This window comes from Acinetobacter sp. AR_0276 (genome assembly GCF_003000705.1).
Taxonomy (GTDB): domain Bacteria; phylum Pseudomonadota; class Gammaproteobacteria; order Pseudomonadales; family Moraxellaceae; genus Acinetobacter; species Acinetobacter nosocomialis.
Window position 1 is genome coordinate 807,052 of sequence record NZ_PSQO01000004.1, and the last position, 57,671, is coordinate 864,722.

51 protein-coding genes and 4 pseudogenes (2 of these 55 only partly in view) are annotated in these 57,671 nt (G+C 38.4%); 32 read left to right on the top strand and 23 right to left on the bottom strand.

Annotated features, from left to right (window positions below):
• Nucleotides 1-1,927: the 5' portion of a phosphoribosylformylglycinamidine synthase gene (purL, locus tag CSB87_RS04695; protein ID WP_031953093.1), read on the bottom strand. The gene continues 1,907 nt to the left of window position 1, outside the view; the window shows 1,927 of its 3,834 coding nt (coding positions 1-1,927); the start codon lies at nucleotides 1,925-1,927; its stop codon lies beyond the left edge, outside the window.
• Nucleotides 1,928-2,236: 309 nt separating this feature from the next.
• Here purL and CSB87_RS04700 point away from each other — a divergent pair, with 309 nt between their 5' ends.
• The 10 genes from CSB87_RS04700 (at nucleotide 2,237) to pal (ending at nucleotide 11,979) form a co-directional block, all read left to right on the top strand.
• On the top strand, nucleotides 2,237-3,577 hold the full coding sequence (locus CSB87_RS04700) for a deoxyguanosinetriphosphate triphosphohydrolase (protein WP_002052941.1): 1,341 nt from the start codon (nucleotides 2,237-2,239) through the stop codon (nucleotides 3,575-3,577).
• 91 nt (nucleotides 3,578-3,668) lie between these two features.
• Nucleotides 3,669-4,268 carry a Holliday junction branch migration protein RuvA gene (gene ruvA, locus CSB87_RS04705; protein WP_004707498.1) on the top strand — a complete coding sequence of 200 codons (600 nt, stop codon included), beginning with the start codon at nucleotides 3,669-3,671 and terminating at the stop codon, nucleotides 4,266-4,268.
• 8 nt (nucleotides 4,269-4,276) lie between these two features.
• Nucleotides 4,277-5,281: a Holliday junction branch migration DNA helicase RuvB gene (gene ruvB / locus CSB87_RS04710; protein ID WP_002052424.1), complete on the top strand. Its 1,005-nt coding sequence runs from the start codon at nucleotides 4,277-4,279 to the stop codon at nucleotides 5,279-5,281.
• Nucleotides 5,282-5,484: 203 nt separating this feature from the next.
• Entirely contained in the window at nucleotides 5,485-6,819 is a 1,335-nt protein-coding gene (locus CSB87_RS04715; RefSeq protein ID WP_031953095.1) for a M20 family metallopeptidase, read from the top strand.
• Between the two features lie 211 nt (nucleotides 6,820-7,030).
• A complete protein-coding gene (gene ybgC, locus CSB87_RS04720) occupies nucleotides 7,031-7,438 on the top strand; it encodes a tol-pal system-associated acyl-CoA thioesterase (protein WP_002052673.1) in 408 nt (135 codons plus the stop codon).
• A 24-nt stretch (nucleotides 7,439-7,462) separates the two neighbouring features.
• A complete protein-coding gene (tolQ, locus tag CSB87_RS04725) occupies nucleotides 7,463-8,161 on the top strand; it encodes a protein TolQ (RefSeq protein WP_002052880.1) in 699 nt (232 codons plus the stop codon).
• A complete protein-coding gene (tolR, locus tag CSB87_RS04730) occupies nucleotides 8,161-8,613 on the top strand; it encodes a protein TolR (protein ID WP_002052868.1) in 453 nt (150 codons plus the stop codon). The genes tolQ and tolR overlap by 1 nt, the downstream gene beginning before the upstream one ends.
• 3 nt (nucleotides 8,614-8,616) lie before the next feature.
• Complete coding sequence (tolA, locus tag CSB87_RS04735) at nucleotides 8,617-10,017, top strand: cell envelope integrity protein TolA (protein ID WP_031953097.1); 1,401 nt, start codon at nucleotides 8,617-8,619, stop codon at nucleotides 10,015-10,017.
• 90 nt (nucleotides 10,018-10,107) lie between these two features.
• Entirely contained in the window at nucleotides 10,108-11,388 is a 1,281-nt protein-coding gene (gene tolB, locus CSB87_RS04740) for a Tol-Pal system beta propeller repeat protein TolB (RefSeq protein WP_002052600.1), read from the top strand.
• Nucleotides 11,389-11,415: 27 nt separating this feature from the next.
• Nucleotides 11,416-11,979, top strand: a complete 564-nt coding sequence (gene pal, locus CSB87_RS04745; protein WP_002052670.1) for a peptidoglycan-associated lipoprotein Pal — start codon at nucleotides 11,416-11,418, stop codon at nucleotides 11,977-11,979.
• Between the two features lie 53 nt (nucleotides 11,980-12,032).
• Here pal and CSB87_RS04750 read toward each other — a convergent pair whose 3' ends face one another.
• Nucleotides 12,033-12,221, bottom strand: coding sequence for an NF038105 family protein (locus CSB87_RS04750; RefSeq protein WP_002052586.1), 189 nt, complete (start codon nucleotides 12,219-12,221; stop codon nucleotides 12,033-12,035).
• A 182-nt stretch (nucleotides 12,222-12,403) separates the two neighbouring features.
• On the opposite strand from CSB87_RS04750, the gene CSB87_RS04755 reads away from it, so the two are divergent.
• The 5 genes from CSB87_RS04755 to CSB87_RS04775 all read left to right on the top strand — a co-directional run bounded on the left by CSB87_RS04755 (nucleotide 12,404) and on the right by CSB87_RS04775 (nucleotide 15,672).
• Entirely contained in the window at nucleotides 12,404-13,375 is a 972-nt protein-coding gene (locus CSB87_RS04755) for a class 1 fructose-bisphosphatase (protein WP_025466205.1), read from the top strand.
• A gap of 57 nt (nucleotides 13,376-13,432) precedes the next feature.
• Entirely contained in the window at nucleotides 13,433-14,209 is a 777-nt protein-coding gene (locus CSB87_RS04760; protein WP_017394371.1) for a TrmH family RNA methyltransferase, read from the top strand.
• 159 nt (nucleotides 14,210-14,368) lie between these two features.
• Nucleotides 14,369-14,983, top strand: a complete 615-nt coding sequence (locus tag CSB87_RS04765; protein WP_004707480.1) for an RNA polymerase sigma factor — start codon at nucleotides 14,369-14,371, stop codon at nucleotides 14,981-14,983.
• Nucleotides 14,973-15,293, top strand: a complete 321-nt coding sequence (locus CSB87_RS04770; protein WP_002052599.1) for a hypothetical protein — start codon at nucleotides 14,973-14,975, stop codon at nucleotides 15,291-15,293. Before CSB87_RS04765 ends, CSB87_RS04770 begins: the two co-directional genes overlap by 11 nt.
• Nucleotides 15,283-15,672 (top strand): DUF3106 domain-containing protein, encoded by a 390-nt coding sequence (locus tag CSB87_RS04775; RefSeq protein ID WP_002052406.1) that lies wholly within the window; start codon nucleotides 15,283-15,285, stop codon nucleotides 15,670-15,672. The genes CSB87_RS04770 and CSB87_RS04775 overlap by 11 nt, the downstream gene beginning before the upstream one ends.
• An 82-nt stretch (nucleotides 15,673-15,754) precedes the next feature.
• On the opposite strand, the gene CSB87_RS04780 is transcribed toward CSB87_RS04775, so the two are convergent.
• The 4 genes from CSB87_RS04780 to cxpE all read right to left on the bottom strand — a co-directional run bounded on the left by CSB87_RS04780 (nucleotide 15,755) and on the right by cxpE (nucleotide 22,290).
• Nucleotides 15,755-18,184 carry a CSLREA domain-containing protein gene (locus tag CSB87_RS04780; RefSeq protein WP_031953103.1) on the bottom strand — a complete coding sequence of 810 codons (2,430 nt, stop codon included), beginning with the start codon at nucleotides 18,182-18,184 and terminating at the stop codon, nucleotides 15,755-15,757.
• Between the two features lie 15 nt (nucleotides 18,185-18,199).
• A complete protein-coding gene (gene rbtA / locus CSB87_RS04785; RefSeq protein WP_017394373.1) occupies nucleotides 18,200-20,053 on the bottom strand; it encodes a rhombotarget A in 1,854 nt (617 codons plus the stop codon).
• A 324-nt stretch (nucleotides 20,054-20,377) separates the two neighbouring features.
• Nucleotides 20,378-21,076, bottom strand: coding sequence for a DnaA regulatory inactivator Hda (gene hda, locus CSB87_RS04790; protein WP_001249536.1), 699 nt, complete (start codon nucleotides 21,074-21,076; stop codon nucleotides 20,378-20,380).
• Nucleotides 21,077-21,096: 20 nt separating this feature from the next.
• Nucleotides 21,097-22,290, bottom strand: coding sequence for a chloramphenicol efflux transporter CxpE (gene cxpE / locus CSB87_RS04795; protein ID WP_002052735.1), 1,194 nt, complete (start codon nucleotides 22,288-22,290; stop codon nucleotides 21,097-21,099).
• A 135-nt stretch (nucleotides 22,291-22,425) separates the two neighbouring features.
• Between cxpE and purM the strand changes: the two genes are divergently transcribed.
• Together purM and purN are read left to right on the top strand one after the other, a co-directional pair.
• Nucleotides 22,426-23,496: a phosphoribosylformylglycinamidine cyclo-ligase gene (gene purM / locus CSB87_RS04800; RefSeq protein WP_000071984.1), complete on the top strand. Its 1,071-nt coding sequence runs from the start codon at nucleotides 22,426-22,428 to the stop codon at nucleotides 23,494-23,496.
• Nucleotides 23,493-24,122, top strand: coding sequence for a phosphoribosylglycinamide formyltransferase (gene purN / locus CSB87_RS04805; RefSeq protein WP_002052470.1), 630 nt, complete (start codon nucleotides 23,493-23,495; stop codon nucleotides 24,120-24,122). Before purM ends, purN begins: the two co-directional genes overlap by 4 nt.
• 64 nt (nucleotides 24,123-24,186) lie before the next feature.
• On the opposite strand, the gene CSB87_RS04810 is transcribed toward purN, so the two are convergent.
• Both CSB87_RS04810 and sppA read right to left on the bottom strand, forming a co-directional pair.
• Entirely contained in the window at nucleotides 24,187-24,996 is an 810-nt protein-coding gene (locus CSB87_RS04810; RefSeq protein ID WP_002052584.1) for an alpha/beta fold hydrolase, read from the bottom strand.
• Nucleotides 24,997-25,015: 19 nt separating this feature from the next.
• Complete coding sequence (gene sppA, locus CSB87_RS04815) at nucleotides 25,016-26,032, bottom strand: signal peptide peptidase SppA (RefSeq protein ID WP_031953105.1); 1,017 nt, start codon at nucleotides 26,030-26,032, stop codon at nucleotides 25,016-25,018.
• A gap of 132 nt (nucleotides 26,033-26,164) precedes the next feature.
• On the opposite strand from sppA, the gene CSB87_RS04820 reads away from it, so the two are divergent.
• A complete protein-coding gene (locus CSB87_RS04820; RefSeq protein WP_004707465.1) occupies nucleotides 26,165-27,148 on the top strand; it encodes a lysophospholipid acyltransferase family protein in 984 nt (327 codons plus the stop codon).
• Here CSB87_RS04820 and CSB87_RS04825 read toward each other — a convergent pair.
• The 3 genes from CSB87_RS04825 to CSB87_RS04835 form a co-directional block, all read right to left on the bottom strand.
• A complete protein-coding gene (locus CSB87_RS04825; RefSeq protein WP_031953107.1) occupies nucleotides 27,101-29,533 on the bottom strand; it encodes a DNA internalization-related competence protein ComEC/Rec2 in 2,433 nt (810 codons plus the stop codon). The two genes, CSB87_RS04820 and CSB87_RS04825, sit on opposite strands and share 48 nt — an antisense overlap.
• An 83-nt stretch (nucleotides 29,534-29,616) precedes the next feature.
• Complete coding sequence (lolD, locus tag CSB87_RS04830; RefSeq protein WP_004707461.1) at nucleotides 29,617-30,303, bottom strand: lipoprotein-releasing ABC transporter ATP-binding protein LolD; 687 nt, start codon at nucleotides 30,301-30,303, stop codon at nucleotides 29,617-29,619.
• On the bottom strand, nucleotides 30,296-31,531 hold the full coding sequence (locus CSB87_RS04835; RefSeq protein ID WP_031953110.1) for a lipoprotein-releasing ABC transporter permease subunit: 1,236 nt from the start codon (nucleotides 31,529-31,531) through the stop codon (nucleotides 30,296-30,298). Before CSB87_RS04835 ends, lolD begins: the two co-directional genes overlap by 8 nt.
• Nucleotides 31,532-31,668: 137 nt before the next feature.
• On the opposite strand from CSB87_RS04835, the pseudogene CSB87_RS20190 reads away from it, so the two are divergent.
• A pseudogene (locus CSB87_RS20190) lies at nucleotides 31,669-31,749 on the top strand (PilZ domain-containing protein); the annotation flags it as partial.
• Between the two features lie 29 nt (nucleotides 31,750-31,778).
• Here CSB87_RS20190 and CSB87_RS04840 read toward each other — a convergent pair.
• Both CSB87_RS04840 and CSB87_RS04845 read right to left on the bottom strand, forming a co-directional pair.
• Nucleotides 31,779-32,687 carry a DMT family transporter gene (locus CSB87_RS04840; protein WP_004707455.1) on the bottom strand — a complete coding sequence of 303 codons (909 nt, stop codon included), beginning with the start codon at nucleotides 32,685-32,687 and terminating at the stop codon, nucleotides 31,779-31,781.
• A 10-nt stretch (nucleotides 32,688-32,697) separates the two neighbouring features.
• A complete protein-coding gene (locus CSB87_RS04845) occupies nucleotides 32,698-33,183 on the bottom strand; it encodes a YaiI/YqxD family protein (RefSeq protein WP_001985538.1) in 486 nt (161 codons plus the stop codon).
• Between the two features lie 256 nt (nucleotides 33,184-33,439).
• On the opposite strand from CSB87_RS04845, the gene CSB87_RS04850 reads away from it, so the two are divergent.
• Nucleotides 33,440-34,381 (top strand): hypothetical protein, encoded by a 942-nt coding sequence (locus CSB87_RS04850; protein ID WP_004707450.1) that lies wholly within the window; start codon nucleotides 33,440-33,442, stop codon nucleotides 34,379-34,381.
• Nucleotides 34,382-34,414: 33 nt separating this feature from the next.
• On the top strand, nucleotides 34,415-34,561 hold the full coding sequence (locus tag CSB87_RS19860) for a hypothetical protein (RefSeq protein WP_000691795.1): 147 nt from the start codon (nucleotides 34,415-34,417) through the stop codon (nucleotides 34,559-34,561).
• A 58-nt stretch (nucleotides 34,562-34,619) separates the two neighbouring features.
• Here the strand turns inward: CSB87_RS19860 and serC are convergent, their stop codons facing one another.
• Nucleotides 34,620-35,699: a 3-phosphoserine/phosphohydroxythreonine transaminase gene (gene serC, locus CSB87_RS04855; protein ID WP_001203175.1), complete on the bottom strand. Its 1,080-nt coding sequence runs from the start codon at nucleotides 35,697-35,699 to the stop codon at nucleotides 34,620-34,622.
• A gap of 376 nt (nucleotides 35,700-36,075) precedes the next feature.
• Here serC and CSB87_RS04860 point away from each other — a divergent pair, with 376 nt between their 5' ends.
• The 10 genes and pseudogenes from CSB87_RS04860 (at nucleotide 36,076) to CSB87_RS04905 (ending at nucleotide 46,319) form a co-directional block, all read left to right on the top strand.
• On the top strand, nucleotides 36,076-37,563 hold the full coding sequence (locus tag CSB87_RS04860; RefSeq protein ID WP_031953112.1) for a TolC family protein: 1,488 nt from the start codon (nucleotides 36,076-36,078) through the stop codon (nucleotides 37,561-37,563).
• A gap of 12 nt (nucleotides 37,564-37,575) precedes the next feature.
• Nucleotides 37,576-38,694: an HlyD family secretion protein gene (locus CSB87_RS04865; protein WP_106105043.1), complete on the top strand. Its 1,119-nt coding sequence runs from the start codon at nucleotides 37,576-37,578 to the stop codon at nucleotides 38,692-38,694.
• Between the two features lie 3 nt (nucleotides 38,695-38,697).
• A complete protein-coding gene (locus tag CSB87_RS04870) occupies nucleotides 38,698-39,828 on the top strand; it encodes an ABC transporter permease (RefSeq protein ID WP_146128703.1) in 1,131 nt (376 codons plus the stop codon).
• On the top strand, nucleotides 39,825-40,916 hold the full coding sequence (locus tag CSB87_RS04875) for an ABC transporter permease (protein WP_031953117.1): 1,092 nt from the start codon (nucleotides 39,825-39,827) through the stop codon (nucleotides 40,914-40,916). Before CSB87_RS04870 ends, CSB87_RS04875 begins: the two co-directional genes overlap by 4 nt.
• Nucleotides 40,917-41,172: 256 nt before the next feature.
• The gene (locus CSB87_RS04880; protein ID WP_031953118.1) at nucleotides 41,173-41,967 is read left to right on the top strand and encodes a ChbG/HpnK family deacetylase; all 795 of its coding nucleotides are present in this window, start codon (nucleotides 41,173-41,175) and stop codon (nucleotides 41,965-41,967) included.
• Nucleotides 41,964-42,944: pseudogene (locus CSB87_RS04885) on the top strand (glycosyltransferase family 2 protein). Before CSB87_RS04880 ends, CSB87_RS04885 begins: the two are co-directional and overlap by 4 nt.
• 1 nt (nucleotide 42,945) lies before the next feature.
• Nucleotides 42,946-43,182 (top strand): annotated as a pseudogene (locus CSB87_RS04890) (GtrA family protein); the annotation flags it as partial.
• Between the two features lie 71 nt (nucleotides 43,183-43,253).
• A protein-coding gene (locus CSB87_RS04895; RefSeq protein ID WP_085945698.1) for an IS3 family transposase occupies nucleotides 43,254-44,413 on the top strand; the annotation gives its coding sequence in 2 pieces (ribosomal slippage) (nucleotides 43,254-43,488 and nucleotides 43,488-44,413; 1,161 coding nt in all).
• A 103-nt stretch (nucleotides 44,414-44,516) separates the two neighbouring features.
• Nucleotides 44,517-44,663: pseudogene (locus CSB87_RS04900) on the top strand (GtrA family protein); the annotation flags it as partial.
• A 9-nt stretch (nucleotides 44,664-44,672) separates the two neighbouring features.
• Nucleotides 44,673-46,319, top strand: a complete 1,647-nt coding sequence (locus CSB87_RS04905; RefSeq protein ID WP_031953120.1) for an ArnT family glycosyltransferase — start codon at nucleotides 44,673-44,675, stop codon at nucleotides 46,317-46,319.
• 56 nt (nucleotides 46,320-46,375) lie between these two features.
• Here the strand turns inward: CSB87_RS04905 and gyrA are convergent, their stop codons facing one another.
• The 6 genes from gyrA to xerA all read right to left on the bottom strand — a co-directional run bounded on the left by gyrA (nucleotide 46,376) and on the right by xerA (nucleotide 54,508).
• Nucleotides 46,376-49,090, bottom strand: coding sequence for a DNA gyrase subunit A (gene gyrA, locus CSB87_RS04910; RefSeq protein ID WP_032011583.1), 2,715 nt, complete (start codon nucleotides 49,088-49,090; stop codon nucleotides 46,376-46,378).
• A 395-nt stretch (nucleotides 49,091-49,485) separates the two neighbouring features.
• Nucleotides 49,486-50,445, bottom strand: coding sequence for an MBL fold metallo-hydrolase (locus CSB87_RS04915; RefSeq protein WP_031953123.1), 960 nt, complete (start codon nucleotides 50,443-50,445; stop codon nucleotides 49,486-49,488).
• Between the two features lie 90 nt (nucleotides 50,446-50,535).
• The gene (locus CSB87_RS04920; protein WP_031953125.1) at nucleotides 50,536-51,378 is read right to left on the bottom strand and encodes a helix-turn-helix domain-containing protein; all 843 of its coding nucleotides are present in this window, start codon (nucleotides 51,376-51,378) and stop codon (nucleotides 50,536-50,538) included.
• A 77-nt stretch (nucleotides 51,379-51,455) separates the two neighbouring features.
• Complete coding sequence (locus CSB87_RS04925) at nucleotides 51,456-52,388, bottom strand: electron transfer flavoprotein subunit alpha/FixB family protein (protein WP_031953127.1); 933 nt, start codon at nucleotides 52,386-52,388, stop codon at nucleotides 51,456-51,458.
• A gap of 17 nt (nucleotides 52,389-52,405) precedes the next feature.
• Complete coding sequence (locus tag CSB87_RS04930) at nucleotides 52,406-53,155, bottom strand: electron transfer flavoprotein subunit beta/FixA family protein (protein WP_000646180.1); 750 nt, start codon at nucleotides 53,153-53,155, stop codon at nucleotides 52,406-52,408.
• 465 nt (nucleotides 53,156-53,620) lie between these two features.
• The gene (xerA, locus tag CSB87_RS04935) at nucleotides 53,621-54,508 is read right to left on the bottom strand and encodes a site-specific tyrosine recombinase/integron integrase (RefSeq protein WP_079377855.1); all 888 of its coding nucleotides are present in this window, start codon (nucleotides 54,506-54,508) and stop codon (nucleotides 53,621-53,623) included.
• Nucleotides 54,509-54,671: 163 nt separating this feature from the next.
• On the opposite strand from xerA, the gene CSB87_RS04940 reads away from it, so the two are divergent.
• Complete coding sequence (locus CSB87_RS04940; RefSeq protein ID WP_031953131.1) at nucleotides 54,672-55,295, top strand: LysE family translocator; 624 nt, start codon at nucleotides 54,672-54,674, stop codon at nucleotides 55,293-55,295.
• Between the two features lie 87 nt (nucleotides 55,296-55,382).
• Here CSB87_RS04940 and dapF read toward each other — a convergent pair whose 3' ends face one another.
• The 3 genes in view from dapF to lptM are tightly spaced (at most 22 nt apart) and all read right to left on the bottom strand, a layout consistent with a single transcriptional unit that may run on beyond the window.
• On the bottom strand, nucleotides 55,383-56,228 hold the full coding sequence (dapF, locus tag CSB87_RS04945) for a diaminopimelate epimerase (protein ID WP_031953133.1): 846 nt from the start codon (nucleotides 56,226-56,228) through the stop codon (nucleotides 55,383-55,385).
• Nucleotides 56,229-56,233: 5 nt separating this feature from the next.
• Nucleotides 56,234-57,484, bottom strand: coding sequence for a diaminopimelate decarboxylase (lysA, locus tag CSB87_RS04950; protein WP_031953135.1), 1,251 nt, complete (start codon nucleotides 57,482-57,484; stop codon nucleotides 56,234-56,236).
• Between the two features lie 22 nt (nucleotides 57,485-57,506).
• A protein-coding gene (lptM, locus tag CSB87_RS04955; protein ID WP_002048546.1) for an LPS translocon maturation chaperone LptM crosses the window boundary here: on the bottom strand, nucleotides 57,507-57,671 show its 3' portion. 60 nt of this gene lie beyond the right edge of the window; only the last 165 of its 225 coding nucleotides appear in the window; its start codon lies beyond the right edge, outside the window; the stop codon is at nucleotides 57,507-57,509.

Below are 57,671 nucleotides of genomic sequence, written 5' to 3' on the forward strand. Positions count from 1 at the left end.
ACTTAGATGCAACTGTAGGATTTTTCAATACACGGAAAATGGCATCTTTCAAATCAACTTTTGAAGCGTCAAATTCGTTACCTTTACGTTCAATTGTTTCATAAGAACGTTGCATACGCGGTGTACCACCAAGCATCACTTGCATTGGGATATCAACTGCGTTGTTTTGGAACAATGGATCTTCAACAGTTAAGTGACGAGCTTCAGTTGCTTCACCTAACACGGCAAACGGACAACGTTCACGAGCACAGATTGATTCGAACTGTTCTAAAGACTCTGGACGAATTGCAAGAACATAACGCTCTTGTGCTTCATTTGACCAGATTTCCATTGGGCTCATGCCCGGCTCTAATGAAGGAATCTTACGAAGGTTAAGAACTGCACCTAACTCGTGGTCGTTTACAAGCTCAGGCATTGCATTTGATAAACCACCTGCACCTACGTCATGAATAGATACGATTGGGTTGAAGTCTTCTAAACGCCAGCATGTATCAATCACTTCTTGACAACGGCGTTCCATTTCTGGGTTTTCACGTTGTACAGATGCGAAATCAAGGCTTTCACCCATTGTGCCGCTATCTACAGAAGAGGCTGCACCACCACCAAGACCGATTAACATCGCAGGACCACCCAATACAATGAGCAGGTCACCCGGTTGAATCGCATCTTTTTCTACATGGTCAGGACGGATGTTACCGTAACCACCAGCAATCATGATTGGCTTATGGAAGCCCTTCACTTCACCATTTACGTTTTGTTCGAAAGTACGGAAATAACCATTTAATGCAGGACGGCCAAATTCATTGTTAAATGCCGCGCCACCTAATGGACCTTCAATCATAATTTGTAATGGCGATGCCATACGTGAAGGTTTACCGTAGTTTTCTTCCCAAGGTTGTTCAAAACCAGGAATATTTAAGTTAGAAACTGTAAAGCCTGTTAAACCCGCTTTTGGTTTACCACCACGACCAGTTGCACCTTCATCACGGATTTCACCACCTGAACCTGTTGCTGCACCAGCAAATGGAGAAATTGCTGTTGGGTGGTTGTGCGTTTCAACCTTCATTAAAATGTGAGCAGCCTGGCTCTTATATTTGTAAACAAAATGACCGTTTTCATCTGCTTTCGGATAAAAACGCATAGTGTCATAACCAACAATTACAGAAGCGTTATCTTTATATGCCGATAACACGTCAGTTGGTGATTCTTTATAAGTGTTTTTAATCATTTGGAACAATGATAATGGTTGTTTTTCACCATCAATTGTCCATTCAGAACCGAAGATTTTATGACGACAATGTTCAGAGTTTGCTTGTGCAAACATCATTAACTCGATGTCATTTGGGTTACGACCAAGTCGAGTAAATGCTTCTGTTAAATAATCAATTTCTTGTTCAGATAAAGCAAAACCAAATTCGTTGTTGGCTTTTACTAATGCTTCTTTACCTTGACCTAAAATATCAATTGAATTTAAAGGTTTTGGTGCTGTTTCTGAAAATAGTGCTTTTGCATCTTCAATTTGTGCAAAAACAGTTTCAGTCATACGGTCATGAAGTACTTGTTTTACTTCATTAGAAATTTCAGAAACACCTTTTAACGTAAATAAAAGACCACGTTCTAAACGGTGAACTGGCGTATTACAGTTTTTGAAAATGTCAGTTGCTTTAGAAGACCAAGGTGAAATAGTACCCACACGTGGTGTCACTAAAATCTGAATCTCATCACTTGCAGGTTGACGAAGTTCAAAAGACTCACCGTCATTTAATAATTGCAAAGCAGATTGATGTTGCTGCTCGTTGAGCGCTTGATCAAACAAATAGACCCATTGGCTGTCAAAAGATTGAACAGAACTAATTGACGATAAACGTGTTAATAGTTGAGCTTTCTTAAAAGAAGAATGTGCTGCTGCACCGGCCACGATAAACATGTTGATTTTGGCTCCACGGGCAGGTCTTGTGAACCTTACCGCAATGTGACTTTAGAGAGAGCGCATATTCTACTGTGTCTTGCTAAAATCAGCTAGATGTAGAATCAGTATTCTGTAACCTAATTCTGCAAGAAGTGACGTGTTTTTTGTTCAAAATCATTTTTTTAATCATTCTCACTCAAAATAAATTGTTTCATGTTTATTCAATAACATAATAAAACCTGAACTAAGACAAACTATGTCGCACCACGCTAGTGCTTTTAAGTTTTTTTTGGCATGATCAGGCTTTATAGTTTTGAATAATGATAAATGGAACAAATGCGTTGGTTAGAACTGCTTTCTGCGGTTCGTTTAGGTAGCAAAAAAAGCAGTACAGAGCTGGCTCGTAGCCCATTTCATAAAGATTATGACCGCATTATATTTTCACAAAGTTTTCGTCAGTTAAACCGTAAGACCCAAGTTCACCCTTTAGCACAGCATGACGGTATCCATACCCGTTTAACTCACTCCCTTGAGGTTTCCTGTATTGGCCGTTCCATGGGCATGCTGGCAGCCGAAAAAATAAAAGATGAATTGCCCGTTTGGATTTCTCCTGCCGATGTCGGTGCAATCATTCAGGCAGCCTGCCTTGCTCATGATATTGGCAACCCTCCCTTCGGTCATGCCGGCGAGTATGCGATTCGTGAATGGTTTGACGATGCCTCACATAATGATTTTCTAAAAAAATTAACTCCCGAAGAAGAAGCCGATGTTCGTCAGTTTGAAGGCAATGCTCAAGGTTTACGCTTATTAACCCGTATTGACTACCACCCAGATGATGGGGGTATGCGTTTAACTTACGCGACCTTAGGCGCTTATTTAAAATATCCTTGGCTTTCAAAAACAATAGCTTCTCAAGGTGATCGTCCATCACACCAACGGGCGAAGTTTGGTTGTTATCAGTCTGAAAAAGAAATTTTAAAACAAATTGCTGAACAGCTTGGTCTCATTCAATTAGGTGAATATCACTACTGCCGCCATCCACTCACCTATTTATTAGAAGCAGCAGATGATATTTGCTATGCCCTCATCGACTTAGAAGATGGCATTATTTTAAATATGCTGCACTATCAAGAAGTTGAACCGATTTTCCTCAACTTGATTGCAGATTATGGTCAACCTGAAGAGTTGTCACAGCCGAGCAGTACATGGCAACAAAAAATCTCGGCATTACGTGGCCGTGTTATGAAACGTCTGGTTGATGAAGTCACAACAGCTTTTGCCAAGCATCAGTATGAAATTATTACGGGTCAGCTTCAAGGTAGCCTTTTACAATACTGCTCACCTGATATTGCTAAAGGAATTGAAACAGCCAAAAATCTGGCACGTGAAAAAATATTTGAACATCCACAAAAGTCTGGTTTAGAAATTATTGCTCACCAAAGTTTGCAAACTATTCTTGATGCATTTGTACCATTAACCATGCCGCATAAATCTTTAAGCTTTAAAGAACAACGTTTAATGTCTATTCTTCATTTATACGGTGCTCGCTTTAGCAACAATCACTATAACAATATCATGCAGGTACTCGATATTATTAGTAAGTTTTCAGATCATCAGGCTTATAGCTTGGCGCAAGAGCTACAAGGTAATAAAATCGGCTTGTTTTAAGTTGCCTTAATATAGAAAGAAATACAGCTGGTGTCGTTTTAATACATTTAGAACGACCAGATTTACAGTTATGAATAAGTGAAATTACGCTATGATCGGATGTTTAATTGGCGAAGTGTTTGCCCTAGAAGCCCCAACTGTCTTACTGAATGTAAATGGTGTGGGCTATGAAATTGATACGCCACTTTCAACATTTTGCCAATTACAAAAAGGCCAGAAAGTTACGCTATGGACGCATTTGGTTGTGCGTGAAGATGCTCAGCAGCTTTATGGTTTTAGTGATGCTCAAGAGAAAACAATTTTCCGCACCTTATTAAAAGTAAATGGTGTTGGCCCGAAAATGGCATTAGGTATTCTCTCTACTTTAAGTGTTGAATTGCTAGTACACACAATTGAACATGACGATGTAAACACTTTGGTCAAAGTTCCAGGCGTAGGTAAAAAAACGGCTGAACGTTTAATGATTGAACTACGTGACCGTTTCAAAACCTTGGCTCAAGGCACTTCAACTGTGGCTACCATGCCTCAAATTCAATTTGCTGCAAACTCTCCTGTTGCAGAAGCAGAAGCTGCGCTGCAATCTTTAGGTTATAAACCACTTGAAGCACAAAAAGCTGTAGCTGCGGTTAAAGCCGATTACACTGAATCAGCCGATATTATTCGTGCTGCTCTTAAATCAATGATGAAGTAAATACACTTATGCAAGACCGTCTAATCAGTGGAACAGAAAAACCTGAAGATCATTTTGATCGGGCTATTCGACCGACTTCACTTGCCGATTATATTGGACAGCCAGTTGTACGCGAGCAAATGGAAATTTTCATCGGTGCGGCTCGTGGTCGTGGTGAAGCACTCGATCACACACTGATTTTCGGTCCACCTGGCTTAGGAAAAACCACGCTTGCCAATATTATTGCGCGTGAAATGGGTGGCAATCTCAAATCCACTTCAGGACCTGTTTTAGAGCGTGCGGGTGATTTGGCTGCAATGCTCACCAACCTTGAAGAAGGCGATGTTCTATTTATTGATGAAATTCACCGTCTTTCTCCAGTGATTGAAGAAATTCTGTATCCGGCAATGGAAGATTACCAACTCGATATCATGATTGGTGAAGGCCCTGCTGCTCGTTCAATTAAACTAGATTTACCACCTTTTACGCTCGTTGCTGCCACCACACGTGCCGGCTTACTCACCTCACCTCTACGCGACCGTTTTGGTATTGTGCAGCGTCTTGAGTTCTACTCTGTAGAAGACCTAACTCATATTGTTTCTCGTTCTGCAAACCTCATGGATGTACCAATTACAGTTGAAGGTGCAGAAGAAGTAGCTCGTCGCTCACGCGGTACACCGCGTATTGCCAATCGTTTATTACGACGTGTTCGCGACTATGCACAAGTAAAAGGTACGGGTGAGGTGACTCATGAAATGGCACAACGTGCGCTTGATATGCTCAATGTTGATAAAGCTGGCTTAGATACCCTAGACCGTCGTTATTTGAGCATGTTACTCGAGCGTTTTGATGGCGGTCCTGCTGGAGTTGAAGCGCTTGCAGCTGCTATGGCTGAAGATAGCGGTACACTTGAAGACGTAATTGAACCTTATTTAATTCAACAAGGTTATGTCATGCGTACCGCACGAGGCCGTATAGCAACCAACCAATCTTATTTACAGTTTGGAATGACGCCCCCTGAGCCTAAAAACTAATGAAAGGAAGAGAATTTTCTCTTCCTTTTTTAATTTAACTATTCTTTTTAACTCAAATAAAAGTTGTCTTATCAATAAATTAGCTACTCTATACCTTTTAAGTCTTTATTTATACCTTATTGATTTTTTAATATTTTTAAAAACTGAATTATAAGAAATCTAGATATTAAATCTTATGAACAATAATATTTTAGGATAAGGACATGTACAAAAAAGCCGCTTTACTTCTGCCATTCGCCTTAATGAGTCAACTGAGCCTAGCAGATTGGATCAAAGATGCTGCACAACAAAATGAAAATCAGGTCATTCAGTTAAGACAACATATTCATCAAAATCCTGAACTTGGTAATATGGAATTTAAAACATCTGCACTTGTTCAAAAAGAATTAAAGTCTTATGGCATTCAAGTCAAAACGGGTTATGCCAAAACAGGGATTGTAGGTATTTTAAAAGGAAATAAACCTGGGCCTATTATTGCGCTTAGAGCCGATATGGATGCACTACCTATGGAAGAAAAAAGTGGTGTGCCATTTGCAAGTAAACAAAAAGCAATTTACCAAGGTAAAGAAACCTATGTAATGCATGCTTGTGGACATGATGCGCACACTGCAATGTTATTAGGGGCTGCAAAAATTCTGGCTGCCAATAAAGATAAAATATCAGGTACCGTTGTCTTTGTTTTTCAACCCGCTGAAGAAGGTGGAGCAGATATAGACAATTTCACGCAAGGTGATCAAATCGGTTCAAGAAAAATGATCGCAGATGGAGCATTTAGAGACTATAAACCTGAAGCCATTTTTGGCATACATGTCATATCTGGTATGCAAAGTGGACATCTTTATTATAAAGACGGTGCTATTTTAAATAGTGCAGATCATTTACGTATCCAAGTCAACGGCAAGCAAGTACATGGCTCTACCCCTTGGTTAGGTAGAGATCCAATTTATGCATCGGCACAAATGATTAATAATTTACAAAGCCTTATTAGCCGAAGGACTGATCTCACCCAAGGTATGGGGGTAGTGAGTATTGGTAATATTCAGGGTGGCACAGCAGGAAATATAATTCCTGAACAAGTTAATATGGTGGGGACTATTCGTTCTAATAACGAACAGATACGGGCGAATATCTTAAAAAGTTTACCAGCCATGATAGAGCATAATGCTCAAGCCAATGATGTAACTGCTAAAGTTGAAATTGCGCCCTATGCTCCCGTAACAATGAATGACAAAGCACTGACTCAACTTATTCAACCCACATTACTCAAGGTTGTTGGAGACTCAAAACTTCATGTTTTGGATCATAATGCAAGCGCAAGTGAAGATTTTGCCTATTATGGCAAATTAATGCCTTCATTTTTTATTTTCTTGGGTGCAACACCAGAAAATCATGATTTAACTCAAGCTGCACCAAATCATAGCCCCTATTTTATTGTAGATGATAAGGCCTTAAAAACAGGAACTGAGCTGCATATAAGATTTGTATTCGATTATCCCAATATAGCTAAACAAGTTCAGGCTGCGTGGAAACAGTCTTAACTTAACAATATGCTCATCATAGATGGGTACCGTTTTAGACAACAAAGACAGCCATCGCAATTGAAAGGTTGTGCCATAGGACTTAGTATGCAATCTGCTAAACTGCCCCGTATTTAAAAGCAGATGTATGACTTGAGATAGAACTGATGTTTTATTCAGCAGTCATATTTTAAATATAAAGCTCTATAGTGAACTAAAACGGAATACTCTCATGGCGAATCATTTTGAATTCAACATTCGTGTTTATATCGAAGATACGGACGCAGGTGGTATTGTTTACCATGCCAACCACATTCGCTATATGGAACGTACCCGTACAGAATGGCTCCGCGCTGCTGGTGTTGACCATTACTGGCGTCAAAAAGATTACAACTTTGTTGTTCATAAAATTGATGTGAAATACATGCGTCCTATTTTAATGGATGACTTAATTACTGTTACAGCACGTGTAGTTTCATGTAAAGCTGCGTCATTTGTGTTGCAACAAAATATTTATCGTGGTGAAATCTTGCTTGCTTCTGGCGAGGTTGAATTGGCATGTTTAAGTAAAGAAATGATGCCACGTCGCCTTCCTGAAGAAATACGTGATCTTATTCGTAAAGAATTGGAACAAGACTAAAAAAAGCAACCGGCATATGTAACTATGGCAACAAACATTGAATCAACCCTGCATATTTCTGACCTTATCTTACAAGCAAGTCCAGTCGTCCAATTGGTCATGCTAATTTTATTGTTAGCATCAATCTTTAGTTGGTACTTAATTGCCAAGTTACATATGGGTTATAAAAAAGCACGTCAAGGTGATGAACATTTCCAAAAAATGTTCTGGTCTGGTGCTGAACTTAATACGCTCTATAACAACGCACAACTCAATTCAAAACGCTCAGGCCTTGAGGATATCTTTTATCAAGGACTGAGTGAGTTTTTCAAACTTAAAAAGCGTAACGCGTCTACCTCTCAAACGATCGAAGGCACCGAGCGTATTTTACGTGTAGGTTTAAGTCGTGATCAGGGTACTCTTGAATATGGCCTAGGTACTCTAGCAAGTATCGGTTCTGTTGCTCCATATATCGGTTTATTCGGTACAGTTTGGGGAATCATGAATGCCTTTATCGGTTTGGCTGCCGTTGATCAAGTGACTTTAGCAACAGTTGCGCCGGGTATTGCTGAAGCGCTTATTGCAACTGCTATTGGTTTATTTGCTGCAATTCCTGCGGTATTAGCTTTTAACCACTTTACGGCTAAAGGTGAAAGCGTCTACTCTGACCGCGCACTATTTGCCGAAGAAATGATTGCTTTATTGCAACGTCAATCTGTGGGTTCATCACAGGAAGATGCATAATGGCTATTCAACGTTCAGGGCGCTTTGAGCGCATAAAAAAACCATTAAAAAGTGACATGAACGTCGTGCCTTATATCGATGTAATGCTTGTGCTTTTAGTCATTTTCATGGTGACTGCTCCCATGATTACTAGCGGTATTAAAGTTGATTTACCGCAGGCAAATAATCGTCCAATTGAATCCAAAGATATGCCAGCCATGGTAACCATTGGTAAAGACGGCAATATTTATCTTCAATATCAAGACTACAAAGATAACGAACCACTTTCTCGTGAAAAACTTGAATCTGTTTTAAGTGAAGCACAAAAGCAAGCTGAACAAGAAAACAAACAGCTTACAGTTTTAGTGAATGGTGATAAATCTCGTCCTTATGGCGAAGTCGTATCATTGATGGCAAGTTTACAAGAAGCAGGTTTAACGCAAGTTGGCCTTCTGACAGAGCCTTTAAAATAAGCTATGAACAAAAATCAAAAGCCTCCGTTTAAACAAAATGCAATTGCATTGGGCTTCACACTTGGAGTTCATGCAATTGCTATTGTCGGCTTGCTTTTTTTAGGCTTGAGTAAACCACCTGAACAGCCAAAAAAGCTGACGACTATTTTAGTTAAGCCAGAAGATTTACCACCGCCTTTAGCAAAAGAAGTTGAGCAACAAACCACAGCAGAAAATCAGGCTGAAGAAGTTTTAAGTCCGATTGTGGATGAAAATGTTCCTCAAAATATTCCAGCAGTACCAGTGCCACCTCCTCCACCAACAGCACAACATCTGGTTGCCCAAAAGCAAAAAGCTGAGCAAGCAAAATTAGCTGAGGAAAAACGTAAAGCTGAAGAAGCGGCTAAAGCGAAGCAAGCTGCGGAACAACAACGTTTAGAGGAAGCTCAAAAACAGCAAGCTGAAGCTAAGCGTCAAGCTGAAGCGAAAGCTGCAAAAGTTAAAGCTGAACAAAAGCGTAAAGCTGAAACTGAAGCAAAAACTAAACATGAACAAAGTGAAGCTCGCAAAGCTGCTGAGGAAGCCAAACGTAAAGCTGAGGCTGACGCAAAACTAAAACGTGAAGCAGAAAATGCAAAACTTCAGGCACAGCAAGAAGCAAAACGTAAGGCTGAAGCTGAGGCAAAAGCTAAACATGAAGCCCGAAAAGCTGCGGAAGATGCTAAACGTAAAGCAGCTGAAGAGGCGAAAGTTAAACAGCAGAAAGTAGCTGAGGAAGCCAAGCGTAAAGCTGAAGCTGATGCGAAAGCCCAAAAGCAGAAAGCGGCTGAAGAGGCTAAGCATAAAGCTGAAGCTGATGCGAAGGCCCAAAAGCAGAAAGCGGCTGAAGAGGCTAAGCGTAAAGCTGAGGCTGATGCAAAAGCCAAACAGCAAAAAGCGGCTGAAGAGGCTAAGCATAAAGCTGAAGCTGACGCGAAGGCTAAAAAGCAGAAAGCGGCTGAAGAGGCTAAGCGTAAAGCTGAAGCTGATGCGAAAGCGAAACAGCAAAAAGCGGCTGAAGAGGCTAAGCGTAAAGCTGAGGCTGAGGCAGAAGAAAAAGCTGCATCTGCCAAAAAAGCACAGGAAGAAGCTGCACAGAAAAAGGGTGAAGCCAAAAAAATTGCATCTTCAGCGAAGCGTGATTTTGAACAGAAAATTCGAAATGCTTGGGATATCCCAGCAGGAACATCGGGTCAGAAAGCAACTGCGCGTGTCACTCTCAGCGATAGTGGAGCTGTATTATCAGTTATTGTTAGCTCTAGCAACCCAGATGTTAAAGCGAGTGTTGAAGCTGCGATTCGTTCTGCTGCACCTTACCCAATGCCATCCGATCCTGATGCTCGACGTGAAGCAAGGTCATTCAGTTCAACATTTACTGCAAAATAAGTATATTGTTACATGCTTTAAATAGTTTAAGGCATGTAACTATGTTACAAAATCCACAGTCACAAAAATGCCTTCAATGACTTTAAACCTATGAAAACGACCCGCAAACACCTTCTAGCCTTAACGTTGCTTACAGCATTAAGTCCTCTTGCACCGACAGCTGCCTTTGCTCAATTACATTTAGAAATTGCAAAAGCACCTGATCAGGCGCCAAAAATCGCTATTGTTCCATTTAATAATGACAATGGTCTCTACCCTATTGTTGAGACTGACTTAAACCGTTCAGGCCGCTTTACAAGTTCATCAAAAAATTTACCTGCAAATGCTGCAATTAATCAGATTCAAGCATCTGATTGGCAAGCTGCTGGTATTCCATATGTTGTTACTGGACAAATTAAGCAAACGGCTGATGGGTTTGAAGTTCATTACCAGCTTTATGATGTACAAAAACAGCAATACCTTTTGAATGAATTGCTAAATGTCCCTGCTTCACGTGTGCGCCAAGCAGGACATATGGTAAGTGACGCTATTTATCAAGCATTGACTGGTATTGCAGGTGATTTTAGTGGTCGTATTGCCTATGTACTACGTAATCCCGCAACCCCAGCGGAACGTTACACCTTACAAATTGCTGATACAGATGGTGAACAACCAAAAACTGTTCTCTCTTCACGCGACCCGATTTTGTCTCCAGCATGGACTCCGGACGCTAAAAAAATTGCTTATGTTTCTTTTGAAACTAAACGCCCAGCAATTTACTTACAAGATCTCTCTACAGGAACACGTGAAGTACTGACTAGCTTTAAAGGCTTAAATGGTGCACCGAGCTTTTCACCAGATGGTAAATCAATGCTATTTACAGCATCAATGAACGGTAACCCTGAAATTTATCAAATGGATTTATCAACTCGCCAAGTCAAACGTATGACAAATGACTCAGGCATTGATACAGAAGCACGTTATACACCAGATGGAAAAGCTTTTATTTTCACATCTGACCGTGGAGGCTCTCCTCAAATTTATCGCTATGATTTTGGAGATGGCTCAGTAAAACGTTTAACATTTAAAGGGTCGTTTAATGCTCGTGGAACTTTAAGTGCAGATGGTAAAAAAATTGCGCTGGTGCATCGACCAAGTGGCAGTAACTATAAAGTTGCTATCCAAGATATTAATACAGGCATTGTCAATATTCTTACCCCAACCAGTTTAGATGAATCACCAAGTTTCTCACCAAATGGGCAAATGGTGGTTTACGCAACTCGTGAAGGAAACCGTGGTTTACTGTCTATCATGTCCACTGATGGTCGTTTCCGTATGAATTTACCGAGTGAGCAAGGTGAAGTACGTGAACCAGCTTGGGCACCTAAATAACTTTTTCTTCCATTGATGGAGATGATGATGAAATCAATCAAATATTTGGCTTTTCCTCTACTTAGTGTAGCGCTTGTCATGACAGGTTGTGCGAGCCGTAAACCAGCAACGACTGCAAATGCTGGTACTACAAACCCAAGCACCGTAAACACAACAGGTTTAAGTGAAGATGCTGCATTAAATGCCCAAAATTTGGCAGGTGCTTCATCAAAAGGTGTAACTGAGGCAAATAAAGCTGCTTTAGCTAAACGTGTTGTTCACTTTGATTACGACAGTAGTGATTTATCTGCTGAAGACTATCAAACTCTTCAAGCCCATGCTCAATTCCTCATGGCCAATGCAAACTCAAAAGTTGCATTAACTGGTCATACAGATGAGCGCGGTACGCGTGAATACAACATGGCTTTAGGTGAGCGTCGTGCAAAAGCCGTTCAAAGTTACCTTATTACAAGTGGTGTAAATCCACAGCAACTTGAAGCGGTAAGTTATGGTAAAGAAGCGCCAGTTAATCCAGGACATGACGAATCAGCATGGAAAGAAAACCGCCGTGTTGAAATTAACTATGAAGCGGTTCCTCCCCTATTAAAATAAAACATCTAAAAAATAAACGCCCAAATATGGGCGTTTATGTTTGCATTCTTAATTTAAGAAGATTTATTTTCCTCTTCTTCTGAATGTTGCATTGACTCAATCAAATCGTGCTTATTAAAAGCTTTATATTCAGGTTTTGCTTCATAATCTTTCCAAGCCTCCTGAACACTTTCTTTCGAAATTTCTTCTAAATTGATTGGTTCACCTGCCGTTGGGGTCGCATCAAACTTCTTAGTTGTCATTTCGATTCTCCTAAATATACATTCCTTTGCTATGCAAACAACATACCACGTAAAATGGGGCTTGTAAGCATAAATGCAACACAAATAAAGTAAGATAATTTTTATTTTCCGGCATTCTCATCTAGAATATGCCACGTATTTATTTGACTCATTTTGATGCTTGCGCACAGGAGCGTTTTTTTATGTCCAACCTCACATTGTCCCAATTTTTACAACAAGAAAAAGGGAACCTTACACCTGAGTTGGCCCAAGTTATCGACACGATTGCGACGACTTGTAAAACCATTGACCAAGCCCTACAAAAAGGTGCATTGGCTGGAATTTTAGGTAGTGCAGGTAATGAAAATGTTCAAGGTGAAACACAGAAAAAACTTGATGTGATTTCTAATGACTATTTAATTGATGCTTTAAAAGTTCATCCTCACGTAGGTGGTCTTGCATCTGAAGAACTTGATGATTTTACACCTGCGCAAGAAAACGGCGAATACTTGGTACTATTCGACCCATTAGATGGTTCAAGTAATATTGATATCAACATGTGCGTAGGAACAATCTTCTCGATTCTTCCTGCAAAAAATGCAGTTACACAAGCGCAAGATTTCATGCAAGCAGGTACTCAACAAGTCGCTGCTGGTTATGTGTTATATGGCCCATCAACAATGATGGCTTTAACAGTTGGAAATGGTGTAGCTTTCTTTACTTTAGATCCAGAAACTCAAACATTCTTACTTACTACAGAGAATGTTCAAGTATCAGCAGATACTCAAGAATTTGCAATTAACGCATCTAACCAGCGTCATTGGGAACAACCAGTGAAACAATATATTGAAGAGTTACTTGCAGGTAAAACATCTGTACGTGAAAAAGATTTCAATATGCGTTGGGTAGCATGTATGGTGGGTGATATTCACCGTATTTTATGCCGTGGTGGTATCTTCCTTTATCCATATGACTTAAAAGATCCGAAAAAAGCTGGTCGTTTACGTCTAATGTATGAAGCTAACCCAATGAGTATGCTCATTGAACAAGCAGGTGGTTCATCAACTACAGGCCGTGTTCGTATTTTAGATATTGAACCAACAGAGCTTCACCAACGTGTTCCGGTAATTATCGGTTCTAAAAACGAAGTTGAACGCGTAACAAGCTATCATTAATAATTAAATTATAGAGGGCGTCATATAGTATGATGACGCCCTTTTGGATATATCCTTATGGCGGTTATTTTTTTAGAATCAAAAGACAATGCAAAAATTAAACATTTGCGTGGTTTAATTGAACTCAATAGCGCCCGAAAAAAGCATCAACAAACGGTTCTTGAAGGTACTCACCTTTGCCTAGCCTGGTTACAACAACAGAAAAAACTCTTTTCTTTGTTTACAACTGAACAAGCATTGGAACACAGCGATTTAAAGAAAATAATTGAGCTCCATCAGGGTCATGTCTTTATTATCAGTGAAGTTTTATATAAAGATTTAAGTACCTTAGGTAATACCCTTCCTTGCTTAGCTATTATTGATTTGCCTAAAACTGCATCAACGATTGACTATAACGTAGACACTCTAATTCTCGAAAATGTACAAGACCCAGGTAACGTAGGTACATTATTACGGTCTGCAGCAGCAGCGAATATTAAACAAATTATTTGTACACAAGGCTCTGCCTCACTTTGGTCTCCACGTGTTTTAAGAGCAGGTATGGGGGCACATTTTAGCCTGTCTTGCTTTGAAAACTTTCAATTGACCGATATTCTTCCTAAATTCGATATTCCTGTTTTCGTTACAAGCTCTCATCGCTCGACTAGTCTTTATTCAAAAGATCTTTCAAAACCATGTGTTTGGATTTTAGGCAACGAAGGACAAGGCGCAAGTGATTACGCTTTAGAGCATGCACAATCAGTAACGATACCGCAACCAGGTGGTCAAGAGTCATTAAATGTAGCAATTGCAGGATCAATTTGTTTTTTTGAAATGGTTCGCCAACGCCAATAAAACGTTAATTTATTTTACATCGCTCATATTTGTGAAAAAAATCATTTACACTACTAAAAAATAGCCGATTGTTGTCAACCTCCCACCTCTTTTCAACGTTATATAAGAGATATATTGAAGATAAGGTGGGTACGTCCAATGACAGGATTTTCCATCTCCATGGATTTAGCACCGAAAAAGTCTCGATCGGAAGCATCTAGTGTTCATGCCAGCACGGCTGAACAACGCCTAAAGGTTTTTATGCAAGATGTTACTGGACGTGCTTTAGTGATGATGGAAAGTGCTACCCAAGGTCAACAAGGCATTGCCATGGACTTGGTTCAAGAAGCATTTATTGCTTTACACAAGTCTTATTCTGATAGAAGTACTGAAGAATGGTATCCGCTGTTTTATACCATTCTAAACAATAAACTTCAGGATTGGCGCCGCAAAGAAGCTCGTCGAGCAAATCCATTTTCATTCTTCAAAAAAGTTAGTCTAGACAATGATGATGAAGAAATCATTGATATTGTCGATGAAAAAGCAATCAATCCAGCAGATTTTCTAGATCAAGCAGTGACCATAGAAGAAATTCAGGAAGCGATTGCAAAACTACCTGTTCGTCAACAACAGGCTTTCATGTTACGTGCTTGGGAAGGTTTCGATACTCACACCACAGCGCAAATTATGAACTGTACTGAAGGTAGTGTAAAAACCCATTATCATCGAGCAATTCAGGGACTTAGAGAGTACTTAGCGCATTTAAATCCCATGGGAGGTTCTAATGAATCATGATGATTTCACTAAAAAGGTGACGTCTAAACTCGATAGTTTGGCCCATCACCATAAAAATAAAACTGTGGTGATGAATCATGTGCTTGACCATATCCAGCAAAAACCAGCCTCTTTTTATAGTGTCTGGAAAATGACTGGTTTTGCACTTGCAGCAGCAATTACTGGTTTTGTTATTTTGCCTAATTCGGTAGATATGATGGATAAGCCACAAAATCAAGTGGTTGTAAATCCTAAATTATCACCACAAATGGTGGAAGATTTAGAAATGCTGATGGTGTTGGGTGAGGATAAAGTTCAACATGGTAGCTAAAAAGTTAGCACTTATCCTTTGTTCATTAAGTTTCCTGCAAACCAGTTTTGCGGGTTTTGAACGTTTCTGGATTTTTTCTAAAGATGCCAATACTCAAGTAGATGATACTTGGAATGCTTTGTCTGAAGAAGAACAACGAGCAGTAATTAAACGCTATCAAAGCTTAAAAGAATTACCAGCAAATCAAAGCGCTAATCTGCAACAACGTATGGATTGGTTCAACCAACTTCCAGATGCAGAAAAACAGAAAATGCGTGAAGCTTGGCAAAAAATGAGTACACAAGAACGTAATGATTTACGTCAACGCATGCTCAAAGCAAGTGCTGATGAAAGAACCGCTATACGTGAAGAATATATCAACAAATATTTAGAGCACTAAAAACTGTTTTTTAATAATGTGCCATTCAAAAATCTAACAAGAAATAAAAAAAGCCTCCTATGGAGGCTTTTTTTATTTATGCTTATTTACGGTAACGTCTATAGACAATCAAACTTAGCAAGGATGCCAGAGAGAAAATTCCAATACTTCCTCCACCCCCACTTCGAGAATCATCTGTTGTAGTTGCTGTACTTACTAAATTAATCGTTCCTGCTTTAGCTGAAATAGTTCCATCTGCATCATAAACATAGTAAGTCAATGTATCATTGAAGGTGTTAAATACGTTACTCGCTTGAATATAGATGTTACCACCATAGCAAGTATTACCACTATCATCTTTAGGACATGGCCCTTCTCGATCTGCTTTGACTACCTTGAAAATACCATCCTTTGAAGTTTTACTTGGTATATAAATCGGTAACTCTACACCCTGATCATTCACCCAAAATTTAGGTTTATTTGGCTTTGTCTTAAGTGTGCTTGTAGGACCATCTCCATCATCATTCGCATACTGTAATAAATTCAAAGGAATGACTTCATTTGCTAAATATTTAAAAGTTACAGTTCCATCACCAGCAACTGGTGGGATATTATCAAATCGGGCTTCTAATAATCCAGATGATTGAGTAGTGCCATCTTTACTGCTAATTGTATATTTACAATAGTTATAATCACCTGCTTGGGTAATAATATCATCTGAACGATAGAATATAATTTGCTGTAAAGCATCATTCCATTCACAAAAAAGTCCATCATCCTTTTTAATGTTTGTAACTTTATCGTCGATCAATCCTGTACCGACAGTTTCAAGATTAATATTATAATCAGATGTATTAAAGAACTTTAATAAGTGACTACTATCTTCATTTGGTAAAGGTAAACCATTTCCCTTTAAGTCGATATAAATTGCTCGATATTTTGCATTTGCTTTAGTTTGATCAAGAAGGTTCTTGTAATTTGCTGAATCGATTTTTAATACATTTAATAAATATGCATAATCTGGATTCAAGATATTCTTCTGAACCGTATCATATTGAGATTGATATTTTGCAAGCAGATCTGTAAGTGACGTATTACCTAAACCTTTTATATCTCCAGCGGTCAGTTTCATTAGTTCAATCGAACCAATATCACAGCTATTACGACCATTTGGTTGATAATATAATTTACTATCGGCAAGGCGTGAAAGTCCGCGCTGGTCGATAGAAGTACATGAGTCTTTACCCTCTGGGTCTACATCTACTAGATTCTTACCACCTATATTATTTTTAGGATAATAAATTGGTAAAAAACCGGTCTCTGGCCCAGCTGAATGTAAAGGTTCTAATAATGAGTCAAAAGACTGGCCTGCTATATCAATAGTTCGATGTGTAGACGTAAGAGCTTCCGTTGGTAGATCACATTTTCCAGCATCATTCGTCAAATTTAATGCGTTAAAAGATAGGATGAAACCAGCATTTTTTAAATCAGTGGCTGGCCCTATAAAATAATGACAGGCATAGGTTCCCGGATTATAACCGATTAAATTAAATCTTAATTCTTTACTTCCTAATGTGTCATATAAAAACGTGGTATAAGCATTATTTTCAACAATAGTATTATTTTTTAAGGTTAAACTACTGTTAGCGCTAAGTATGGTTGAAGGATTAGGAGTACCGTTAGGAGTAGCATCACCAGTAAATTTCAAAATACTACCATTTACTGTATTTGCAATATTTTTAGCTATTGTATTAATTGTAAAGGTTGCTTTCGGCTCTCCGCAAAACTCAAAAGTATTATTAGAACTATTTGAACCATTACTCATAATACTAGAAGAGGTAAATGTTACTTCCCGTTTTGTATAGGCTGTGCCATTCCAACAACTCATTGAAAGTACACTTCCAGATGTTGCATTATTACCTTGAATCAAAGAGTGAGTTGCAGATAAATTAACATTATCGCCACCGAGGAAAATAGCACCACCTTTAGATGCTTGTGAGTTCAAGATTTGACTATTTAATAAGGTAACATTACCACCTGCATAAATAGCACCACCAAAGTCTTGTGCTGAACCATTTTCCAAAATAATATTTTGAAGAAATAAAGGTTGTTTATTTACCGCTGTATTAAAGATACGTGACTTACCAGCAGCATTAATTCTCGTCTGTAACGGTTGTAATGCTGGATAATCATTGGTTAAAACACTTTTTTCTGCCCAATTTTTATCTTGATCTTTTTCACCATATCCATAAATCGCAATATCTGCATTTGGAACCAATTCTTTGTTTAATGTATAAGTTCCTGCTTTTAATTGGATTACCTGACTTTTAGAGGTGTTATAGACTGTACATCCATAATCAGATCTTCGTGTTTCAGCAACTTTTATCGCTTCCCTTAACGAACATGCATTAGGGTTTTCACCATCTTCATCTGCAAAAGTTGTTACTTCGATTCTTTGATTTGCTGTATCAGCAAAAAGTGGCATAGCCGCTAGCACAGCTAATGCTAATACTGCTTTTTTATAGTTTTTCATAGTCCTCATCCCTGATTATGACTTGAAACGGCGCAATGCAATTAATCCGAATAATCCTAAAATTAATCCACCACCGACACTTCCCCCACCACCGGTACTAACAGACTTATCTTCAATACCAGATACAGGTTCTTGGACTACGGTTGCTGGAATCGAGACATATTGGAAATCGGTTCCATCATTAAATCTTGATACACTCGTAACGACTTGAATACTAAAAATGTCTGCACCATGCCAGTTTCCATTTGGCGTATAAACCACGTTTCCATTTTGGTCTATGGTTACACTACCTTTAGAAACTGGCGTATCAGTACTTTGTTTTATTTTTAGACAACCTGGTTGCCATTCTTTTCCATCGGGACGGTCACCAAATAGACGCTTACATGTAGCTGGTGTGACCAAATCTGCTTCACTTAAAGAATTTAAAATATTAAATTTTGCAACTTGTCCATATTTAATATCTTGCCCTACTGTTGCGATTTCATTATTTAAAATATATTCAATTGCCCCTAAATCACATAACTCATCATAACCACTACGGTTTTTTCCACGTTGATCGAGTTTCTCACAACTCGCTAAACCAATTGATGAGCCATCACTATATAAACGTCCTTTATTAATAATTAAGGAGTCAGCTAAAGTGTTATAGCTCTCAAGTAATCGTGGTTTAAAAAAGCCAAGGAAACTATCTTTTGGTGTATTAAATGGACATAACAAGCCGTCTTTAGCGGTTACATCACATATGCCTTCATCATTATCACCCGCAATTAACTTTTCACTCGTAGGCAAAAGTATATTAGGCAGCTTTGCAGAAGCATTGCGATTACAATCAGTGGTCACTAAGTTGCTTTGGACAACAGTTTGATCATTTGTATTTGGAGTACAGTTAACCCCATTACCAACTAAAATACTGTTAGAAACAGAAGCATTTCCTTGAGGAGCATCTAAAAATAAACCTGCTGCATTTTTAATCATTGTAATATTATTAACAAACATTCCATCTTTAATGTTTGCAATAAAACCAACTTTATTATGGAAAAAGGTACTATTACTAAAGCCTATGGCACGTACATTTAAGTATCCACCAGTACTTTCATCATCAAATTTTGTTGCGCCATAAAATAAGGCACCCTCTGCAGAAGAAACTTCATTATCTCGGACTACAGATTGGGTCACTAAATATAAAGGCTGCTCGCTGTAAATGACGCCACCTTGGGTTGCTTTATTATTTTGAATCAAACTATTTATGATAGTTACAAAGCCAGCTGTTTGACCTGTTTTCGATAACAATCCTTGATTGTAAATCGCCCCACCCTGATTGGCATATCCACCAATCAATCGAGAGTTTTGAATAGTCAATTTTTCATGGTTTAAAATTAAACCACCTGTTAAAACATTAGAGTTTGCGCCTGCACCTTGTAAGTTAAGATCACTTAAGGTCACAGCAAAAGATGCTTTTTCAACGCTACCATCATCAATTTTAAATAATTGATCTGTACCGACCATTTTGATAGTTGCATTATGAGAACCAGGCTGATCAGTATCAACTAATGTAGAATCATTTTTTGCTGTACTAATTGTAAGGGGAGCTGTAATCGTTATTCTGCTATTTAAGCTATATTCTTGATCGCGCTGTAAAATAATATTTGATGAAGCATCTTTATTTCCACAACCATGATACCCATTTGCATATTTTTCAACGTCAGCTGCATTAGATGAGCCACGATAATTTAGGAACTGTACAGCTTCCCTAAGCGTACATACCGTATCATCTTTATCTTCATCAGCTAAACTTGTCACTTGAATATCAGCAGAATAAGCGTGCCCAGCAGCAGCCAATAATGCAAAAGCAATGCTCCGTTTGAGCATACCCTTCTCCTTACCTATTTTTTTCATTTTTCTTTGTCAATATTGCAAAGTGTCCACTTTTGCAATCGCATCCTTTGTGCGTACTTTGTCACAGGAATCAGAATTTCTCAAGATATTTTGATCGGCCTATACGGTCATTTTGTTCATATAACTTTATAAATATTTGGTTATTTAAGCATCTATTGATATATGAAAATTTTCTTAGGAAAAAATTTAACAATACACTTTAAAGTTAAAAGCATAAGTATTTAATAGTTCATTATTTTTATAGCAAAAAACCCAAGTTCACCCTAACCAAAGAAATAACGAGATGTATGAAACAATTTATTGTTGGTACTCATCAATTAAAGCATAAATTTGTCTTAACGTTGCATTTGAAAGCTTAGTCTTCTCACCTTTAAGAAGTTTTTCTAACTGTGCTACGGTTTGTAATAAAACAGAAGCTTGATGCGGCCCATGTAAAAGTAAATAGTCGACAATCTGCTGATCGAAATGGATACCACGTCTAGCCATAACGGAAGTAACTAAAGCATAACGGTCTGCGTATAGACTTCCACTTGGCACTTTTACACTGACCGCTTGGGTAAGACGTGATTGCAAGTCTGGTAACTCGAGTTTTAGTTCAATCGGCGCAACCCGTGAAGAAAATACAAGTTGTCCTTCATGGTTATTCATTAAATGAAACACAGCTTTTTGCCAGTGCGGCACGCCACTAATAGATTCAATATCATCTAAAGCAACTAAATCATAATGCTCTAAACAAGTAATTGCCTCAATCGGAGCATCAAGAAGTTCCAACAGCGAAACTTTTATTGCTGACTTGCCTACTTCTAAATAAGAATCACAAATCGCTGAAAGCAAATGACTCTTACCTGTTCCAGCTCCACCATAGATATAAAATCTATTGACTAGACCTGCATGTAGTTGACGCACTGCATCGACTACATGCCCCCAACCTGGTCCCGAAAAATCACTGATTCGGGCATCAAGTTGAGGTTCTATATCCAGTTGGAGTTGACGCATATAATGAATTGGCCTTGAAATTATTTCTGATCTGAAAGATTTGGTGTATCTGTATCTTGCTGTGTTTTAACTTCAAGATCAAGTTTAGTATTTTCAGTTTCTACATGAATTTGCTGAATATTACCCTCTTGCACAAATAATTCCGAATACGCACCATAAAGGCTACTCTTTTCATAGTTATCCCTTAAGTGCTTTAAGAGCACAACAATGACCGCAGCCACTGGTAATGCGATGAGCATTCCTAAGAAACCAGCAAGTTGCGCGCCTGCCAAAACAGCAAATACAACAGCAACTGGTGAAAGACCAATTTTATCACCGAGTAGGAATGGTTGTAGAATATAGCCTTCTACAGCTTGACCAATCATAAAAACCACACCAACGAGTAACAAGTGAGTCCAGTCCATTCCAAACTGAAATAGACTTGCAATAATGGCTGCAATAATGCCGACTGCAAATCCCAAATAAGGAATAATACTGGCAAGGCCTGCCACCATACCAATAATAAGTCCAACCTCTAACCCAATTAATTGTAGACCTACCGCATAGACCACACCGAGCAAAAGCATAACGAGGAACTGACCTTTAACAAATGCTCCTAAAACACTATGGCATTCACGAACGATTTGTAAGGTAGTGGCTTCATATGGTCGTGGGATGAGACGACGTAAGTTCTGCAACATACGGTCCCAGTCTAATAAAAAATAAAAAGCGATAATTGGAATTAAAACGAGTGTTCCACCAATCTGAATAAAATTCAGACCTGATTGTGCAAGCTTTAATAAAACAGCCTGAATGCTATCGGCACTGTAATTGGTCTGGACATAATCCATAACCGCTTTGGACATTTGATCGGTATCGATTTCCATTTGTTGTACATGGAAGGTCGAAGAAATCCAAGGCAGTAGCTCTGCATTAATCCAATGAATTCCAGCAGGGATACTATCTCGAGCATAAACAAGTTGTTTCCAGATGAGTGGAACCAAATACCATAATGCAACAGTTAAAGTTACACCGATACCGATAAAAACGATGCTAATTGCCAACCAACGAGGGAGCTTAATTTTTACTAGAACATCGACAAGTGGACTGAATAAATAAGCCAGGAAAAAAGCACCAAGAAATGGAATGACCACAGGCTTGAGCAAGTATAATACCCATACCAGCAATACAATACCTGCGAGTAAGAAAATACGGCGCAGTATACGATCTTGCATAAAATCTAGCCTTTTTTGATTTAATCGTTATAAATGGAAAAATATTTTTATTAAAGATAGCATTTTCGAGCATAAATAACATAAGAGTTTCGTATATTCAGGTTATAATCTGCCGCCAATGCGGAGACTTCATTTATGAGCAACTCAACTTCTACCCCAAATACCGGTTTAAGCTACAAAGATGCGGGTGTTGACATTGAAGCGGGCGACGCACTGGTCGATCGTATCAAGTCAGTCGCTAAACGTACAACTCGTCCAGAAGTAATGGGCGGACTTGGTGGCTTTGGTGCACTATGCAAAATTCCTAAAGGTTACGAAGAACCTGTTTTGGTTTCTGGAACTGACGGTGTAGGTACTAAATTACGTTTAGCACTTAACCTTAATCGTCATGACACAATCGGCCAAGATCTTGTCGCTATGTGTGTTAACGATCTTTTGGTTTGTGGTGCAGAACCATTATTCTTCCTCGACTATTATGCAACTGGTCACTTAAATGTAGACGTAGCTGCAAACGTAGTTACTGGTATCGGTAAAGGTTGTGAACTTGCAGGTTGTGCACTTGTAGGTGGTGAAACAGCTGAAATGCCTGGTATGTATGAAGGTGAAGATTACGATCTTGCTGGTTTTGCAGTGGGTGTTGTTGAGCAAAGCAAAATTATTGATGGCTCTAAAGTAAAATCTGGTGATGTACTTATTGGTGTTGCATCAAGTGGTGCTCACTCAAATGGTTATTCATTACTACGTAAAATCCTTGATGTTAAGAATGTAGACTTAACTCAAGTGATTGATGGCCGTCCTCTTGCAGATGTCGCAATGGAACCAACACGTATTTATGTAAAACCAGTTCTTGAGCTTTGCAAACAAGTTGATGTGCATGCTATGGCACACATCACTGGTGGCGGTTTACCTGGTAACTTACCGCGTGTATTACCAAATGGTGCTCAAGCTGTCATTAATGAAGCTTCTTGGGAATGGCCAGAATTATTCAAACTTCTACAACGTGAAGGTAATGTAGAACGTTTTGAAATGTACCGTACCTTTAACTGTGGTGTAGGTATGGTGATTGCAGTTGACGCAAATGATGCAGAAAAAGCAATTGAAGTGCTTAATGCTCAAGGTGAAAAAGCTTGGAAAATCGGACATATCCAAGAAAATGCTGAATCAGTGGAAGGTGCAGACGAAAAAATTCGTGTGATCTTTGAATGATGAAAATTGCTGTTCTAGTCTCTGGGAACGGCAGTAACTTACAAGCCTTGATAGATGCACGTCTATCAGGGCAAATTGTAGGTGTATTGTCCAATAAAGCCGATGCTTATGCCCTAGAGCGTGCTCAAAATGCCAATATCGCAACAGCGGTAATTTCGCATAAAGACTTTCCTAGTCGTGCCGATTTTGATGAAGCGATGCATCAGCAACTTATGGCATGGCAAGCTGATATCGTTATTTTAGCTGGCTTCATGCGTATTTTAACTGCAAACTTTGTCGATAAATGGCAAGGTAAAATGCTCAATATCCATCCTTCGCTATTACCTGCTTATAAAGGTGTTAATACACATCAGCGTGTATTAAATACGGGCGATCGATTGCATGGTTGTACAGTTCACTTTGTAACTTCTGAACTTGATGCTGGTCAAGCAATTGCTCAATCTGCAATTGAAGTCAAAGAACATGACAATGTTGCTTCTTTGGCAGAACGTGTACATAAACTTGAGCATTTTATTTATCCTCAAGTTGCAGAATGGTTATGTAATGGCCAGCTGACATGGAAAGATGGACAAGCCTATTTCCGTAATCAAATTCTTGAACACCCTATTCGTTTTGCATCTTGGTAAAAGATTTGCTCAACGTAAGTAAAAAAAGGACATGCATGCATGTCCTTTTTTTATAAAAGTCTTATTAGCGTGAATTGCTATGAATAAGCTTCTTAATATAATTCACTGTATCAATTGGATGCTCTAGAGGGAACATATGCCCTCCTTCAACCACACTAAATGGAATTCCCATTTTACGCTTTGCCATTTGAGGAAAACCTCTTTTTAAGAAGGCACTCTCTTTACCCACGACTAGATGTACAGGCATTTTCGGTTTTGGCATAGGTAGCCACCACCAAGAAGGATTTTTACGGAATATCGCAACTTCATCTTCACGAGAAATAGTTAAAGTAACACCGCCACGAACTGGATCTTCTTTTAAAGCATAGTCAATATAGGCTTGAAAGCAGTCTTCATCAAAGTCTTTATAAAAACCTTTTGGACGTAACAATGCAGCGGCTTGCTCACGAGACTCCCAATGCTCACGACGACGTGCAGATAAACCCGCAGGTGTCATGTCATCGACTATTTTAGGTTTAAATAATTTTGCCATATGAAAAGCAAAAGAGTATCGACCCAAAATAAGAGGCGGATCTAGCATAATTACTTGTGAAAAAAGCTCAGGGCGTTTAAAAGATGCCATTAAGGTTAAAACTGAACCTAACGAATGACCAAGTCCAATCACCTTGCGCCCCTTCGCTTGGCGTACAATACTATCAATCACCTGATCAACCAAAAAAGGCCAGTGATTGGTAATCGGATAACGTTTGTCAGGCCCAATGAGTGGAACATAAATTACGTCATACTCATCTTTTAATTGATCAAACAACTTTTGATACACCTTAGACGGCACGCCATTGGCATGCGCAAAGTGTATAACCGGTTTTACTGACATACCGTTATCCTGATTTAAATTATTGTAGCTTTGCGTCTTGGCTCGTCTGTAAACGTTGAGCAACTGACTCACTTAAACCTTTACCCATTTCTGCTCCCATTCGACCTAAAATAGATTGCAGTGGATTACGTTCAATTGTGTAGTCAACTTTATTATCAAGCTTCAGTTCACGCATCAAGCTCGTAATGTTACCTGAGCGGTCAGCGACACCCAACTGGATTGCTTGCTCGCCAGTCCAGAAAAGACCTGAGAAAATAGCAGGATCATTTGATTTTAAGCGTTTCCCGCGTCCTTCTTTCACTGCATTAATAAAATGAGTATGGACATTATCGAGTACAGATTGAATATGCTCTCGTTGTACAGGATTAATCGGTTTTGTCATACTTAAAATGTCTTTATTGGTGCCCGCTGTCAAAGTACGGTCTTCAATTCCAAGTTTTTGAGCTAAACCAGTAATGCCATAGTTCGGCATAATGACACCAATTGAGCCTACCAAACTTGATGGATTCACAATAATTTCATCAGCCCCAGAAGCAATATAATAAGCACCTGAAGCACCCATATCGCCAATCACTGCATAGACTTTCTTGTCAGGATGTTCTTTTTTCAAATAGCGAATTTCTTGCCAAATTTCATCCGACTGAACAGGAGAACCGCCAGGAGAATTAATATTAAGTGCAATTGCTTTGCTATTTGAAGCTTCAAAGGCGCGTTTAAGCGCTTTATTCGTATCTTCACTATTTACTGCTTGATTGCTTGAAGCATCAATGGTTCCAACAATATCAACCACAGCCAGATGAGCACTGCTACTACTTGCTGCTGAGCCTTCTTTGCTGGTCGAACAACCTTTGCCCATTAACACAACAATGAACAATAGATAAATAAAAGTAAGTGTTTTAAAGAATATACCCCAGCGACGACTACGGCGTTGTTCTTCTACAGAAGCCAGCACAGCTTTCTCAAGGATTTGCCATTCCGGTCCGTTCTGTTTAGAGGTTATAGGTTCATTTTGTGGTTTTGGTGGCCAATCGGACATAAAATTCCAATCCAAATCAATCGAAATGATGTCATTATATACGTTGATTTGATAAAAACTGTCTAAATAATATGATTTCATTTATAATATTTTTGTCTTTTTTTACTTGTTGTTTCCTCCTTACTGCTATAGATGACCAGACCAGATTCAAAAAGCATGAACTATCAATTACTCAAAACATTTAGCCGACTACCTATTCAATTTGGGCGTTCTATTGCTCGTCTATTGGCTGGCCTTGTAAATACTTTAAAAATTACTAAAACTTCAAAAAGTATAGAGCTTAACTTAAGAATTGCACTGCCCCACTTAACACCACAGCAACGTATAGCAATTACAGAAAAAGCTGTACGTAATGAATTAACCTCATATTTCGAGTTTTTAAGTATCTGGGGTTCATCTAATGAAGAAAATATTGCTCGTATCCATCGGATAGAAGGCGAACAATACTTTCACGATGCTTTAGCAGCAAAAAAAGGTGTTGTACTCATTGTTCCTCATTTTGGCACTTGGGAAGTCATGAATGCATGGTGTGCTCAGTTCACAGCAATGACTATTTTATATAAACCAGTGAAAAATGATGATGCTGACCGTTTTGTACGAGAAGCTCGCAGTCGTGAACAAGCAAATCTAGTCCCGACCGATGAAACTGGTGTAAGACAAATTTTTAAAGCACTCAAACAAGGTGAAACTACAGTAATTTTGCCAGATCATACTCCGAACATTGGGGGAGATATGGTGAACTATTTTGGTGTGCCACTTGCTTCAAGTAATTTAAGTGCAAAACTCATCCAGAAGACTAAGGCAAAAGCTTTATTCCTTTATGCGATCCGTAATGAAAATGATGGTTTTACCATGCATATCGAACCAATGGATGAGAAGATCTATGAAGGAACTGCAGACGATGGTACTTATGTCATCCATCAGGCAATTGAGCAACTCATCCATAAATATCCAGAACACTATCACTGGAGCTATAAACGCTTTAAAGCAAACCCAGCTTTAGACAATGTTTATAATATTGACCCTGCAGAAGCGATTAAAACCGTGAATAGGCTCAAGGCTGAAGCTTTAGGGAACTCTACGCAACCAGAGGCGCTCAAAACGTCGGTTGTGTAAAACTATTTTTTGGTTTTCCAAAACAAAACTTAACGTTCCTTGCTCTACTGTACTTTTAAGCGGGATATGAAGGGCTTTTAAACGATTGATAACCTCTTGGCTTGGATGGCCATAACGGTTATCAAACCCTGCCGATGCAATTGCCAGTTTTGGTTTTAGGGTTGCTAAAAAATCATAAGCCGAACTGTGCTTGCTTCCATGATGGCCTAATACCAAAACATCTACTTTTAAACTTGGATAGTCTTCTAACAATTCGTATTCTGCCTCCCATCCAGCGTCTCCCATAATCAGAAAATTTTGGTAATCACTAATTCCTTTAAAATGCAGATATACCACACAGGAATATTGATTCTGTTCAGAATGGACAAAAGCCAAATCTTTTTCTTTAGGCCATAAAATTTGAATATCTAACTCAGGATATTGCCATTGTTGACCTTGATGACAATACTGAAATGGCTGCTTTAGAGTAGTGGAAGATTGCTCATTTGAGAGAACCTGCTTTATAGGAATCTCCTGCTGAATGAAAGGAAAAGCCCCACTATGATCTTGATCAAGATGAGAGAGCACAACACGATCTAATCGCTTCACTCCTTGTTGGCGTAAGAATGGAACTACAACATTTTGACCAATACTAAAGATCTTTTCATCATAAGAACCACCTGTATCAATTAGCCAGTTTTGTTCAGGCTGCTGCAAGAAAATAGCCTGCCCCTGCCCAACATCTAAAATATGAAGTTGAATTGGTTGGTTCGTTTTATTCACAACAATGAGAGGTAAACAACAGAGCATTCCCCATGTTTTTGGCAAAATGCCTTTAGGCAAAAATAAAATAAGGATGCCTAAACTCACTGCGAATAAAGCCAGTGGCGTCAAGCTTATACCTTGTAGTGGTAAAGACAGTTTTTCTAATAAGCCTAAACAACTCAGCAATATACTGAGCAAGATATCATTGAAATAAAAAAGCATGTTTCCAAATGGTTTGACAATAAACCATGTACAAGCAGCCAGAATATTTAAAGGAACAATAATCCCACCAACGATAGGCACCGCAACAATATTGGTTAATGGAGCAATCCAAGAAATTTGTTGAAAGAAAAGTAAGGTTAAAGGACTCAATGCAATAAAGATTTTGCCTTGAGACTCAATTAACACCTTAGTCATAAAAATCATTTTCGAGCGTAAGCTTAAAAAATGTTGATCAGGTATTTGAACTATAGTTTGATAAATTCTTAATAAAATAAAACATGCCCCATAAGACAACCAAAACCCTGCAGACAAGACACTAAACGGGTCCATGAGTAATAATAAACTTGCGCTGTATATGAGCAATGCAAATGGTTTAAGAGGTTGTTTTAATAATATAAAAGAAATAAATATAAAGACTGACAACAATGTTCTTAGTGCAGGAATTTCGAAACCCACAAAAGCTGTATAAATTAAAACACCGAAACAGCATGGTATAGCCATCAAAACTTGTTTGGGTTTCCATAAGTAAATTTGAGGATAATAACGGCAGATGACTTGATGACAGGACCAAGACAACATAATGGCAAAAATAAGTACATGTGGCCCTGAAATCGCTAACAAGTGAGCAATTCCCAATTGTTTAAATTGTATTTGGGTCTCATCTGATAAAAGGCTTTCATCACCAGTCAGCAAAGCTAAAATTAGTCCTTTTTGTTGTAGTGAAGAATTTTCCAATAGATGTCTAAAAGTTAAGCGCAGCTTTTCTATATTTATTTGAAATCTATTAAAAAAGGACTGCTGTTCTCTTGAATGCTGTTGATATCCCAATCGATAAATTTCATCAAGGCTTAAAGGCTCAATATACTGAACAATAAAACCAGACATTATATTTCGCTGAATAAACCACTTTTCCTGATCAAAAGCTCCTGCTGTGGCGTAACTATGAGCAGGTTTTGTTTTTCCAGATAGTCGATAGTAATGGCCTAATTGAAGTTCTTGATTGCTCTTCAACATACTTTGATTATCATTTTTTAAATACAGTAGCCAATTTACCGGATCTTTAGATAGGTTTAATACTTGAGCACTTTGTTGAACTTTATTGTCTTTTTCTTCACTTAGTTGATTTATATAAACAATAATATCGAGATTTTTTGAATCCATTTCTCTTTGTTGTAAGCGTTCGACCAACGCATTCTCGGCATATTGATACCCCACAACAAAAAGGCTGGCTGCACATAACAAAGAATACATTGCCTTTAAAAATGGTCGGCTAACGAATACTGAGCGTTTAAAAAGATAGAAAATAAAAGCAAGTAACAGCAGAGCTTTGCCTACTTTTCCATATTGCATAATTAAAGGTAAATTAATGCCCATCAATGCAATACCACCAACCCACCCCAATAAAATAATTTTAAGCATTTAAAATCTTGTCGTTATCATTTTAGGGGCAAAATTAAAGCCCAACTCAGTGGGCTTTAACAATGTGATTTAATGACAATTTTTTAAGAACCGCTTACCCACAAACCATCTTCCATATGCAAGATAGAATCTGCTGCCTGAGCTAATTGCTCATCATGGGTCACAATGAGCATCGCCATGTTTAGTTCTTTCTTCAAGTCGGTAAGTAATTGGAAAATACCTACAGCTGTTTTACGGTCCAAATTACCGGTTGGTTCATCAGCTAAAACGACCGCAGGCTTAGTCACCAATGCTCGAGCAAGAGCCACACGTTGACGTTCACCACCAGAAAGTTCACCTGGTTTATGGTCCATACGATGAGATAACCCAACTCGATCTAACAAATACTCAGCCTGAGCCTTAACCGACTTATATTGACTGTCCGCTCGAAGCATTAAAGGCATTGCCACATTTTCAAGCGCACTAAATTCAGGCAATAAATGGTGAAACTGGTAAACGAAACCTAAATACTGATTACGTTGAAAACCACGTTCTGCTTCACCTAAGTTATCAAAGCGCTGACCATTTAAAAAGACTTGGCCTTGAGTCGGTTGATCTAAGCCACCGAGTACATGTAACAAAGTACTTTTACCTGAACCACTTGCACCAACAATAGAGACAAACTGTCCTGCTTCAACTTGTAAAGAAAGACCTTTAATGACTTCAACCTTAGATTTACCATCATCAAAATGCTTATAAATATCTTTTGCTTCTAGAACGACTTTACTCATAACGCAATGCCTCGGCAGGTTGAACTTTGGCTGCACGAAGCGCCGGATAAATTGTTGCCAAGAAACTTAAGAGTAAAGAAACAATCACGATAATTGTCACGTCTTGCCATCTTAAGTACGAAGGTAAGTAATGTACAAAATAGGCATCGAACAAATTAAGTCCAAGAACATTATTAAACCAAGAAATAATATCACTGATCGTAAGTGCCAAAATTATACCTAAAACCGTGCCCGCAACTGTACCAATCACACCAATCACTGTACCTTGCACCATAAAGATTTTAGTAATCATGGATGGTGACGCACCTAAAGTACGTAAAATTGCAATGTCCGATTTTTTGTCAGTTACCACCATGACCAAAGACGAAACAATGTTAAATGCAGCAACCACAATAATCAGTACAAGTAATAAACCAACTAATGTTTTTTCCATTTGAATGGCATTAAACAAATTACCGTGTGTATAGGTCCAGTTCGTTGCGTAGAAATTGCTTGGCAAGTTTTTCACAATATCATCGGCAACTTGAGGTGCTGCAAAAATATCATCCATTTTTAAACGTACGCCTTGAGCACCATCAGGTAAACGCAATAAAGTCGATGCATCATATAAAGCAATGTATCCGACCATTGAGTCCACTTCAGCACCTACGCTGAAAATACCCACCACTTTAAAGCGCTTAAAACGAGGCACAACACCTGCTGGAGATGGCGTTGCTTCTGGTAATACTAATGTCACACTGTCATTTAGACGTAAACCAAGTGAATCGGCCATGTCTTTACCAAGCACAATACCGAACTCACCCTTTTTAAGTGAGTCGAGGCTACCGGCAACAATATGATTTTGAATGATAGACACATTCTTTTCATATTTCGGATCAATACCCGTCACCATGATACCAGCCACTTGCCCTTGAGCAGTTAACATACCTTGCAATTGAGTAAAAGGTGCAACTCCAGTCACATGGGGATGATTTTCAACTCGTTTAATCAGCTCAGGCCAATCCGTAAGAATTTGCGTTGAAGAAACTGTCGCTTGCGGTACCATTCCCAAAACACGATTTTTCAATTCGCGGTCAAAACCGTTCATTACAGAAAGTACCGTGATCAGTACAGCGACACCAAGTGTCAAACCGACCATCGAAACCAATGCAATAAAAGAAATAAAATGATTACTGCGTCGTGCGCGAGTATATCTCAACCCTATATACAGTGAGATTGGTTTAAACATACCTTCTAAATCCAAGGTCATTGATGGAAAATAGAGAAGTGCGATCTACACTTCTTATTTAGCCATATCGTTAGATGCTGTATTAAGGTTTAAAAATCAGTAAGTTCTGACCTACCCTTAACAATCCTAATATTATATTGCTGCGCTATTTTCTACTACTTAAGATATGAGATCAATTTGATCATGCATTTAGCTACGAATTAGAACAATTTAATGAATAAGCTCAACAAATTACTCTCATCTTCTCCTATTTAGATTTAATATGTTGGGCAAAATTACGGTTTGCTTGAATGTCTTTATAGAAATACAGGAATAGACCAAACAAGATAATAAATGCCCCCACAAAAACCATCATTGAAAGATGTTCATGGTTTAAAACAGCACCAATCATCATAGCTAACATAGGCGTAATAACGGTTGTAAGCGATAAAGTAGTTGCTTTGATATTTTGTACAAGTTTGAAATAACAGAACATAGCAACGAGTGAAGCCATAAGAACTGTATAAATTAGAGCAAATAAGGATTTAGCTTGCGGCAAATGGGTCGGAGCATATTGCCAAATAAATGGAATAAGGCAGCTCGCCAAAAGCGATGAGACCAAGATTGAACCTGTTGCCTGAGCCATAGGTTGAATTTGGGCATTCACTTTTTTTACCCAAAAAATAGAAAATGAATAAACAAAAACACTGATCAACATTAAAACAATGCCAAATGGATGCACGTGCTGACCAGATCCATTCAAACAAATGATTGCTAGACCACAAACGGCAATCGCCATACCAAGCCACTGCAATTTATAAAGATGCTGACCAAAAGCAAAACGGCCAATTAATCCAGCCATGATAGGCGCCAGACCAAACATGAGTGCGATCATGCCTGAACTTAAATATTGAGTTGCAGCATAAGTAAAAATTTGAGAGCCAATTAAACTAAAAGACCCTGCAAAATAACTATGGAGAGCTTGCTTATGAGTGGGAAAAGAAGTTTTTAGAATAAGTAAAACAATAACTGAAAGAGGTAAAGCAATATAAAAACGTAATAGTAAGGCCCACATGACATGTAAGTCAGACACGCTCCATACAATGGCTAAAGGTGTCGTTGCCCAAATAAATACAAGCAAGACATAAGTTGAAGCCAAGTTGGTCTGGGATGGCATAAGAAGCTCACTAAGCAGTTTTACGTTTTTGCTTTAAAATTGTTTGGTCGAGTGCACTGGAAAATTCACGCTTATCACGTTCTGAAATTGGAGGAGGACCACCTGTCTGGACTCCAGCACCACGCAGCGTGTCCATAAAGTCACGTAAGTGCAATCGTGCTTTTACGTTCGCTGTGGTATACACTTCACCACGTGGATGAATCGCAATACCTCCTTTCTCAATAACTTGAGCAGCAAGCGGAATATCTTGTGTAATTACAATGTCATTTTCAGACATACGATTCACAATTTCCTGATCGGCCTGATCGGCTCCACTTAAAACTTGCAGAGATTTAATACGCACTGAAGGGGTAATACCGACATTTTGATTGGCTACAAAAATCACTTCTAATTGATAACGATCTGAAGCTCTTAAAATAACTTCACGCAAAATTTTAGGTAATGCATCTGCGTCTACCCATAACTTAAATGGCAGCACGTTATTCTCTATTTCCACTAAAAATATAAGTCTAACAGATGCATTTCATTAGAGAATAGCGCTAAATATAAAACTTGTTTTCTAAATTTAATTTTAACAATCTCTTAACAGTCGACTATATTCACTCTTAAAAGCACGTGTTTTGCCTATTGAAAGGCTTTTTAATAAGTAAATATGTGCTTTTGCAAGAGAATTTACATATGTTGACTTGAAAAATAGCAATTACCCTCGATTTAATATAACAAGTGAGATAAACCCAACATCAATCATACTTATGAAAAATCAAAACAGTCCAGAAGTTATTACGGTAAACGACCAAAATTTTGGTAGTCATGGCGAGCATTGGAATCTACTGACCGCCCATCCAGAGACAGATGTACCAAAATGGCTTGGACTGGCGCTTGATGCTCCTGTAATGCCAATGGGTTTATGCCAAAGTGAAGATGAAATGGATCAATCTTTTTGGCTGATTCAAGGTCCTCAAGGGCAAAATGTCACCATTAACCAAATTATTGCAGTTGAAAATCAAAAGCCTCGTGCTTTAAAAACAGCATTTCCTAGTTTTGAAAGCCCGTATCAATATAATGCACAAATTGAACGCATCATTACTTGTGATTCAGCAACTCAGGCAGTATTAAGTTTAAGATTAAATAAAAATACGACTGTTTATGCATTTGATAATTTATTTAGTGTTAATCGTTGTCAATATGACAAAACCCAAACTTACCAAGTTCAATTTAATGCATGGGCTTATGAATTAGAGTCCGTCCCTGCCGGCGAAACAATTGTTGTAGATGATCCGGCATCAATTAAGCATCACCGTGCGTTAAATGCAATTTTAACTGAAAATAATGGTATTGCACCTGAAAACCTACAAGAACTCATTAATGAATGGCAACCGAAAACTGAGGAAGATCAACAACCTGTGACGGTTGATTTTTCAAAAATGGTTGCATATTTATATGGGGAAAATCTTGGTCAAGAAGACGAAGCATGGTTCCAAGGTAATATTGTCGGTAAAACTTCAATGACATTTATGGGTGCAGAATATACCCTTTACGATGTCACTTTAGTTTTAGAAGACAATCTTCCTGCCATATTAGTGCGCATCGCGACCCAAAATGATTTGTACAAAAACTTTAATATTGGTGAATATATTCGCGGTAATATCTGGATTCAGGCGAATATTTATGCTAAAAATAGTGAAACTAATTGAATTTCACTAATATTTTAAAAATTAGGCTATTGAATGAAGATTATACCTGAACAAACCACCAGCCTCATTCAAACTAGTAACCCACGTATAAGGGTCGATACTGGTGCGTTTTGCTTTTTCGTTTTAGGTATGTTCTTAGCCGCGATGATGATACATCAATTTGGTTTTATGCCTTTTTAATTAATAAATTATATAAAAATAAAGCCCTCTTTTTGAGGGCTTTATTTTTTTGATTTACTTAACCATTACGTTTAGCAAAATCATCCATAAAGCGAATAAGTGCTTGCACGCCTTCTAATGGCACAGCGTTATAAATACTTGCACGCATACCCCCAACTGAGCGGTGACCGGCCAAGTTCAATAAATGATTTTCTTCAGCTTCTTTCAAGAATTGCTTTTCTAAAGCTTCATCTGCCAAAGTGAATGGTACATTCATAATTGAACGGTTTGGAATAGCAATCGGGTTATTATAAAAATCGCTTGAATCGATATAACCATAAAGTAACTGAGCTTTTTCAAGGTTAACTTTATGAATAGCGTCTACCCCACCCTGCTCTAGTAACCATTCGAATACTAAACCAGACAAGTACCAAGCATAAGTTGATGGTGTATTTACCATAGAACCATTTTTCGCTTGGTCACCATATTTTAAAATGCTTGGAATTTCTGGCTTAGCTTGGTCAAGTAAATCATCACGAACAATAACGATTGTTAAACCAGCAGGACCAATATTTTTTTGTGCGCCGGCATAAATTAAACCAAACTTGGTCACATCTAATGGAGCTGATAAAATACTTGATGAATAGTCGCATACAAGTGGCGCTTTAACATCAGGAATACCTGCAAACTGTAATCCGCCAATTGTTTCGTTATCTGCATAATGAACATATGCTGCATCGTCAGACAAGTTCCATTCGCTTTGATCAGAGATGGCGAACTTACCATCTACTTTAATACCTGCTTCTACAGTATTAATATCTCCATAGCGTTTTGCCTCTTTTAACGCTTTTTCAGACCAAATTCCTGTATGGATATAATCTGCTTTGTTATTTTTACCAAGCAGGTTTAAAGGAATTGCTGAAAATTGTAATGACGCGCCGCCTTGTAAAAACAGTACTTTATAGTTTTCAGGAATATTCATAAGCTTACGCAAATCTGCTTCAGCTTTTTCAGCTACGGCAACATAGTCAGCACTACGGTGACTCATTTCCATGATGGATAGACCTTTACCTTGCCAATCCAACAACTCTTTTTGAGCTTTTTCTAAAACGGCAGTAGGTAATGCAGCAGGACCAGCACAGAAATTGTACGCGCGCATGATTTTTCCCTTGTAAAGTGAAACACAATAAAAAAAGGCATTTAACCACAGATTGCTTAAGCTTGCAGCAGCTTCTCTAGTAAATATTTCAATGCTAGGGCGTATTTAGGTTTATTTTTTCAATAACTATTTTATTTATTTCTTTGCTTTCACTTATTTTTTTATAAGTTTTATTAGATAAAGTTCAACTTGACTTGTTAATCGAGTTCCCCATACTGTGAGGAATATATAAAGTTTGCTGTATGATTTTCCGTCAAGCAAAATAAACTCAAAATCATTTTGTGCTTTTATACAATTGTATAATAAACAATATGATAATTGAATTTAATAACAAGAAATTTAAACTATAAGGGATGATCAAAAATTGTTATATAAAATGCCAACACATCAGTATCGACAGTCAATACGCCCTTTTTTCTTTAAACCCAATTACCTTGCGTTGGTATTGGGAGTATTTATTGCAACGCCTATTTATGCACAAAGCTTAAGTTATGCTGAAGCAGAACAACAAGTTTTAAAAAGCTCGTATAGCACTCAAGCCAACCAAGCTTTACAACAAGCCTCTCAATTAGAAGCCGAAGCAGTAAAAGGTTTAGGCTTACCCAGAGTTGATTTAAACGTTAGAGCATACGCGTTTCATAGTGAAACAGATGTGCCACTTAGTGGTTTTAAGCAAAAACTTGAGAATGATTTAAGCCAAGGATTAAACGACAAATTGTCTCAGTGGAACAATGTCATTCCATCAGATGTTTTAGGACAAGTTCAAGAAGGTTCAAACCAAATCATCCATGATGGAATCAATCGTTTTCCTAACTACGCTAATTTGACTGTAGAAGACCAAGTAGTCCGCCCCTCTATTTCAGTTGTGATGCCAATCTATACAGGAGGCTTGACGACTAGTGCAAAGAAAATAGCTAATATTCAAGCTCAACGTTCCGAGCTTTCAAGCCAACAACAGCAAGATATACAGCGCTTCGAAGTCGTACAAAGTTACTTTAATGTGCAATTACAACAACAACTGGTCGCGAGTAGCTTATTTAACTTTAATGCAATGCAAAAGCATTACAGCAACGCGCTAAAGCTCGAACAGCAAGGTTTTATTAGTAAAGGACAACGCATGCAATTCGAAGTTGCCCGTAACAATGCCGAACGAACTTTACAAAATGCTCAAGCAAATCTGAATGCCAGCCAATTCAGTTTAAACAATCTTCTTCATCAGCAAAGTAATCCTGATTTGAGTACTCCTCTTTTTGTAAATACAGTTCGTAGCCAATCGTTAGAATCTCTTTTAAGTAGTTATTCTCAAAAATCGAGCCTGGTGCAAAAAATGCAGTTAGACACTCAATTGGCTAATGCGAATATTCAGGCTCAACAAGCAGCTAAAAAGCCAAGCCTCTTTGCTTTTGGTGAATATTCACTCGATGAAAATGAAAACTGGATTGTAGGTGTCATGGCAAAATACAATCTGTTTTCTGGCGTAGATAAAAATAAGAATATTCATGCTGCCGAGTTAAAACGTTATGCCTCAGAACTCATGACTGAACGAACTAAACAAGAGATTGAAGCTTTATTGAATAAGTCTTATAACGAGCTCAATTCAGCGCAGCAAAGTCATACCTTACTTCAAAGAAATATCAATGCAGCTCAAGAAAACTTACGTATTCAGGAGCTTTCTTTCCGTGAAGGTATGGGAACAGCCACACAAGTCATTGACGCGCAAAATGCGTTAAGTGCTTTAAAAACAGAAATGGCTTTAAATGCTTATAAATATGTCATGTCGCTCGCAACGCTATTGCAAAGCCATGGTTCTATGGACCAGTTTAAAGCTTATGTGACTCAACCACACACCGACTATATCCGCTAATGGGGGCATAACATGAATCAAGAAACATCTTCTTCTCAGCAAGATTCACCTGTTACGGATACAGAGCATACAGGTCAAGATCAACAAAATATTCAAACCGACAATACGCAAGAAGTAAAAACGAGTAAAAGTTCTCAACCGCCTAAAAGTTCAAAAATTAAACTAATTATTGCGGTGGTCATTATTGCTCTATTAGGGCTAATCATTTTCGGTTTATGGAAAAGTTATCAACCTAAGCCTATTGAGTTACAAGGCAGAGTTGAGGCTGAAACGATTCACGTCAGTACTAAAGTTCCAAGTCGTATTGAAGAAATTTATGTGCAAGAAGGCCAAAAAGTTTCTAAAGGACAACCTCTGGTTCGTTTAGTCAGCCCAGAAATTGAAGCTAAAAAGCAGCAAGCTTTAGCTACACTACAATCAGCTTTAGCTTTTCAGTCTACTGTAGACCGTGGTTCGCAACAGGAAAATATTGATACACTTTATGCCAACTGGCAAAGTATGAAAGCTCAAGCGAACCTTGCAAAAACCACTTATCAACGTGGTGAAAATTTATATAGACAAGGTGTTATTTCTCGTCAAAGACGAGATGAGATGTTAGCTGCACAAACCTCTGCTCAAGAGTTAAGTGAAGCAGCTTATCAACAATATGCTCGAGCAAAGCGCGGAAGTACCAGTCAGCAGAAATCTACAGCAGATGCACAAGTTGATATTGCCAAAGCAGCAGTCAGTGAAGCTCAAGCACTTGAGGCAGAAACCCGCCTACTCGCTCCTATTTCAGGTACAGTTTCAAAAACTTATGGCAAACCTTCTGAACTCGTTGCGATGGGTGTACCGGTTGTCAGCATTTTAGAAGATGATGATTTGTGGGTGAGTTTAAATGTCGGTGAAAATCAGTACGCTTCTGTTTATAAAAACAAAACGCTAGAGGGATTCATTCCTGCGCTGAATCAAACCGTAATGTTTAAAGTGAAAAATATTGATGCCGAAGGTGAATTTGCCACCATTAAAACCACACGTCAAACCGGCGGTTATGATATCCGTAGCTTTAAATTGCATTTGGTACCTGAGCGTCCTGTCAAAGAATTAAAAGTTGGCATGAGTGTTCTATTTAAAATTAAAGAAGAAAAATAAAGCATGTTTGCCAGTATATTACGTGAACTAAACTATCTAAGAAGCAATAAATGGGATTTGTGTATGGTGACACTTATCCCTGCTTTTATCATTTTTTTGTTTAGCAGCATGTTTTATGCAGGTAAGGCTGAACATTTACCTATCGCGATTATTGATCAGGATCAAAGTGAGCTGAGCCGCAATATTGAAAAGTATCTTTCGTTAAATCATACGGTAGATGTTAAAACAATTACTGCAAGCTCGACCGAAGCTGAAAAACTACTCAATGAAACCAAAATTTGGGGCTATGTTTTTATTCCTGACGGCGCTGAAAAACGTTTTGTAAAAGCTCAAGACGCACAAATCAGTATTGCTTTTAATCAGTCATTTTTTAGCGTAGGAAATACGATTTCCTCAGCAATGCTAGTCAGTACACTGAATGCTTTAGCAGACTATGCAGGCCAGAGTTATCTTGCAAATAATATTCCTTATTTAGATGTCCCTACAGCACATGTCAAAATTTCAACACTCTATAACCCAAGTATGAGCTATGAATTTTATTTAGAACCTTTCATGGTTCCTGCTGTTTTGCATCTATTACTCTGTTGTTGTGTGGCTTTTGCTATTGGACAAGAGCTTAAACGCGGCACATTAACCCAGTGGGTTAACCGTGAAAATTTTATTCGCGGCTTATTGGCTAAAAATTTACTTTATAGCTTTATTTTTTGTCTCTGGACTTGGTTATGGATGTTTTGGCTCGTTGAGATTCGCGGTTGGTTTGTCGCAGGTTCTCTCAGTTTCTTATTAGTTGCTCAGTTTTTGCTTTATTTTTCTTATGCACTCATTAGTAGTACTGTTATTTTAGCTACCAAAAATTTAAGTAAAACTTTTGGTTTTATTGCAGTATACGGCGGGTCTTCTTTAAGTTTTGCAGGAGTTACCCTACCTTTAAATAACGCACCGATTTTCACTAAATTTTGGTCTTTAATTATTCCATATACACCTTATGCAAAGCTCCAAACCGAACAATGGGTGATTGGAAGTCCACTTTTTATTTCAATGACGCCTTTTTTAATACTGATTGGCTACTGCCTTATTTATTTCATTTTGAGTTCCTTGCTGCTTAAAAAACTAGTTCGGGGGACAGCGCAATGAAAGAGTTCTTAAAGGCTTATGCCCAAACATTTAAAGATATTGTTGGTAACAGTTCGGTTTTCACGACACTGATTTTATCAGTCATTCTTTATAGCTTTTTTTATCCAACTGCTTATAAAGCTGAACGTGCCGAATCAATTCCAATTGTCGTGGTTGATGAAGAACAGAGTCTTTTAAGCTCTCAAATTATTGGACAAGCAAGCAATAGTCCGCACGTTAAAATTGTTAATGTGACTGCTAATTTTCTCCAAGCTGAGCAAATGGTTCGCGAGCAAAAAGCAGATGGTATTTTGCTTTTACCCAACAACTTAACACAGAGCCTACGCCGCGGAGAAACTGGTGGAATTGGCTTGTACTTAAGTACAACCAACTTCTTAAAAACTAAAGAAATTGGGTTAGGTCTTGCTACATCTATTGAAGCTACATTAAAAGAATATGTTGAAAAATTTGGAGAGCGTACACATTTCCAACCAGCTCTTTCTATTCATCAGGTTCCTTTATTTAACCCCCTTTCAGGTTATGGAAGCTATATTTTTCCAGCAGTTGCAACACTCATTATTCACCAAACGATTGTATTAGGTTTAGCCATGCTGATTGCAAGCTACCGCGAACAGCATGAAAAAATTACCTCCATTCGCTTTGCTGGAATTTTTGCCAGCCTGTTTACTATTGGTTGTTTAAGCAGCTTTTATCTTTTTGGTTTTACCTTGTGGTTCAACGACTACCCACATGGTGGAAACTTTATTGGTTTACTCGTCGCGGTTCCTATTTTTATTAGTTGTGTGATTGGATTAGGCATGTTAGTTGGTTCACTTTTAGATATGCCTGAACGTGCCGGACATATTATCGTATTTAGTTCAGTTCCTCTTTTCTTATTAACTGGTACCGCATGGCCCCACCATGCCATGCCTGAATGGCTAGAATGGTTTGCTTGGTGCTTACCTTCTACACACGGTGTACAAATGTTTGTACAGCTTAATCAAATGGGTGTTCCTTTAAATGTGGTGATTCCTAAATTGATTTTTCTTGCAACAATTGGAATCATTTTTTTAATTATTGCTCATTCACGTTTAAAAAATTTCAAATAAATTTAAGGACTCATAAATGTGCATAAATTATATTTTTATTTACTATAAAATCTTATAGTTAAAGCTTATTTCTTAAATAATTGACCAAAAAAATCTAAAAAAACAAATAAATTCAAAGTATTAATTTGTATCAATTGTCATGAAACCTTAAGAAAACTTTAAGTTGAAATTAAGAAATTTTCTCCATAGTAATTAGTATAGTTTTTCAGCAGCTACGCAGAGTATTCTGTAATCCTGCCTATGACGGAATCTGGATATGGCAAAAGTGTGTTATTGCGCAGATGACTTTGCAATGAATGCAGAAATATCAGACGCAATTATTCAACTCATTGAACAAGGTGCCCTACAGGCAACCTCATGTATGACACAATCTGAATTGTGGGAAACTGCTGCTGCCAAATTAAAACCTTTTAGCGATCAAATTGATATCGGTTTGCATTTAAATCTTACCCATCAATTCGCTTCAGGTAATACTGTTTTTTCCTTACCTATGCTTATTTTACGTGCATGGTCTTCAAGCCTGAATCGTGAATTAATTACGAAATGTATTGAAGAGCAATGGGACTTATTTGTTTCAGTCATGGGAAAACACCCAGACTTTATTGATGGACATCAACATATTCATCAATTTCCGTTTATACGCGATATTTTGCTGCAATTGTTAAAAGAGAAGAAATTTACGGGCTGGATTCGAAATTTACAGCATCCGATTGATTTACCTCACTATCGTTTTAAGACTCGTGTGCTCTCTGCACTTGGTTCTAACTCTTTGGCAAAAGCATGTCAAACATATCAATTTAATCAGAATGACCAATTTGCTGGTATTTATGATTTTAAGCAAACTGATTATGGCGAACTCAATCAATACTGGCTTGCACATGCAAAAGACCATTTACTGATAATGTGCCATCCAGCACTTGCAGAATCAAATGATCAAGATCCGATTCAGCACGCCCGAATACAAGAATATGAATATTTTAGTTCGGATCAGTTTCAAATTGATTGTCAGCAATATGGTATCCAGCTCACTAGACTAGGGGCAATGCAATGAACACAAAACCATTTTTATCCTGCGTTGTTCCAGCTTATAACGAAGCAGAAAATTTAAAAACTTTTATTCCTGCTTTAGCAAATAGTCTATAACAGCAAAATCTTAGCTATGAAATTATTGTGGTCGATGATGGGAGTAAAGACGATACTATTCCAATTTTGCAAACAATGATTGATGACTATCCCTTAGTTGTGCTTGAACTTTCACGCAACTTTGGTAAAGAAGCAGCGTTAAGTGCGGGTTTAGATCATGTGACAGGCGAAGTTACTTTACTAATTGATGCGGATTTTCAACACCCATTTGAAGCAATTCCAACCATGATCAACCTTTGGAAAAATGGTTATGACATGGTGTATGGCATTCGTAATCGCTCCACTGAATCTTGGCTTAAACGTGTTTTAACTCAAGGTTACTATCGTATATTAAACTTAAGCTCACCGATCGATATTCCAGAAAGTGCTGGAGACTTTCGTCTATTAGACGCAAAAGTTGTTGAAGCAATTAAACAATTGCCAGAAAAAAATCGCTATATGAAAGGCCTATATGCTTGGGTTGGTTTTAAAAGTATAGGCGTTAATTTTTCTGAACAGGAACGTCAGCACGGCCGTTCTAGTTTTAACGTAAAATCTCTATTTAACTTGGCTATGTCAGGTTTAACTGGTTTTTCAGATTTACCTTTACGCATCTGTATTTATTTAGGCGCAATTCTGGCTTTAGGTGCTATGGGCTACGGCGTATGGATCATCATTAAAACGTTGATCGAAGGAATTTCTGTCCCAGGTTGGGCAACACTTGCAGCAGGTATGACTTTACTTGGCGGTATACAGCTGTTATTCCTAGGTATTGTTGGTGAATATATTAGTCGTATTTACGCTGAAGTAAAAAATAGACCAAAATATATTGTTGCATCCGAACATTCTCGTATTAAACAAGAAAAATCTATCACAAAGCCGGAAAATACTTTCTCTAGTTTCTAACATGTTTGCTCATATTCTTCAGCTCACGCGGTTTGCTACTACCGGAGCCGCAGCAGCACTTACTCACTATAGTGTCGCCATGCTTCTGTTTAAGAAGCATGTTGCACTGCAATACGCCAATTTACTCGCATTTTTAGTTGCCTATTGGGTGAGCTATTTCGGGCATCGTATTTTTACTTTTAAAGCACAGCATCTTGATCATCGTCAGACTCTACCAAAATTCACATTGGTTGCAGGTGATCCTAGCCAAAATAATGGACAGTACTTCCCTCTAAAGATAACGTAACGTTAACTTTGGAGATCCAAGAAATGGCCAAACGTTTTAGTGCTGAATTTAAACAGCAAGCAATTGATTATGCACTTTCAAACTCACACGAGCCTATAGCTGCAATCGCCCAGAAATTAGGTGTGGGTTATTCAACTTTAGACAAATGGATTCGTGAAACCAATCCAGTGGGTTCAAGCAAACGTCAACTTTCACCAGAACAACAGCGGATCTTGGAATTAGAGAAAGAAGTCAAACAGCTCAAGGAAGCCAATGACATCTTAAAAAAAGCGCATGTGTACTTTCTAACAGATCATGCCAAGAAAAGTACACGGTAATTCAAGATCTAGATATGAATGAAGTCACGGTATCTTCTGCCTGTAAATACCTAGGTGTCAGCACTTCAGGCTATTATGCCTGGCGAAAACGTCAGGCCAATACGGTAGAGAAATATAATGATTTAAAAGCCGTATATTGGCAGCATCATGCACGATTGGGTGCACCTTCATTGGTACATGACATGCATGATTTAGGTTACAGCATGAGTGAACGCACTGTTGGAAGAATGCTGAAAAATCTGGGTTTACGCAGCAGGATTGCGCGTAAATACAAGCATACGACTGATTCAAACCATCGTTTGCCTACAGCACCCAATCTGTTAGAGCGTCAATTTACAGTCATTCAGCCTAACAAGGTTTGGACAACGGATATTACCTATATCCGTACCAAGCAAGGTTGGCTGTATTTATGTGTGATGCTGGATCTATTTAGTCGTCGTATCGTGGGGTGGCAAACCAGCCATCGAATAGACCGCCAGTTGGTGTGTGATACGTTTAACTATGCAATGGCTCGTCAGGGTTATCCAACTGGTGTTATGGTTCATTCGGACCAAGGTTCACAGTACTGTAGTCGTGATTTTAGAGCGCTGTTACTGACAAATGATTGTACTCAGAGTATGTCTAGACGTGGAAACTGTTGGGATAATGCAGTGACTGAAAGCTTCTTTCATACATTGAAAGGTCATGTGGTCCATGGCAGTGTGTTTGCCACTCGAAAAGAAGCGAATGCTGTCTTGTTTGACTATATTGAGATTTATTACAATCGGGTCAGAAGACATTCTGCAAATGGCTGGTTAAGCCCTGAAGCCTTTGAGAAGAAATATTTTAAGAATTTAGAGGGATTTGTTGTCCACGATACTGTCTAGGATCAGACATTCTGCAAATGGCTGGTTAAGCCCTGAAGCCTTTGAGAAGAAATATTTTAAGAATTTAGAGGGATTTGTTGTCCACGATACTGTCTAGGATCAAGGCTTAGGTTTTTTATTTAATGAAAGTTTTCTTCTACTCTCGAACCTCTATTTTAATGTCCCTGTTTCAACCTTAGTGTGTATTGCAATTGTTCTGACTTCTGTCGTGACTTTCTTGCTTAACCGTTTTTTTGCATTTCAACATTAAGGATTGTGTATGCAGCAATGGCTTCGTAATTCCAAATTTTTATTATTTTTTTTACCGTGTTGGTTACTTCTTCTTTCTTGGATAAGACCTCTATCTGTACCTGATGAAGGACGCTATGGAGATATTAGCCGAGCTATGGTCGAGTCTGGAGATTGGTTAACTCCACGAATCGATGGTTTGCCATTCATGCATAAACCCCCTCTACTACACTGGTTAAGTTCTATTTTTATGGAGCTTTTTGGCGTACATGTATGGGTGTTACGGTTAGTACCAGTTTTAGCTGGTACCCTCATGTTAGTGGGACTATTCTTATTTGTAAAAAAGCATATTTCGGAAGGTGTAGCACAGCTTACGGTTATCATTTTAGCGACCAACCTGCTTTTTTTTGGCAGTAGTCAATATATTAACCATGATTTACTAGTAGCCTCATGGATTACGATTAGTGTTTTATGCTTTGCTGATTTCACCATTTCTGCACGTAAACCTATTTTATTTTTAGGTTACATCGCTGGTGCAGCTGCTTTTCTAAGTAAAGGTCTCATTGGGGTTCTCATTCCAGGTATGATCCTGTTGCCGTGGATACTCTACACAAAACAATGGAAGAAAATACCTTCGCTTCTTAATCCATTGGCGATCTTGCTATTTTTGCTCATCATTAGTCCATGGCTCTATGCAGTACAAAGTAAATATCCTCAATTTTTACATTACTTCTTTATTGACCAACAATTTAGTCGATTTAGTTCAAAAGAATTTAATAATAAACAACCATGGTGTTTCTATCTGCTTATTTTATTTGTCAGCTGCTTACCATGGTTTTTTGCGAGTAGATTTGAATCTATTAAGACCATCTTTAAAGACTATAAGCAATCAGGTGTATTTGCCCTGCTTGTATGGTGGTTTATTTCTGTTACGGTTTTCTTCTCTATTCCGCCATCTAAACTAGCGGGCTATATTTTACCTGCTGTGCCACCTCTTGCTATTTTCTTAGCACTTGTGATTAACAAAGTTCTTGAAAGCAGTTATAAAACCAAATTACAGATTTGGGGTACTCCTGTATTTATTATACTTCTTGGAATTGGTATTGCTGCTACACCTCGTTTTATTCGTGCAAATCAACCTTTTTTCCAACACGAAGCTGTATTTATTTATACCATTGGTGCGCTGTTAATTGTGCTCCCACTGGTTTTAGTGTGGTTATACAAAAAGCAAAAAGTGAGCTATTTAAACTATATTTTTATAAGTTTAATTGTTTTATGTAGCTCTGTTCCTTTTGCCGTTCGTATTTTAGATACCAAAAATAATGTTGGCCAAACAGATTTTGCTGAGTACATTACTCCATCTACAAAAATAGTTTTCTACAATTACTATTTTTATGATGTGCCATTCCTTTTAAAGCTTAAACAGCCTGTCTATATTGTAAATGAATGGGATAGTGTCCATTCCGATAGTGCTTCTTTAGAAATTAAAGATGGCTTGTTATTTGAGCCCCAACTTAAAAAGTATTTGTGGAGCGAACAGCAGCTCAAAGATGCTTTATCTCAAAAGCAAGATCTAATCGTGGTAAGTCAACCAAATAATTTTTCGACTAAAGACCCATCGGTAAAAACTCTACATTACCGAAACTATGATGTATTTATTTTCCATCCAGCAAAATAAATAGACGAGAAATAAAAAAGGAAGCCTAGGCTTCCTTTTTTTTATTTTAAAACGTTTTACTCTTCAGAAGTATCTTCATTATTAGATACAACTTCTTCGCTATCAGTTTCAGTCGTATCTACTTCGCCTTCAAGAAGTTCTTCTTCGTCTTCTACAGCTTCAATTGAAACTACACCAACGAGGGTTTCTTCTTCACTTAAACGGATGAGACGAACACCTTGAGCATTACGGCCTGTCATTGCAACTTCTGCTGCACGTGTACGAACAAGCGTACCACCATCAGAAATCAACAATAATTCTTTAGTTTCATCAATAGAAACTGCACCAACTAGCTCACCGTTACGTTCACTTGTTTTAATTGCAATAACGCCCTTACCACCACGTTTCTTGGTTGGGAAGTCATTTACAGGAGTACGTTTACCGTAACCGTTGGCACTTGCACATAGTACTTCACCTGTTTCAGGTACAACGACAAGCGATACGATACGACTTACTAGATTCGAATCTGCTGAATCATCATTATCATCTGATTCATCATTTTCTACATCTGCATCTTCTTCACTTAGGATACTGCTAGCAAAGCTCACGCGCATACCACGTACACCTTTAGCTGTACGACCCATTGCACGTACGTCAGTTTCAGCAAAACGAATTGCCTTACCTTCGTTAGAGAACAACATGATTTGCTGATTACCATCAGTAATCGCAACACCAATTAAGGTATCTTCTTCATTAAGCTCAATAGCACGTAGACCATTTGAACGAATGTTTGCAAATTGTTCTAACTCAACACGCTTAACCGTACCAGAAGCTGTAGCCATAAACACATAGTGGTTTTCTGGGAACTCTGTTAACGGCAAGATTGCAGTTACTGTTTCTGTTGCATCTAGAGGTAACAAGTTCACGATTGGACGACCTTTTGCCCCACGTGATGCTTGAGGAACCTCAAATACTTTTAGACGGTACACTTTACCTACATTGGTAAAGCAAAGTACAGTCGCGTGATTCGATGCCACAATCAGATGTTGAATAAAGTCATCATCTTTCATTGAGGTTGCAGACTTACCACGTCCACCGCGACGCTGTGCCTGATAGTCTGAAAGTGGTTGAGTTTTTGCATAACCCGTTTGTGAAACAGTTAATACAACTTGCTCTTCCGGAATCAAATCTTCACGGCAGAAATCAACACGAGATTCAACAATTTCAGTACGACGTGCATCGCCATATTGTTGTAATACTTGTGCTAACTCTTCACGAATAACGCCCATCAACAAGTTGAAGTCGTTTAAAATTGCTGTAAGTTCAGCAATTTGACCTAAAATTTCAGTATATTCTGCGTGTAACTTGTCTTGTTCCAGACCTGTTAAACGGTGTAAACGTAATTCTAAAATTGCGCCTACTTGTGTCGGAGATAAGCGGTAAATTGAATCGCTTAGACCAAATGGACGATTTGGATCTTCACCTTCAATTTCATCTGGACGAACAGAAATAGCACCTGCTTTTTCAAGTAATGAAACAACACCACCACCTGCCCACTCACCAGCAAGTAAACGCTCACGCGCTTCAGCAGGGTTAGCAGAAGTTTTGATGGTTTCAATAATTTCATCAATATTAGCTAAGGCAACTGTCAAACCTTCCAAGATATGACCACGTTCACGCGCTTTGCGTAATTCGAACATGGTACGGCGTGTCACAACTTCTTGGCGATGACGAATAAATGCCGCAATAATATCTTTCAGATTCATCAACTTTGGCTGTCCATTGTCTAGACAAACCATGTTGATGCTGAATGAGTTTTCAAGCTGGGTATTTAAGAATAAGTTATTTACAACGACTTCTGCGTTTTCACCGCGTTTCAAGTCAATTGCAATACGCATACCTTCTTTGTCAGACTCATCACGAAGTTCTGAAATACCTTCAAGTTTTTTCTCTTTTACTAACTCGGCAATACGTTCAATCACTCTTGCTTTGTTTACTTGATATGGAATTTCAGTAAAGACGATGGTTGTACGGCCTGTCTTTTCATCTTCTTCGAAATGGTATTTACCGCGAATGTGCAGACGACCTTTACCGGTACGGTAGGCATCAACAATACCTGATTTACCGTAAATAATACCGCCTGTAGGGAAGTCAGGACCGGTAATATATTCCATCAATCCTTCAATCGAGATATTCGGATTGTCAGCATAAGCCAAACATGCATTCACAACTTCAGTCATGTTGTGTGGTGCCATGTTGGTAGCCATACCTACAGCAATACCCGCAGCACCGTTAATTAGCAAATTTGGAACACGTGTCGGAAGTACTTCAGGAATACGTTCCGAACCGTCGTAGTTATCTTCCCAGTCAACTGTGTCTTTTTCTAAATCTGCAAGAAGCTCATGTGCCAGCTTAGTCATACGGACTTCGGTATAACGCATCGCCGCGGCGCTATCGCCATCGATCGAACCGAAGTTACCCTGACCATCAACCAATAAATAACGTAAGCTAAAGTCTTGAGCCATACGAACAATGGTTTCATAAACAGCTAAGTCACCATGCGGGTGATATTTACCGATTACGTCCCCAACGACACGAGCAGATTTCTTGTAGGCTTTGTTATAGTCATTGCCCAATTCGTGCATGGCATAAAGCACACGACGGTGAACAGGTTTAAGACCGTCTCTCACATCCGGCAATGCACGAGATACGATTACACTCATTGCGTAATCTAAATATGAATGCTTGAGTTCGTCCTCAATGGCAATCGGTCGGATTTCCGATACGCTCATGCATACTCCTTCTTACAGATAGATATTTCTATCCGTTTATATGTCTTGATCTTGCAAAAAATTTAGTTCCGGAAAGTGAACTAAAATCGAAAAAAATATAGCTGTATACTATAGCATAAATTGCTCGATAACTGGGAGTTTAGCGATCTGAAAATAGCATTTTTTTACAATAAAAATTCTATTAGAATTAATAAGTTAAAATTATAGGTTTCTACTTTTAAATGTATTCATTAAAACTCAATTATTCGACCAAAATATAAACAGCATGAAAGTGCTCTTTTTAGAACACATTTCATGTATTTAAAGAATCTAACTTTTCGTCTTAGCTCAACTTAGCACTATTTGAGTTAAAGATTCCGAGTTCATTTTTAAAGCTAATTATGCTTTTTGAAGAATCAATTTACAGGGCGATATTGAGCCGGTATCCATTGGTATCCTGTTGAGCTTTTACCAATGTGTCCAATGCCAGGAAAAGCGATATGTGCTGCCCCTATCCACCAATGGTTTTTATAGGCTTGCTCAAAGATATCTTTACGGACAGCTATGGCTAGTTTCGAGTCAGTATCGGGCTTATAGCTTGCTTCAGGATAAGGAAACTGTACCGCACCGTAGTGCACAACATCACCTAGACCTAAGAACTTTTGTCCGTTTTTTCCATCTACTAAGTATGAAGAATGACCTTCCGTATGACCATGAGTCACGATGAGTTGAACATTCGGTATGTTAAAAGAGAATTTGGTAAACGCAACTAACTGCCCTGCCTTTTGGTATGGCTGTAATGCATCACGCGTCATTTTAAATATTGGTTTAAAAAAATCAGTGGCTTTTGCTTCATTAACAGGCGATGTCCAAAAATCTACATCTTCTTTAGCTAGATAAACCTTCGCATTTGGATAAACCATTTTGCCATCGAATGTAATACCGCATAAGTGATCAGGATGGGCATGTGTAATTAAGATCGTATCTATTTGTTCAGGTTGTACACCTGCTTTCTTTAAATTTTCAGGCACATGCCCCAAGGTAGGACCAAAACATTTTGCAGTCCCTGCATCAATCAAAATATTTTGCGTAGGCGTTTGCACAAGATAGGCAGAGAAATCCGTGACAATCTGGTTATGCTCATCTACAGGAACAAAGTTTTCTGCAAACAGTCGATTGGCTTTTTCAGCAGAAATACCCAGTAAATCAGTACGAGGCAGTCCCAGTTCCCCATCAAACAATGCCGTTACTTTAAGGTTTCCTATTGGTTGTAAAAAATAACCATCAACCTGATGCACGGTTGGGTTTTGTTCTGCATGTATAACTGTACTGGCACTCAGCAGTAATAATATCGCAAGTGATTTTAATGATTTCATCATAGAGTCCTTAGTATTTTCATACTTTAACTCTATTGGTTTTTATCTATTTAAATCGCTCAATAAGCGATAAGAAACGCTCATATTAACTTATTCTGCAGCTAGAACAGCTGGATCTATCCCATAACGCTCTACAAAGCGATCACGAAAAATAGCAACAGACTGATATCCAGATTTTGCTGCAATCGTTTTCATCGGTAGTTTTTTCGAATACAACAACTCAAGTGCATAACTAAGACGTGCATGCATAATCGTTTCTCTTAAAGTTGTATCTTCATGGTTAAGTTTGCGGCGAAGTGTTGCACTGCTCAAACCTAAACGCATTTCAAACTCACTAGACTGCCAATGGTGCTGTGGATTCTCTATCACCCAATCGTGAATGATTTTTGTCAACTTAGGTGGCGGTACAATTAGCACATCTGAGAAGTGCTGTTGACATAACTGTACTAGTATAGCGGTAATACATAAACGCGCTTTCACCACATCATGACTAAATAAAGCGGTTTGCCACTCGGTTAAAGAGGTAGCGAAATCATCAATTGAAAACTTTAATATTGCGTCGGTTCTGTCTACAACTGGCTTTGCCCAAATCATTTGTGCAGCTTGAATAACTTCATCACACATAGGCACAAGAATAGTGAGGTATTCACCCGTTATAGGGTCAGGCAAATTAACTGCATCGATAACCGTATCGGGTTTTATAATGTACAGATCACCGGCATTAAAATTGAATTGTTTTTTTTGAAGATTTAATTGTTGCTGCCCATATAAAATAAATCCCATGTGCAACTGGTTAACTTTAATATTGGCTAGTCCATGCTGATTTTTAGATCGAATACATAAATAATCTCGTGCCATATCTGCCCGTGCCAATCTCACCAATGACTGATGCAATTGATGAGCTTTTATGGAAGCAGAATAGATAATATTCATAATAATGATCGAAATAAAAAACGCCCTTGGCTAGTTATAGCACAAGGGCGTTTTTCGAATAAGTATTAAGCTGTAAATTACAACTTGCTTACCAACTCTGGTACTACAGTATTTAAATCACCAACTAACCAGTAGTCAGCAACGCTGTTAATTGGCGCTTCTTCGTCTTTGTTGATTGCAACAATAACTTTAGAATCTTTCATACCAGCCAAGTGCTGAATCGCACCAGAAATACCTACAGCAATGTAAAGCTCAGGTGCAACGATTTTACCAGTTTGACCAACTTGGAAATCGTTAGGTACGAAGCCTGCATCAACTGCTGCACGTGAAGCACCTTGTGCTGCACCAAGCTTGTCAGCTAATGGATCAAGTACTTCGTGGTAGTTCTCACCAGAACCTACACCACGACCACCAGATACAACAATACGAGCAGCGGTTAATTCTGGACGATCAAGTTTAACGATTTCTTCAGATACGAATTTAGAAATGCCAGCGTCTTTTACTTCGCCAACAGTCTCAATCGCAGCCGAACCACCTTCCGCAGCAACTGGATCAAATGCTGTACCACGAACAGTACCAACAATGATTGCTTCGTCAGATTGAACAGTTGCAATCGCGTTACCAGCGTAGATTGGACGCTTGAATGTGTTCGCAGATTCAACAGAAATAATGTCTGTGATCATGCTTACATCAAGAAGCGCAGCAACACGTGGAAGAATGTTCTTACCAGTCGTTGTAGAAGCAGCTAAAACGTATTTGTAACCTTTAGCCAAGTCAGCAACTAAGCCAGCTACGTTTTCAGCTAATTGGTTTGCATAAGCAGCGTTGTCAGCAAGTAATACTTTGCTTACACCAGCAACTTTAGCAGCAGCGTCAGCAACTGCTTGAGCGCCTGAACCAGCAACTAATACAGTAATATCACCACCGATTTTTTGAGCTGCAGCAACAACGTTTAAAGTAGCACCGTTAAGTGTCTGGTTGTTGTGATCAGCGATAACTAAAATACTCATGATTTTATCCTTCCGTATTAGATCACTTTCGCTTCATTTTTCAATTTTTCAACAAGCTCATCTACAGATTTCACTTGTACGCCAGCTTTACGTTCTGCTGGAGCTTCAACTTTAACAGTTTTAAGCTTAGTACCAGCTGTAACACCGTAATCAGCAGGAGATTTAGTATCAAGCGGTTTTTTACGAGCTTTCATAATGTTAGGCAATGCAGCATAACGTGGCTCGTTTAAACGCAAGTCAGTTGTAATAATTGCAGGAAGCGCAAGTTCAACAGTTTGTAAACCACCGTCGATTTCACGAGTCACTTGTACTTTACCGCCATCCACTTTCACTTCAGAAGCAAACGTACCTTGACCAGCACCTAATAATGCGCCAAGCATTTGACCTACTTGGTTAGAGTCATCATCAATTGCTTGCTTACCAAGAAGGATAAGTTCTGGTTTCTCAGCATCAACAACACCTTTTAAGATTTTAGCAACTTCTAGAGCGCCAATTTCATCAGTGGTTTCAACTAAAATACCGCGGTCTGCACCCAAAGCCATTGCAGAACGGATTTGTTCTTGAGCTTCTTTAGGACCAATAGAAACAACAACGATTTCTGATACTGTTCCTTTTTCTTTTAAGCGAACCGCTTCTTCCACTGCGATTTCACAAAATGGGTTAATTGACATTTTAACGTTGGTAAGGTCAACCCCACTATTGTCCGGCTTAACACGAACTTTAACGTTGGCATCAACCACACGTTTTACAGCAACAAGAGCCTTCATGTAATCCTCGGCTGTTCTAGCAAAAGTAAATGTTGAGAAAAGTATATTAACTCTTCAATTCAAATTTTTTAGGTACCCTATCTTGCAATGTGTTTGGCATTTCGGTCAAGTCACAATTTTCTGGAACAGCACAAAAAAAATGAAATCATCAGTTCATAAAAAAAATTTCATACTTGTCTCTCCCTTATTTTATTCTTTTTAAAGTCTATTTTATACATTGATTTTTATTATCTTTTTATCTTATTTACCTTATTAGTCAGAAACATAAACGCCTTATAAATGAGTCAAATTTTATCGTTTTTAGGCCATATATGCCGACAAAATGTGCAAAGTTCAAAATGGTCAATTGGGTAATTTCACTCATTTCTTTTAAACAAATTTGTAAAAAAGTACAAATGATCTCTACATTCATCTGATTCAGTGCAATCAAAGTTGCTTATTGATGGATAATTTATCTTAAATGACTTAATGCTTGGTCGCTCGCGGATGGGCCTGATCGTACACTTGAGCCAAATGATCAAAATCGATATGCGTATAAATTTGGGTAGTCGATAAGTTGCTATGGCCTAACATTTCTTGGACTGAACGCAAATCACCACTACTTGATAACATATGGCTAGCAAAACAATGTCGAAGTAAATGCGGATGTAAGTCGACATTTACACCTGCTCGTTGTGCCTGAAGTTTTACTCGTTTTTCAATTTGTCGTGGAGTGAGCACACTACCACGCTGTGAAATAAAAACAAAAGCATTTTGATCAAAATGCCCTTTCCAGATTTTATAAACTTTGAGCCAGTTCAATAGACTTTCTTTTGCCTTTTTCCCAAACGGGACAATACGGGTTTTATTTCCTTTACCCGTAATACGAACAAGATGACGATTAAAATCGATATCTTTAATTGTGAGGCCTTGTAGTTCAGCGAGTCGTAAACCACTTGAATACAGTAGTTCCAACATGGCTTTGTCCCTTAACCAAAGCTGCTGATCAATTGGTCTTTCCGGCATAGGTTGATCTAAAATTTGATTAACCGTTTCTATATCAATCATGCCCGGCAAGGGCCGAGGCTGGCGTTTTAACTTAAAATCGTCAGTAGGATTAATTTCTAGGTATTTGCCCTGTTCAGCCCACTTCATAAACTGGCGTATAGAAGTGAGATGACGCTGCATGCTACTTGCGCTTAACTGGTCTTGCTCAACACGCTGAGCCAGATATTCACGTAAATCTGAAGCTTCAACATTTTTTAAATCAATTTTTTTTGAGTCACAGAATTCAAGAAAGCTTTTCACATCTCGCTCATAAGCCGTGATTGTATGCTCAGACTGGTTTTGAATTTTTCTTTCTTTTAACCACATTGAGAGCAGTTCTAATGCAAAATCCAAATTGCTCTCCATTTATTTGCCCATTTTTTTGAGTGTACCAAAAACTATTTAATCAGGAAAATTTGATATCGCACAGCATAATGGATCTAACTTATATATTACAATTTATACTAAGTATTCATTGGACCTTACTGCCATGACCACCATACTCATTCCTTATTTAATTGCAATTACTTTACTTACTCTTACTCCCGGCTTAGATACAACTTTAATTATTCGCACTGCCACACTTGAAGGTAAATCTAAAGCATTTCAAGCAGCTCTTGGAATTAGTCTTGGCTGTATTGCTTGGGGAATTGTCGTGGCATGCGGACTAGGTGCCCTACTGATGGCATCTGACTTAGCATTTAATATATTGAAATGGATGGGCGCCGCTTATTTAGCATGGCTGGGTTTAAATATGATTTTAAAACCTCGTAGTCAGCTCGCAGATATACAAGAAAATAATTCAAATCGCTCTACTTCAGAGAATTGGTTTATTAAAGGTTTCTTTGGCAATTTACTCAATCCCAAAGTTGGTATTTTTTATATTTCATTTCTTCCCCAGTTCATTCCAGCGCAAGCATCGGCTGTTACTTGGGTGATGGGACTTGTAATGATTCATGTGGTGATTGGCGTATTATGGTCAAGTCTATTAATTATGGCTATGCAACCGCTTTCACGTTATCTAAAACAACCTAAATTTGTGAAATATATGGACCGAATTACAGGCAGTATTTTTGTTCTGTTCGCATTGAAATTAGCTTTAAGTAAAAGATAATAAAATTAAAAAATTATTGTACATATAAAAGAAAGCCTCTTTTATCACTTTAACTGATGAAAAGAGGCTTCTATTTAGGCTATGCGATTAACCTTGGAAATAACGTAAATCCAAACGCCCATCATATACATGGGTTGTTGGACCAGTCATCCAGACCACATCACCTTCTTGCCATTCAATTTGCAACTTACCACCAGCAAGTTCAACTTCAACTGAGTTCGCAAGCAAACCACGGCGCATACCACTTACCGCAGCAGCACATGCCCCTGTACCACAAGCTAAAGTTTCACCAACACCACGTTCAAATACACGTAAGCGAACATGTTTTTCATCAATTACTTGCATAAAGGCGGCATTAACACGCTCAGGGAAACGTTTATGTGATTCAACTTGTGGACCAATACCTGCTACATCAGCAGTGAGTACGTCTGGAACAATAGTGACTGCATGAGGATTCCCCATGTTGACTACGTCAATACTAATGTTTTGGTCATTTGCCAACTCAAGGGTATATAAGGCTTCTGGCTCTTCCGCAACAAATGGAATTTCATTTGGTAGAAACTTTGGGTAGCCCATATTTACGCGTACCCAACCATTTTGCCCAAGCTCAGGCTTAACAATACCTGCTTTGGTTTGTACGGTAATGTTGGTTTTATTGGTTAAATGACGTTCATGTACAAAACGAGCGAAACAACGTACGCCATTACCACATTGTTCAACCTCAGAACCATCTGCGTTGAAAATACGGTATTTAAAGTCAGCTTCTGGTACATCTGGTGGTTCAACAATTAAAAGCTGGTCAAAGCCAACACCAAAGTGTCGATCTGCCAAACGTTGAATGGTTGCTGTATCTAAATAAGCTCTTTGGCTAATTAGGTCAACCACCATGAAATCATTGCCCAAACCATGCATTTTGGTAAATTCTAATAACATCTCATTTACTCCTCAGGCAATAAATGTTCTTTTTCCCAAAGCGACTCAACCGTTTCACGTTCACGAATTAAATAGCTGTTTTCACCTGATACCATGACTTCTGCAGCACGGCCACGCGTGTTGTAATTTGAACTCATCACAAAACCATAAGCCCCTGCACCGAGTACAGCCAACAAGTCATTTTCTTGTAATGCAAGTGAGCGGTCTTTACCAATAAAGTCACCTGTTTCACAAATTGCACCAACGAGGTCCCATACTTTTTCTTCAGTATCAGTACGTGGCACAACAGGCTGAATATCCATCCAAGCTTCATATAAAGCAGGACGGATTAAATCATTCATTGCTGCATCAATAATAGCGAAGTTACGATGTGTAGTTGGTTTAAGCAAATCAACTTTAGTTAAAAGTATGCCCGCATTTGCACTGATGCTACGGCCCGGCTCCATATAAACCTTAAGACCTAACTTTTCTAAAGCAGGTTTCATAGAGTTTGCATATTCTTCAACACTTGGTGGCGTCTCATCTTTATAACAAACCCCTAAACCACCACCGATATCGATATGTTTAAGATTGATGCCTAGTTTTTTCAACTCATCAATCATCACAATGACACGGTCTAAAGCATCAACAAATGGTTTAGTTTCAGTGAGCTGTGAACCAATGTGACAGTCAATACCTACAATTTCAAGGTTAGGTAAAGAAGCTGCGTATTGATAGGTTTCATAAACAGCATCACTTGGAATACCAAATTTATTTTCTTTTAAACCTGTTGAAATATAAGGATGTGTTTTTGCATCGACATCAGGATTTACACGCAAAGAAATAGGCGCTTTTTTACCTAAGCGAGCAGCTACTTTTTGAATGCGGTCTAGCTCTGCATAAGACTCAACATTAAAACAAGCAATGCCTACATTGAGTGAGGTTTCAATATCGACTTCAGTTTTACCTAAACCTGAAAATACGATTTTAGAAGCATCCCCACCGGCTTTTAAAACACGAGCCAGCTCACCACCAGAGACAATATCAAAACCCGCACCAAGTTTTGCCAAGACACTAAGAACAGCCAAGTTTGAGTTAGACTTCACCGCAAAACAGATTTGATGATCAATAAAGTCAAAGGCACGGTCCATATCTAAATAATGTTTTTCAAAAGCTGTTTTTGAATAAACATATAACGGTGTGCCAAATTGCTGCGCAAGCTGCTCTAGAGAACATTGCTCTGCATGCAATACTCCATTAATGCGGGTGAAACTCATGAATGTGTCCTTATTTCAAAGCTTAAGGTGAAGTTGTTTGGGTTGGAGCTGATGATGACTCGACTGGCTGTTCAGCCTTTTCATCTTTTTGCACAACTTGTTTTGATTCTTTATTACGATAGAGCAAGTATTTTGCACGGTGGTCATAATTTGGATCAGAAGGTAGCTGTAATGCTCCTGACTGACC

Bases quoted from the DNA above. Each gene is read 5' to 3' on its own strand.
- CSB87_RS04700 (WP_002052941.1), top strand. From the start codon at position 2,237: ATGGAACAAATGCGTTGGTTAGAACTGCTTTCTGCGGTTCGTTTAGGT.
- ruvA (WP_004707498.1), top strand. From the start codon at position 3,669: ATGATCGGATGTTTAATTGGCGAAGTGTTTGCCCTAGAAGCCCCAACT.
- ruvB (WP_002052424.1), top strand. From the start codon at position 4,277: ATGCAAGACCGTCTAATCAGTGGAACAGAAAAACCTGAAGATCATTTT.
- CSB87_RS04715 (WP_031953095.1), top strand. From the start codon at position 5,485: ATGTACAAAAAAGCCGCTTTACTTCTGCCATTCGCCTTAATGAGTCAA.
- ybgC (WP_002052673.1), top strand. From the start codon at position 7,031: ATGGCGAATCATTTTGAATTCAACATTCGTGTTTATATCGAAGATACG.
- tolQ (WP_002052880.1), top strand. From the start codon at position 7,463: ATGGCAACAAACATTGAATCAACCCTGCATATTTCTGACCTTATCTTA.
- tolR (WP_002052868.1), top strand. From the start codon at position 8,161: ATGGCTATTCAACGTTCAGGGCGCTTTGAGCGCATAAAAAAACCATTA.
- tolA (WP_031953097.1), top strand. From the start codon at position 8,617: ATGAACAAAAATCAAAAGCCTCCGTTTAAACAAAATGCAATTGCATTG.
- tolB (WP_002052600.1), top strand. From the start codon at position 10,108: ATGAAAACGACCCGCAAACACCTTCTAGCCTTAACGTTGCTTACAGCA.
- pal (WP_002052670.1), top strand. From the start codon at position 11,416: ATGAAATCAATCAAATATTTGGCTTTTCCTCTACTTAGTGTAGCGCTT.
- CSB87_RS04750 (WP_002052586.1), bottom strand. From the start codon at position 12,221: ATGACAACTAAGAAGTTTGATGCGACCCCAACGGCAGGTGAACCAATC.
- CSB87_RS04755 (WP_025466205.1), top strand. From the start codon at position 12,404: ATGTCCAACCTCACATTGTCCCAATTTTTACAACAAGAAAAAGGGAAC.
- CSB87_RS04760 (WP_017394371.1), top strand. From the start codon at position 13,433: ATGGCGGTTATTTTTTTAGAATCAAAAGACAATGCAAAAATTAAACAT.
- CSB87_RS04765 (WP_004707480.1), top strand. From the start codon at position 14,369: ATGGATTTAGCACCGAAAAAGTCTCGATCGGAAGCATCTAGTGTTCAT.
- CSB87_RS04770 (WP_002052599.1), top strand. From the start codon at position 14,973: ATGAATCATGATGATTTCACTAAAAAGGTGACGTCTAAACTCGATAGT.
- CSB87_RS04775 (WP_002052406.1), top strand. From the start codon at position 15,283: ATGGTAGCTAAAAAGTTAGCACTTATCCTTTGTTCATTAAGTTTCCTG.
- CSB87_RS04780 (WP_031953103.1), bottom strand. From the start codon at position 18,184: ATGAAAAACTATAAAAAAGCAGTATTAGCATTAGCTGTGCTAGCGGCT.
- rbtA (WP_017394373.1), bottom strand. From the start codon at position 20,053: ATGCTCAAACGGAGCATTGCTTTTGCATTATTGGCTGCTGCTGGGCAC.
- hda (WP_001249536.1), bottom strand. From the start codon at position 21,076: ATGCGTCAACTCCAACTGGATATAGAACCTCAACTTGATGCCCGAATC.
- cxpE (WP_002052735.1), bottom strand. From the start codon at position 22,290: ATGCAAGATCGTATACTGCGCCGTATTTTCTTACTCGCAGGTATTGTA.
- purM (WP_000071984.1), top strand. From the start codon at position 22,426: ATGAGCAACTCAACTTCTACCCCAAATACCGGTTTAAGCTACAAAGAT.
- purN (WP_002052470.1), top strand. From the start codon at position 23,493: ATGATGAAAATTGCTGTTCTAGTCTCTGGGAACGGCAGTAACTTACAA.
- CSB87_RS04810 (WP_002052584.1), bottom strand. From the start codon at position 24,996: ATGTCAGTAAAACCGGTTATACACTTTGCGCATGCCAATGGCGTGCCG.
- sppA (WP_031953105.1), bottom strand. From the start codon at position 26,032: ATGTCCGATTGGCCACCAAAACCACAAAATGAACCTATAACCTCTAAA.
- CSB87_RS04820 (WP_004707465.1), top strand. From the start codon at position 26,165: ATGACCAGACCAGATTCAAAAAGCATGAACTATCAATTACTCAAAACA.
- CSB87_RS04825 (WP_031953107.1), bottom strand. From the start codon at position 29,533: ATGCTTAAAATTATTTTATTGGGGTGGGTTGGTGGTATTGCATTGATG.
- lolD (WP_004707461.1), bottom strand. From the start codon at position 30,303: ATGAGTAAAGTCGTTCTAGAAGCAAAAGATATTTATAAGCATTTTGAT.
- CSB87_RS04835 (WP_031953110.1), bottom strand. From the start codon at position 31,531: ATGTTTAAACCAATCTCACTGTATATAGGGTTGAGATATACTCGCGCA.
- CSB87_RS04840 (WP_004707455.1), bottom strand. From the start codon at position 32,687: ATGCCATCCCAGACCAACTTGGCTTCAACTTATGTCTTGCTTGTATTT.
- CSB87_RS04850 (WP_004707450.1), top strand. From the start codon at position 33,440: ATGAAAAATCAAAACAGTCCAGAAGTTATTACGGTAAACGACCAAAAT.
- CSB87_RS19860 (WP_000691795.1), top strand. From the start codon at position 34,415: ATGAAGATTATACCTGAACAAACCACCAGCCTCATTCAAACTAGTAAC.
- serC (WP_001203175.1), bottom strand. From the start codon at position 35,699: ATGCGCGCGTACAATTTCTGTGCTGGTCCTGCTGCATTACCTACTGCC.
- CSB87_RS04860 (WP_031953112.1), top strand. From the start codon at position 36,076: ATGCCAACACATCAGTATCGACAGTCAATACGCCCTTTTTTCTTTAAA.
- CSB87_RS04865 (WP_106105043.1), top strand. From the start codon at position 37,576: ATGAATCAAGAAACATCTTCTTCTCAGCAAGATTCACCTGTTACGGAT.
- CSB87_RS04870 (WP_146128703.1), top strand. From the start codon at position 38,698: ATGTTTGCCAGTATATTACGTGAACTAAACTATCTAAGAAGCAATAAA.
- CSB87_RS04875 (WP_031953117.1), top strand. From the start codon at position 39,825: ATGAAAGAGTTCTTAAAGGCTTATGCCCAAACATTTAAAGATATTGTT.
- CSB87_RS04880 (WP_031953118.1), top strand. From the start codon at position 41,173: ATGGCAAAAGTGTGTTATTGCGCAGATGACTTTGCAATGAATGCAGAA.
- CSB87_RS04905 (WP_031953120.1), top strand. From the start codon at position 44,673: ATGCAGCAATGGCTTCGTAATTCCAAATTTTTATTATTTTTTTTACCG.
- gyrA (WP_032011583.1), bottom strand. From the start codon at position 49,090: ATGAGCGTATCGGAAATCCGACCGATTGCCATTGAGGACGAACTCAAG.
- CSB87_RS04915 (WP_031953123.1), bottom strand. From the start codon at position 50,445: ATGAAATCATTAAAATCACTTGCGATATTATTACTGCTGAGTGCCAGT.
- CSB87_RS04920 (WP_031953125.1), bottom strand. From the start codon at position 51,378: ATGAATATTATCTATTCTGCTTCCATAAAAGCTCATCAATTGCATCAG.
- CSB87_RS04925 (WP_031953127.1), bottom strand. From the start codon at position 52,388: ATGAGTATTTTAGTTATCGCTGATCACAACAACCAGACACTTAACGGT.
- CSB87_RS04930 (WP_000646180.1), bottom strand. From the start codon at position 53,155: ATGAAGGCTCTTGTTGCTGTAAAACGTGTGGTTGATGCCAACGTTAAA.
- xerA (WP_079377855.1), bottom strand. From the start codon at position 54,508: ATGTGGTTAAAAGAAAGAAAAATTCAAAACCAGTCTGAGCATACAATC.
- CSB87_RS04940 (WP_031953131.1), top strand. From the start codon at position 54,672: ATGACCACCATACTCATTCCTTATTTAATTGCAATTACTTTACTTACT.
- dapF (WP_031953133.1), bottom strand. From the start codon at position 56,228: ATGTTATTAGAATTTACCAAAATGCATGGTTTGGGCAATGATTTCATG.
- lysA (WP_031953135.1), bottom strand. From the start codon at position 57,484: ATGAGTTTCACCCGCATTAATGGAGTATTGCATGCAGAGCAATGTTCT.